This is a genomic window from Pseudomonas moraviensis subsp. stanleyae (assembly GCF_036283065.1).
Classification (GTDB): domain Bacteria; phylum Pseudomonadota; class Gammaproteobacteria; order Pseudomonadales; family Pseudomonadaceae; genus Aquipseudomonas; species Aquipseudomonas stanleyae.
In genome coordinates, this window is sequence record NZ_JAADJI010000016.1 from 1 (window position 1) to 56,341 (window position 56,341).

Annotated in this window: 52 protein-coding genes and 4 pseudogenes (1 of these 56 cut by a window edge); 34 read left to right on the forward strand and 22 right to left on the reverse strand. The window is 57.6% G+C overall.

What is annotated here, in order from left to right; translation table 11 throughout:
* From GXB78_RS25585 to GXB78_RS25610, 6 genes and pseudogenes are all read left to right on the forward strand, one after another.
* Positions 1 to 344: pseudogene (locus GXB78_RS25585) on the forward strand (type VI secretion system tip protein VgrG); the annotation flags it as partial.
* Positions 290 to 1,183, forward strand: coding sequence for a DUF4123 domain-containing protein (locus tag GXB78_RS25590; RefSeq protein ID WP_329517509.1), 894 nt, complete (start codon positions 290 to 292; stop codon positions 1,181 to 1,183). The pseudogene GXB78_RS25585 and the gene GXB78_RS25590, both read left to right, overlap by 55 nt.
* An 86-nt stretch (positions 1,184 to 1,269) precedes the next feature.
* Complete coding sequence (locus GXB78_RS25595; RefSeq protein WP_329517510.1) at positions 1,270 to 1,761, forward strand: DUF3304 domain-containing protein; 492 nt, start codon at positions 1,270 to 1,272, stop codon at positions 1,759 to 1,761.
* Complete coding sequence (locus GXB78_RS25600; RefSeq protein WP_329517511.1) at positions 1,758 to 3,584, forward strand: phospholipase effector Tle1 domain-containing protein; 1,827 nt, start codon at positions 1,758 to 1,760, stop codon at positions 3,582 to 3,584. The genes GXB78_RS25595 and GXB78_RS25600 overlap by 4 nt, the downstream gene beginning before the upstream one ends.
* 59 nt (positions 3,585 to 3,643) lie before the next feature.
* Complete coding sequence (locus GXB78_RS25605) at positions 3,644 to 4,141, forward strand: DUF3304 domain-containing protein (protein WP_329517512.1); 498 nt, start codon at positions 3,644 to 3,646, stop codon at positions 4,139 to 4,141.
* A gap of 55 nt (positions 4,142 to 4,196) precedes the next feature.
* The gene (locus GXB78_RS25610; RefSeq protein WP_329517513.1) at positions 4,197 to 4,586 is read left to right on the forward strand and encodes a DUF3304 domain-containing protein; all 390 of its coding nucleotides are present in this window, start codon (positions 4,197 to 4,199) and stop codon (positions 4,584 to 4,586) included.
* 52 nt (positions 4,587 to 4,638) lie between these two features.
* Here GXB78_RS25610 and GXB78_RS25615 read toward each other — a convergent pair.
* A pseudogene (locus GXB78_RS25615) lies at positions 4,639 to 4,934 on the reverse strand (hypothetical protein).
* Between the two features lie 178 nt (positions 4,935 to 5,112).
* Between GXB78_RS25615 and GXB78_RS25620 the strand changes: the two are divergent.
* Together GXB78_RS25620 and GXB78_RS25625 are read left to right on the forward strand one after the other, a co-directional pair.
* Positions 5,113 to 5,339, forward strand: a pseudogene (locus GXB78_RS25620) (DUF2790 domain-containing protein).
* 90 nt (positions 5,340 to 5,429) lie between these two features.
* Positions 5,430 to 5,828, forward strand: coding sequence for a hypothetical protein (locus GXB78_RS25625; protein ID WP_329517514.1), 399 nt, complete (start codon positions 5,430 to 5,432; stop codon positions 5,826 to 5,828).
* Here GXB78_RS25625 and GXB78_RS25630 read toward each other — a convergent pair.
* Positions 5,825 to 6,094: a DUF1652 domain-containing protein gene (locus GXB78_RS25630; protein WP_329517515.1), complete on the reverse strand. Its 270-nt coding sequence runs from the start codon at positions 6,092 to 6,094 to the stop codon at positions 5,825 to 5,827. The two genes, GXB78_RS25625 and GXB78_RS25630, sit on opposite strands and share 4 nt — an antisense overlap.
* A gap of 367 nt (positions 6,095 to 6,461) precedes the next feature.
* On the opposite strand from GXB78_RS25630, the gene eco reads away from it, so the two are divergent.
* Positions 6,462 to 6,947, forward strand: a complete 486-nt coding sequence (eco, locus tag GXB78_RS25635; RefSeq protein WP_329517516.1) for a serine protease inhibitor ecotin — start codon at positions 6,462 to 6,464, stop codon at positions 6,945 to 6,947.
* Between the two features lie 36 nt (positions 6,948 to 6,983).
* On the opposite strand, the pseudogene ilvA reads toward eco, so the two are convergent.
* Positions 6,984 to 7,993, reverse strand: a pseudogene (gene ilvA, locus GXB78_RS25640) (threonine ammonia-lyase, biosynthetic); the annotation flags it as partial.
* 230 nt (positions 7,994 to 8,223) lie between these two features.
* Between ilvA and GXB78_RS25645 the strand changes: the two are divergent.
* Positions 8,224 to 8,580, forward strand: coding sequence for a DUF2834 domain-containing protein (locus tag GXB78_RS25645; protein ID WP_329517517.1), 357 nt, complete (start codon positions 8,224 to 8,226; stop codon positions 8,578 to 8,580).
* Positions 8,581 to 8,648: 68 nt separating this feature from the next.
* Positions 8,649 to 8,828, forward strand: coding sequence for a hypothetical protein (locus GXB78_RS25650; protein ID WP_329517518.1), 180 nt, complete (start codon positions 8,649 to 8,651; stop codon positions 8,826 to 8,828).
* A 15-nt stretch (positions 8,829 to 8,843) separates the two neighbouring features.
* Here the strand turns inward: GXB78_RS25650 and GXB78_RS25655 are convergent, their stop codons facing one another.
* A complete protein-coding gene (locus GXB78_RS25655) occupies positions 8,844 to 10,145 on the reverse strand; it encodes an ATP-binding protein (RefSeq protein WP_329517519.1) in 1,302 nt (433 codons plus the stop codon).
* A 4-nt stretch (positions 10,146 to 10,149) separates the two neighbouring features.
* The gene (locus GXB78_RS25660; protein WP_329517520.1) at positions 10,150 to 10,851 is read right to left on the reverse strand and encodes a response regulator transcription factor; all 702 of its coding nucleotides are present in this window, start codon (positions 10,849 to 10,851) and stop codon (positions 10,150 to 10,152) included.
* A 265-nt stretch (positions 10,852 to 11,116) separates the two neighbouring features.
* Here GXB78_RS25660 and GXB78_RS25665 point away from each other — a divergent pair, with 265 nt between their 5' ends.
* The 4 genes from GXB78_RS25665 (at position 11,117) to GXB78_RS25680 (ending at position 16,893) form a co-directional block, all read left to right on the forward strand.
* Positions 11,117 to 12,274 (forward strand): efflux RND transporter periplasmic adaptor subunit, encoded by a 1,158-nt coding sequence (locus GXB78_RS25665; protein ID WP_329517521.1) that lies wholly within the window; start codon positions 11,117 to 11,119, stop codon positions 12,272 to 12,274.
* A gap of 15 nt (positions 12,275 to 12,289) precedes the next feature.
* Positions 12,290 to 15,388: an efflux RND transporter permease subunit gene (locus GXB78_RS25670; RefSeq protein ID WP_329517522.1), complete on the forward strand. Its 3,099-nt coding sequence runs from the start codon at positions 12,290 to 12,292 to the stop codon at positions 15,386 to 15,388.
* 162 nt (positions 15,389 to 15,550) lie between these two features.
* Complete coding sequence (locus tag GXB78_RS25675; RefSeq protein WP_329517523.1) at positions 15,551 to 16,192, forward strand: DUF1345 domain-containing protein; 642 nt, start codon at positions 15,551 to 15,553, stop codon at positions 16,190 to 16,192.
* Positions 16,193 to 16,389: 197 nt separating this feature from the next.
* A complete protein-coding gene (locus GXB78_RS25680) occupies positions 16,390 to 16,893 on the forward strand; it encodes a hypothetical protein (RefSeq protein ID WP_329517524.1) in 504 nt (167 codons plus the stop codon).
* A 67-nt stretch (positions 16,894 to 16,960) separates the two neighbouring features.
* On the opposite strand, the gene GXB78_RS25685 is transcribed toward GXB78_RS25680, so the two are convergent.
* From GXB78_RS25685 to GXB78_RS25695, 3 genes are all read right to left on the reverse strand, one after another.
* Entirely contained in the window at positions 16,961 to 19,207 is a 2,247-nt protein-coding gene (locus GXB78_RS25685) for an autotransporter outer membrane beta-barrel domain-containing protein (RefSeq protein ID WP_329517525.1), read from the reverse strand.
* Positions 19,208 to 19,418: 211 nt separating this feature from the next.
* On the reverse strand, positions 19,419 to 21,416 hold the full coding sequence (locus tag GXB78_RS25690) for a hypothetical protein (protein ID WP_329517526.1): 1,998 nt from the start codon (positions 21,414 to 21,416) through the stop codon (positions 19,419 to 19,421).
* 90 nt (positions 21,417 to 21,506) lie between these two features.
* Positions 21,507 to 22,304 (reverse strand): hypothetical protein, encoded by a 798-nt coding sequence (locus tag GXB78_RS25695; RefSeq protein ID WP_329517527.1) that lies wholly within the window; start codon positions 22,302 to 22,304, stop codon positions 21,507 to 21,509.
* Between the two features lie 207 nt (positions 22,305 to 22,511).
* Here GXB78_RS25695 and GXB78_RS25700 point away from each other — a divergent pair, with 207 nt between their 5' ends.
* The 5 genes from GXB78_RS25700 (at position 22,512) to GXB78_RS25720 (ending at position 27,829) form a co-directional block, all read left to right on the forward strand.
* Positions 22,512 to 23,537 (forward strand): LacI family DNA-binding transcriptional regulator, encoded by a 1,026-nt coding sequence (locus tag GXB78_RS25700; protein ID WP_329517528.1) that lies wholly within the window; start codon positions 22,512 to 22,514, stop codon positions 23,535 to 23,537.
* A 151-nt stretch (positions 23,538 to 23,688) separates the two neighbouring features.
* A complete protein-coding gene (locus tag GXB78_RS25705; protein ID WP_329517529.1) occupies positions 23,689 to 24,471 on the forward strand; it encodes a sugar phosphate isomerase/epimerase family protein in 783 nt (260 codons plus the stop codon).
* Positions 24,464 to 25,483 carry a sugar kinase gene (locus GXB78_RS25710; protein ID WP_329517530.1) on the forward strand — a complete coding sequence of 340 codons (1,020 nt, stop codon included), beginning with the start codon at positions 24,464 to 24,466 and terminating at the stop codon, positions 25,481 to 25,483. The genes GXB78_RS25705 and GXB78_RS25710 overlap by 8 nt, the downstream gene beginning before the upstream one ends.
* 57 nt (positions 25,484 to 25,540) lie before the next feature.
* Complete coding sequence (locus tag GXB78_RS25715; protein ID WP_042606869.1) at positions 25,541 to 26,839, forward strand: MFS transporter; 1,299 nt, start codon at positions 25,541 to 25,543, stop codon at positions 26,837 to 26,839.
* A gap of 12 nt (positions 26,840 to 26,851) precedes the next feature.
* Entirely contained in the window at positions 26,852 to 27,829 is a 978-nt protein-coding gene (locus GXB78_RS25720) for a 2-hydroxyacid dehydrogenase (RefSeq protein ID WP_329517531.1), read from the forward strand.
* 155 nt (positions 27,830 to 27,984) lie between these two features.
* Here GXB78_RS25720 and GXB78_RS25725 read toward each other — a convergent pair whose 3' ends face one another.
* The 4 genes from GXB78_RS25725 to GXB78_RS25740 form a co-directional block, all read right to left on the reverse strand.
* Positions 27,985 to 29,172 carry a pyridoxal phosphate-dependent aminotransferase gene (locus GXB78_RS25725; protein WP_329517532.1) on the reverse strand — a complete coding sequence of 396 codons (1,188 nt, stop codon included), beginning with the start codon at positions 29,170 to 29,172 and terminating at the stop codon, positions 27,985 to 27,987.
* A gap of 41 nt (positions 29,173 to 29,213) precedes the next feature.
* The gene (locus tag GXB78_RS25730) at positions 29,214 to 30,839 is read right to left on the reverse strand and encodes a methyl-accepting chemotaxis protein (protein WP_329517533.1); all 1,626 of its coding nucleotides are present in this window, start codon (positions 30,837 to 30,839) and stop codon (positions 29,214 to 29,216) included.
* Positions 30,840 to 31,135: 296 nt separating this feature from the next.
* A complete protein-coding gene (locus GXB78_RS25735; protein ID WP_329517534.1) occupies positions 31,136 to 32,275 on the reverse strand; it encodes a glycerate kinase in 1,140 nt (379 codons plus the stop codon).
* A 217-nt stretch (positions 32,276 to 32,492) separates the two neighbouring features.
* Entirely contained in the window at positions 32,493 to 33,611 is a 1,119-nt protein-coding gene (locus GXB78_RS25740) for a sugar diacid recognition domain-containing protein (protein WP_329517535.1), read from the reverse strand.
* 171 nt (positions 33,612 to 33,782) lie between these two features.
* Between GXB78_RS25740 and GXB78_RS25745 the strand changes: the two genes are divergently transcribed.
* The 3 genes from GXB78_RS25745 to rarD all read left to right on the forward strand — a co-directional run bounded on the left by GXB78_RS25745 (position 33,783) and on the right by rarD (position 37,594).
* Positions 33,783 to 35,093: an MFS transporter gene (locus GXB78_RS25745; protein ID WP_329517536.1), complete on the forward strand. Its 1,311-nt coding sequence runs from the start codon at positions 33,783 to 33,785 to the stop codon at positions 35,091 to 35,093.
* A gap of 348 nt (positions 35,094 to 35,441) precedes the next feature.
* Entirely contained in the window at positions 35,442 to 36,455 is a 1,014-nt protein-coding gene (locus GXB78_RS25750) for an aldo/keto reductase (RefSeq protein WP_329517537.1), read from the forward strand.
* A 257-nt stretch (positions 36,456 to 36,712) separates the two neighbouring features.
* Positions 36,713 to 37,594: an EamA family transporter RarD gene (gene rarD / locus GXB78_RS25755; RefSeq protein ID WP_329517538.1), complete on the forward strand. Its 882-nt coding sequence runs from the start codon at positions 36,713 to 36,715 to the stop codon at positions 37,592 to 37,594.
* Between the two features lie 179 nt (positions 37,595 to 37,773).
* On the opposite strand, the gene hppD is transcribed toward rarD, so the two are convergent.
* The gene (hppD, locus tag GXB78_RS25760; RefSeq protein ID WP_016774910.1) at positions 37,774 to 38,850 is read right to left on the reverse strand and encodes a 4-hydroxyphenylpyruvate dioxygenase; all 1,077 of its coding nucleotides are present in this window, start codon (positions 38,848 to 38,850) and stop codon (positions 37,774 to 37,776) included.
* A gap of 351 nt (positions 38,851 to 39,201) precedes the next feature.
* On the opposite strand from hppD, the gene GXB78_RS25765 reads away from it, so the two are divergent.
* Together GXB78_RS25765 and GXB78_RS25770 are read left to right on the forward strand one after the other, a co-directional pair.
* Complete coding sequence (locus GXB78_RS25765) at positions 39,202 to 40,737, forward strand: EAL domain-containing protein (protein WP_329517539.1); 1,536 nt, start codon at positions 39,202 to 39,204, stop codon at positions 40,735 to 40,737.
* 227 nt (positions 40,738 to 40,964) lie between these two features.
* Complete coding sequence (locus GXB78_RS25770) at positions 40,965 to 41,330, forward strand: histone-like nucleoid-structuring protein, MvaT/MvaU family (protein ID WP_329517540.1); 366 nt, start codon at positions 40,965 to 40,967, stop codon at positions 41,328 to 41,330.
* 216 nt (positions 41,331 to 41,546) lie between these two features.
* Here GXB78_RS25770 and GXB78_RS25775 read toward each other — a convergent pair whose 3' ends face one another.
* Complete coding sequence (locus GXB78_RS25775; protein ID WP_329517541.1) at positions 41,547 to 42,065, reverse strand: DUF4946 domain-containing protein; 519 nt, start codon at positions 42,063 to 42,065, stop codon at positions 41,547 to 41,549.
* A 137-nt stretch (positions 42,066 to 42,202) separates the two neighbouring features.
* Between GXB78_RS25775 and gloA the strand changes: the two genes are divergently transcribed.
* Complete coding sequence (gloA, locus tag GXB78_RS25780; RefSeq protein ID WP_039762746.1) at positions 42,203 to 42,724, forward strand: lactoylglutathione lyase; 522 nt, start codon at positions 42,203 to 42,205, stop codon at positions 42,722 to 42,724.
* Between the two features lie 254 nt (positions 42,725 to 42,978).
* Here the strand turns inward: gloA and ahpF are convergent, their stop codons facing one another.
* From ahpF to GXB78_RS25795, 3 genes are all read right to left on the reverse strand, one after another.
* Entirely contained in the window at positions 42,979 to 44,541 is a 1,563-nt protein-coding gene (ahpF, locus tag GXB78_RS25785) for an alkyl hydroperoxide reductase subunit F (RefSeq protein WP_329517542.1), read from the reverse strand.
* 124 nt (positions 44,542 to 44,665) lie between these two features.
* Entirely contained in the window at positions 44,666 to 45,229 is a 564-nt protein-coding gene (ahpC, locus tag GXB78_RS25790; RefSeq protein WP_126363038.1) for an alkyl hydroperoxide reductase subunit C, read from the reverse strand.
* Positions 45,230 to 45,366: 137 nt separating this feature from the next.
* Entirely contained in the window at positions 45,367 to 46,305 is a 939-nt protein-coding gene (locus GXB78_RS25795) for a site-specific integrase (protein ID WP_329517543.1), read from the reverse strand.
* A gap of 177 nt (positions 46,306 to 46,482) precedes the next feature.
* Between GXB78_RS25795 and GXB78_RS25800 the strand changes: the two genes are divergently transcribed.
* Positions 46,483 to 47,499, forward strand: a complete 1,017-nt coding sequence (locus GXB78_RS25800) for a DNA-binding protein (protein ID WP_329517544.1) — start codon at positions 46,483 to 46,485, stop codon at positions 47,497 to 47,499.
* Here the strand turns inward: GXB78_RS25800 and gorA are convergent.
* Positions 47,496 to 48,854 (reverse strand): glutathione-disulfide reductase, encoded by a 1,359-nt coding sequence (gene gorA, locus GXB78_RS25805; RefSeq protein WP_329517545.1) that lies wholly within the window; start codon positions 48,852 to 48,854, stop codon positions 47,496 to 47,498. The genes GXB78_RS25800 and gorA overlap by 4 nt on opposite strands.
* A gap of 129 nt (positions 48,855 to 48,983) precedes the next feature.
* Positions 48,984 to 49,823 (reverse strand): UTP--glucose-1-phosphate uridylyltransferase GalU, encoded by an 840-nt coding sequence (gene galU / locus GXB78_RS25810; protein ID WP_024013124.1) that lies wholly within the window; start codon positions 49,821 to 49,823, stop codon positions 48,984 to 48,986.
* A 257-nt stretch (positions 49,824 to 50,080) separates the two neighbouring features.
* Here galU and GXB78_RS25815 point away from each other — a divergent pair, with 257 nt between their 5' ends.
* A complete protein-coding gene (locus GXB78_RS25815; RefSeq protein ID WP_007912238.1) occupies positions 50,081 to 50,266 on the forward strand; it encodes a hypothetical protein in 186 nt (61 codons plus the stop codon).
* Between the two features lie 140 nt (positions 50,267 to 50,406).
* Positions 50,407 to 50,694: a hypothetical protein gene (locus GXB78_RS25820; RefSeq protein ID WP_329517546.1), complete on the forward strand. Its 288-nt coding sequence runs from the start codon at positions 50,407 to 50,409 to the stop codon at positions 50,692 to 50,694.
* A 2-nt stretch (positions 50,695 to 50,696) separates the two neighbouring features.
* Here GXB78_RS25820 and GXB78_RS25825 read toward each other — a convergent pair whose 3' ends face one another.
* Both GXB78_RS25825 and GXB78_RS25830 read right to left on the reverse strand, forming a co-directional pair.
* Positions 50,697 to 50,927: a hypothetical protein gene (locus GXB78_RS25825; RefSeq protein WP_039762740.1), complete on the reverse strand. Its 231-nt coding sequence runs from the start codon at positions 50,925 to 50,927 to the stop codon at positions 50,697 to 50,699.
* Between the two features lie 72 nt (positions 50,928 to 50,999).
* Positions 51,000 to 51,356 carry a hypothetical protein gene (locus GXB78_RS25830; RefSeq protein WP_071172600.1) on the reverse strand — a complete coding sequence of 119 codons (357 nt, stop codon included), beginning with the start codon at positions 51,354 to 51,356 and terminating at the stop codon, positions 51,000 to 51,002.
* A gap of 211 nt (positions 51,357 to 51,567) precedes the next feature.
* On the opposite strand from GXB78_RS25830, the gene GXB78_RS25835 reads away from it, so the two are divergent.
* From GXB78_RS25835 to ada, 4 genes are all read left to right on the forward strand, one after another.
* On the forward strand, positions 51,568 to 51,870 hold the full coding sequence (locus GXB78_RS25835) for a DUF1883 domain-containing protein (RefSeq protein ID WP_007912251.1): 303 nt from the start codon (positions 51,568 to 51,570) through the stop codon (positions 51,868 to 51,870).
* A gap of 34 nt (positions 51,871 to 51,904) precedes the next feature.
* A complete protein-coding gene (locus GXB78_RS25840) occupies positions 51,905 to 52,069 on the forward strand; it encodes a hypothetical protein (protein WP_329517547.1) in 165 nt (54 codons plus the stop codon).
* Positions 52,070 to 52,077: 8 nt separating this feature from the next.
* Entirely contained in the window at positions 52,078 to 52,749 is a 672-nt protein-coding gene (alkB, locus tag GXB78_RS25845; protein WP_329517548.1) for a DNA oxidative demethylase AlkB, read from the forward strand.
* Between the two features lie 80 nt (positions 52,750 to 52,829).
* Positions 52,830 to 53,891: a bifunctional DNA-binding transcriptional regulator/O6-methylguanine-DNA methyltransferase Ada gene (gene ada / locus GXB78_RS25850; protein ID WP_329517549.1), complete on the forward strand. Its 1,062-nt coding sequence runs from the start codon at positions 52,830 to 52,832 to the stop codon at positions 53,889 to 53,891.
* Here the strand turns inward: ada and acuI are convergent.
* Positions 53,881 to 54,864 carry an acrylyl-CoA reductase (NADPH) gene (acuI, locus tag GXB78_RS25855; protein WP_329517550.1) on the reverse strand — a complete coding sequence of 328 codons (984 nt, stop codon included), beginning with the start codon at positions 54,862 to 54,864 and terminating at the stop codon, positions 53,881 to 53,883. The genes ada and acuI overlap by 11 nt on opposite strands.
* Before the next feature lie 186 nt (positions 54,865 to 55,050).
* On the opposite strand from acuI, the gene GXB78_RS25860 reads away from it, so the two are divergent.
* On the forward strand, positions 55,051 to 56,341 hold the 5' portion of the coding sequence (locus GXB78_RS25860) for an autotransporter (RefSeq protein WP_329517594.1). It continues 1,154 nt past the right edge of the window; only the first 1,291 of its 2,445 coding nucleotides appear in the window; its start codon is at positions 55,051 to 55,053; the stop codon falls past the right edge of the window.

Consider the following 56,341-nt stretch of genomic DNA (forward strand, 5'->3'; position numbering starts at 1 on the left):
TTGAGAAGGTTGTGGTTGAGGGCGGCATGGAGCTCACGGCCAAGGCTGGCGGGAGTTTTGTGAAGGTTGATGCCGGTGGTGTGACGATTAGTGGGGCTGAGGTGAAGGTGAATACCGGTGGTGCGCCTGGATCAGGTACAGGTATTCAGATACTTGCACCATTCATTCCGGGCCTCGCAGCCGTTGATAACGCCGGACGCCTGATGCAAACCCGCGCTAACCAGATGATGCAGGCGGAGTCCCTCGCCGTGACGCCGAAACTCAAAGCACCTACCGGCATCTGCGTTGAATGCCTGAAAAAAGCCATGCGCGAAAAGCTCGCCCTGCAATCGGGGGCCAATTGATGACAAAGAGTGACGCAGCGAAAGCCTGGAGCGAAGCGCAAAAGAACGCTCAGGCGATATTCGCGATCGTTGAAACCGGCCTGTTGCCGGAATCCGCTCGATTGCAGTTCATTAGAGCTGAGCCGTCGCGACGGCCGTTGATGGTGCAACCGGAATTCTCCGAACTGCGCAACTACGGTCCTTGGCTGGTCGACGTTAGCCACATGGAATTCGAGGCCTTTCTCGCTCACGAACACTTCACCGGCTGCACCGCGATGGCCAGTTGGATTCGTACCGACTGCCCAGCCGACAAGCTCGCTGCTCACCTGAGTGATGCGTTGCTGGCAAAAAATGAAGCTGGCGAAGTCCTGATGATTCGTAGCTACGCGCCAGAAGTGGTGCCGATGCTGCACGCACGCGATGATCTGTCTTGGCATGCGTGGCTGTTTGGCCCACTGAAGGAATGGTGGGTGCCAGCAGAGGAAGATCAATGGCAGTGTCTGAAGGGGCTCAACCTCGAAAAGCCCGGAAGATACGAGCCTATTTTCCTCGACGGAAAGCTGTGGACGGACATGGAGATCGATCCCCTACCCTACAGCCTCACCACTGAACTGGAAAAAGAAGCGCCTGAAGTGTTTGCCAGCACCTGTCACAGCGCCCGTTTGAAACAAGTGAAAGAAGCGCTGGACGCTGGCCGCAGTGAAGGTTTAACAGACGCGGAAGACGTCACTCTCTTTGCCAGCCTGCAATTGATGGACCGCGAATTTCCGGCGAACTGGCCGATGTGGGAAAAGGCGAAAGAACGGGCAATTGGAGAGAAGTTGCCGCTTGGCGTGGTGATGCGAGAGTTCTCGGAATGAGTGTCGTGATGAACATGTTGATCAGCGCTTTCTGTCTCATTTTTCTGGATATTCAAGATGCACTGCTGGATAAAGGATTTACGTAAATGACCGTGGCTATGAATACTAAGCGGCAAAAAATATGGCGTCGCCGCAACCTTTTCATTGGGGTATTCGTTTTACTGCTGCCTTTCATTGGATCGTATCTTTATAACCAGTTTCGTACGCCGGGTGCGATGTTGACATCTGCGAACTATATGGATCGGCCTATTCTAAGCTTTTGGATAAACGATTTCTGGGGCGGAAATCTCGCCGCAATGGGAGGCGGCGGCACTATGTGCTGCAAAAAAATTCAAGGGCCCACTGTAAAAGTAACTTGGATTCTTAGCCGAACTGGAGAGCAACTCCGTCAAGGGGTAAAAAAAGAAACTCATGAAAGAATTCTTCCCTTACCTGAACGTCAGAGGACAGATGAATTTCTTCACGTACGATTCCTTCCTGGAAATATCGTAGAACTGAAATGGAGTCCTGACCTCGTTAGCCCATTCGAAAAATTCCATAGATCTTCAACCAATCCGGAGCAAGGAAGCCTGAAATGAGCGGAAACTCTAATCTAGATCGTGCTCAGACGGTCAGTACAAAAGCTTGCGCAGTTACTGACGGGCAGAAAAAATCAGTTTTGCCCTGCGAGTCCACGCTACACATCTCATTTTTTTTTGATGGGTTCGGTCGAAATTCGGTCAACGATATTCAGGAAGGTAACCTAAGCAATGTGGCCCGCCTGTTTTTCGCACATCCGGATGACACTGGCCAAGACAAAATTCAAACAAATGTGGATCGCCGCAGATTCTACATATCCGGTCTAGGGTCTGACTTCGATGCGTCACTCGGCGGCGGCGCTGCTACCAGCGGGGCTGGCATTGATGGCGCGTTGAGCCGAGCCAAAGACAGCGCTTTGAAATCCCCCGAAGACACTTTCAGTAAGAGCCCACTTGATGCAGCAAAAGATATTCTCACGGGTAAAAAATGGTGGGAATCTTTGTTAAACAACCTGAAGGTTGGCAATGTCATCTCCGGAGCTATTAAAGCCGCAGCGCCGGCGGGGCTAGATCTTTTCGGAATAACTCGAGACAACGAGTATACCGCTACTTTTTTCAAAACAGGCGTTGATACGCGACTTGAGGCAGCATTTAAAGTCGTAGAAAAGACACTCGCTGATGCAAAAGAAAAAAGTGGCGCGCCTGTAAAGCGTATTTCCATCTCTGTCTTTGGATATGACTTCGGGGCGAGTCTTGCTCGAGCATTCACCCATAAACTGTTCGAAGAGTGTGATCCCGCAACAAATGTTTTTAAAGGCGCCCAACTCGAAGTGAATTTCGCCGGATTGTTTGACGCGGTGGATCGAAGCGGCGACAGCTCTATTTTACTGGAATATTTTATCCCGTTTGTGAACATTGTGGATGACGGCGAGTGCCTCGCTGGGCCCGTTAAATCTGCGCTTCATCTTGTTGCCGCCCATGAGTGCCAGGATTCTCGCCGCTCCAGGCTGATCGGCACTGGTCCGTCCACTCCTAAATGGGAGGAACGATTAGTACCAGGGACGAGCTACGACGTGGGAGGCGGTTTGAAAAAAACCGACGTCGCTCATAGCACTGAGCTTCAACTAGCAAGTTTGCATGAAATGTATCAAGCTGCCCGAAAGGCAGGAGTTCCCTTTCCTACACTTGACGAATTGCATGAGAGCCAGCCAGATATCGCCGAGTATTTCATACTGAACGATCATATCAACGGCGCAAGCGCGATCGGCGCGAGCAAAGATTACATGAGTAAAGCGGGTAATAAAAAAGTATCTGCTGAAAGCTTCCTAGCCCATCGTCGATTGTATATCCAACGTTTGCGTGGTTTATGGGAGTTGTATCGTGGGCAGCATCAAGCATATGACGACCAAGAAGAGCGCCTGCAACGTCCTATTTTTAGCAAACAAGGCTCAATCGCACGAGCGCTAGGGATGAGCAGCGAAAGCGCCGCTCAAGCAGCAAAACGCGATCAGGCTCTCAAGCAAACTCAGCAAGGCAAGGCTGCCCTCCGCGCCGAGCTAAGTTGGCTTGAGGACGTTGACCGCGAAGCCTGGAGGTTGAAAACCAGCTTCCCATCTGGCCCAGTAAAAGCACTGCTAGACGAGTGGTTCGCTGCTGTCCCCAAAGGCCTTAGTTTCGACGTTGAAGATCTACTCGAATTTTACGTAAACGATCAATACATGATCCAACAGATACCTCGGGGCACAGGTATTCCGATACCTAAATACTTTCGCGTTCGAGAGTTCGACATGCCGAGCCTGAATAAAACCAAAGGGATGGCCCCCGACTATCTGGAACAGATGATGCGGAAACCTTCAGCAGAGGTTCCCGGTGCATCAACCTAAACTCAGGAAGATTCATTTCAGTCTCAAAGACTCAATATTGCTTTTCTAGTTTGGATTTCATGCGCTTGATAGATATTGCTGCGGACGCACGTCGAAAACGAACATGGCGAAGAAGGCGAATAGCCGTTGCTTTACTAGCTCTGCTGATTAGCTACGCCACCCCAAAAATCATTCATCTATTTCGTACGCCCGGCGCCATGCTGACATCAGAAAATTACACAGATCGGCCAATATTCAGCTTTTGGATAAATGACTTTTGGGGCGGCAATGTGTTCGCAATGGGTGGCGGTGGAATAATGTGCTGCTCCAAATTTGAGGGAGACACAGCTAAAGTCACCTGGATAGTGGACATGACCCAACAGCAGCAAATACAGGGCGCGGTAGAAGAGCGCCATGAAATTCAGCTTTCGCTTCCACAGCGCGGCCCGCACGATCAGTACCTGCATGTGCGCTTTGATCCGGGTAATAAAGTACGGCTCGGATGGAGTCCTGACTTGTTTAGCCCATTTGAACCCCGACCAACCAAGACGGTGTCGGAAAGCAGTGAGGCGCAGTAAAAATATGCGATTCAGTCAAGCGCCCATATCCAGTCGCACGAAGATAGTGATCTGCGTGGCAGTGCTGCTGGCCGCTTTTGTGACTTCTCTAATTCTTGACGGTGTTCGTACGCCCGGTGCTGCCCTTACACCCCACAACTACACCGATCGTCCCATCGGTAGCTATTGGGTAAATGATCACTGGGGCGGTAACGGAGGCGTGACCTGCTGTTGGAGCATCGATGGCAACACCGCTAAAGTTGCGTGGATTCTGAGCATGTCTAAAGCTCAAGAGGACCAGGGGATGAAGATCGAAAGACACGAAGTGCAAGTGCACTTACCCTCACGCAACCGCGGCGATGACACGTTGCATGTCTATTTTCTTCCGAACAATCGTATCGAGTTGATGTGGGCATCGACGGTGCGGGATCCGCTTCGTCACGAAACGGAAACCTTGCCACGCTGAAACACGGGTCGTTTCTCACTCCTTCCCGTGGCCACGTCCTATCATTTTCTCATCAAACCGGCGCCTTCCAACTCAACATCTGCTGCTGCGCCACCTGCAGCAAATCATTGCCATCCTGCGTCAGCAGGTAAACCGCATGGGTGATGTGTGGAGTGTCCTGCACGTCGGCGTGCTTGAAGCATAGGCAATGCAAGGCTTCGAGCAGATCGGCAGAGGCGCGGATGCGTTGAACTGCAGCTTCGAGGATGTCTTTCGGGTTGGCTTGGGTGTCGATGAGCAGCGTCGGGGTTTCGGTGACGTTGCTGCTGGGGGGAGATAGCGGCTTTGTAGCGGCTTAACTATTGGCAATTTGATTACTCAACTGTATTAGAAAGTAACCGCCATAGCCGTGACCAAACGTTGGGAGGCGCCCGTGTACAGGCTACTCTACTGAACCGCACGCCCTCAGCCATTCTGGCTGGCGCCCAGTGCGGCAGGTTCGAGTGAATCACGCGGAATTCTAGAACCGCCACACGGGAGTCCTCTCATGAACATTCGCCCTTTATCGCTCAGCGCCGCCCTCGGCTGCATCGCATTTGCCGGGCTGGCCTAGGCCAATGACATCTCTGCCACATCCAAAGTGGTGTCGTTGACCGAGCCACCAACGCAATTGTGCAAAGTGGTTACGGCCGATATGAAGTACATCGACAAAGCCGGTAAGCCCGAGGAATCAGCTACTGGAAATTATCTGACGCGTGCAGTCAGCAGAACTGACAGACGATTCTGATTTTCCGCTTGGCCATAGGCGTGCGGTGGTTTCGGCGGGTATGCTCAAGGCCTTCCCTACTGCCGCAAGGACTGGCCATGCAGTTGTCGTTTCGCACGCTGTCGAGCTTCACTTCCATCCTGTGTTTTCTGCTGGCGCTGGTCTGGGGATTTTTTCCGGAGGTGTTGCTGGCGATCTGGAGTATTGGCTATTCGGAAGGCACCGGCGTAGTCGCTCGGCGCAGCGCGGTGCTGTTTGCGGCGTTGGGGGTGATGTTTTATTTGCTGCGTAATGCTCCGCCGTCAGCGACACGCAGTGCACTGAGCAATGGGTTTATCGTCGGCTGTTTCGGTTTGTCGGCGCTGGGTTTTGGCGAATGGCTCAACGGCCATGCCGGCCCCGGGATTTTGCTCGCGGTGCTGGTTGAGTTCGCGCTGGGCCTTGGTTTTGTGCAGGCCCGGCGCGTGACGGTCGAACTGGGTGAAACGGTGGGTTAAACGGCTCTAGAACGAGCGCTGGTTTGATGTGTCGTAGTTTGCAGCGCGAGATCGGAACGCAGTTCTGCGACCAGGTTGTTGATTTCACGGCAGCTGTTCAGGCGGCTTGCATCGATGCCGCTGACGTAGAGCTCGGCCTGATCGGTTCGATGATCGCCAAATACTTTGACGGACATCGACAAGTCTGGTGTCAGCGTGCACTGGCAGCGTTTCGGCAGGAAGCTGCTTTCAATGATATTGCGTAGTTCCAAGGCAGATAAAAACATGGCGAACCCTCTCCTTTCTGTGCGATTGCCAATCAAGTATTCACGCTGACCCTTTGCTGCGCCTTCACGGGTGTGCCCCCGCTGTTTCCCTGGTGCGGCAAGTGGTGGTACTGCGAAATGCCCATTGGAGTGTAGGCGCCCAAATCCGGTGCGCCGCACTTGAATAACGCATAAAACGTGCCTTTGGTCGGCTCGTTTCGCCTCTCGAAAAATCAATCACTTGGAAACGTCGCCAGCATTTTGCTATTTGCAAAATGCATGAGTCGACCACCCATCCCCTGCAATATGCAATCCCGGGTGGATTTGCTTTCGAAGACCATGGCGGCAAGAATGTCTACCATTCCAATTCGACCGCACGGAGGCTTCCATGTATTCCTTACGCATTTGCGCGATCACTGGCCTGTGTATCGCCAGCCTGTCCACCCTCGCCAACGCCGCCAAGCTCGAAGATGTCGCGCCGTATCCCAAAGCCGAAGCCGGATTCACCCGACAGGTCATTCATCTACCCAAACAAGAGCAGGAAGAGGATTTCCAGGTTGAAATTCTCGCTGGCAAAACTCTGGAAGTGGATTGCAACCGCCAGCGTCTTGGCGGTGTGCTCGATGAAAATAATCTGCAAGGCTGGGGCTATCCGTTCTATCGCCTGGAAAAGGTCATAGGCCCGATGAGCACGCTGATGGCCTGCCCGCCCGGCAGCCAGAAAAAGCGCGCCTTCGTGCCGGTCGTCGGTGACGGCTTCATGTTGCGCTACAACAGCAAGTTGCCAGTCGTGGTTTACGCGCCTTCGGATGTCGAAGTGCGCTATCGCATCTGGTCGGCGTCGGAAAAAATCGGCACCGCCCTGCAGGAATAACCGCAGCGATCATCACGACGGCACGCCGCAAGCAGCGGCGCGCTCGGCGACGTGGCGCAGGCTGTCGAAGTTGATGTTGGCCCCTGAATCGATGGCGACGAAGGTCTGGCCGCGAATCCCACTGCGCGCCACGTACTGCTTGATCCCCGCCACGGCCAGCGCACCTGAAGGTTCAGTAATCGAACGCGTATCGTCATAAATGTTCTTGATCGCCGCGCAGAGCTCGTCATTGCTGACCGTGATCACTTCATCTACGCAGAAGCGGCAAACCTCGAAGCCATACGCGCCGATCTGCGCAACCGCTACGCCATCGGCAAAGGTACCGACGCTTGGTAGAACCACCCGCTCGTCCGCGCGCAAAGCGGCTTGCAGACAGGCCGAATGTTCGGATTCGACGCCAATGATCCGCACTTCCGGGCGCAGGTATTTGACGTAGGCGGCGATACCGGCGATCAAACCTCCGCCGCCGACCGGGATGAAGATCGCGTCCAGCGCGCCTTGATGCTGGCGGAGGATTTCCATCGCCACGGTGCCTTGGCCGGCGATCACGTCAGGATCATCGAAGGGTGAAACGAACGTGCATCCGCTCTGCTCAGCCAAATGCAACGCGTGGGCCAGAGCAAACGGGAAACTCTCTCCATGCAGCAGGGCTTCGGCACCACGACTGCGCACGCCGAGGACTTTGAGCTCAGGGGTGGTAGACGGCATCACGATCGTTGCGCAGATGCCCAACTCCCGTGCCGCCAGCGCTACACCCTGCGCGTGATTACCCGCCGATGCCGTAATCACTCCCCGCGCTCTCTGCTCATCGCTCAACTGCACGAGTTTGTTGTAGGCACCACGGATCTTGAAAGAAAACGTCGGTTGCAGATCTTCGCGCTTGAGCAGGACCCGATTGCCCAACGTTTCCGACAACGCTGGCGCCGACTGCAACGGTGTGCGCACCGCAATGTCGTACACCGGCGCGGCCAGGATCTTTTTCACGTAGTGCTCAAGCAGGGCTTGCTGGTCGGGGCTGTGCGGCATGATCGTCTCCTGACATTTATCAGAACCCCGGAGACAGAAAGTAAAAACCCGCCTCTAGGGCGGGTTGGGTGCTGCAGTCGTGAGCTAACCCGCCAAATAAGGAATGGCGGTAATAATGCTTGGCTGGCAGCGCGATACGGTGAAAGTCATGGGCTGGAAATTAGCCTGCCGTCAGATGACAAGTCAATGGTCAATTGCGCGTCGCGCCGGTAGGCTGGCGATTCTGCTCATCACACCAAGGAAGGAAAGCATGATGTCCATCGCCCTGCCTCTCACCGCTTTGCTCGCGTTCAGCGGTTACACCATTTCGGTAATGCTCCAGGCTGAACAATCCCTGATCGACTTCGGCCTCAGCCTGATGTCACGACCGGACACTGCGCAAGTAGTCATCGATCTGTACCTGCTGGCGACACTGGCCGGGGTGTGGATGGTCAAGGACGCCCGGGCTCGCGGCCGCTCGGTGTTATCGGTAGTGCCTTATTTGCTGCTGACGGCAGTGTTCGTTTCAGTAGGGCCGTTGTTGTATCTGGTAGTTCGCGGGATTCAGGAGCGGCGCAATTCGGCCGCGGCGGCGTCGGTCCAGCCGCACAAATTTGAATCTTCCTGAGAACTGAACAGTCTCTGCAAAGGAGAACAACAACTTCCGCTCCGAGCCGATGAAAGTGGAGATCGACCATGAATATCCGCCAAGCACTATTTGCCGTCCCGCTGCTGGTCGCCGCCCTGTCCAGCCCTGCTGTTTTCGGCGTCGATGAAAGCGATGCGGTGAAAAAGCCCGAGTGCCCGAAAGGCCAGGTCTGGGACAGTAAAACCCAGCAATGTGTGCTGCAGACCAGCGGCGCGACGCAGCCCTGATATCCGTCATACGATTCAGGCCGTGGCCGGCAACCACAGCCTGAATCGCGCACCACCCAACGGCGAACCTTCAACCGTCAGCGTGCCGCCCTGCGCTTCCAGCGCGCGGCGGCTGATCGCCAGGCCCAGGCCGAACCCACCCGTCGCGCGATCACGGCTACGATCGAGCCGGTAGAACGGTTCGAAAATCCGTTCGCGCTCGTCGTCGGGAATGCCGATGCCATCATCGTCGACCCAGATCTCACACCCGCCGGCGTTGACCTGCACGCCGATCTGAATGCGTTTTTCGCAATAGCGCATGGCATTGCGCAACAGGTTCTGGATGGCTCGGGCGGTCAGGCGCGGGTCCAGCGCGAAGCGTTCCAGCTGACCGTGCAAGAGAACGTCAATCACAATTTCCGGCGACTCCAGCTCTTCGTCGACACTGCCGAGAATGCTGTCGATGAACTCGTCCAGCGACACCTCGATGCGCTCGGGCGATTGCGCCGGATTCTGCAAACGGCTGTAGGAAAGCAACTCCAGCACTAACTCATCCAGCTCACGAATATGCTCGACCAGGCTCTGCAAGCGCTCGCGACTGGCGGCTGGCAAGTCTTCGGACAGCGCCAGCGCCAGGCCGAAATCCAGACGCGTCAACGGCGTCCGCAGTTCATGGGAAACAGCGTTAAGCAGGTCGCGTTGCTGGTTGAGCAGGTTTTCGATATCGCCGGCCATAGTGTCGAACACGTTGGCGAGGCTGCCGATGTTCGAACTCGGGGCGATTCTGGTTCGCTCGCTCAAGTGACCTTTACCGAAGCGTTCGGCGGTGCCTTTCAGCCGTTCCAGATCGCGCCAGTGCGGGCGCAACCAGAGCAGCAGGCAGCCGAGCAACATGGCGCCGATAAGCACGTTGATGCTCCAGTACAACAGATCAACGTCGACCGGATCCGGCGGCACGACCATGCGCACGGCCATTTCGCCATTCAGTGGAGTGACCGCCAGCGTTCGCCAGCCCCAGTCGCCGATGCGCACAACGTTCTCCCCACGGTGCAGACGTTCCTGCTCGATGGGCGTGAACACCGGGTCGTCGATTGGCGTCAGAACGATGTGCAGCGGCTGGAATTCCTTGTCCATCACCGCCGCAATCGCCGGCCACTGCTCTTGCGGCGCAGCATGAAACTGCTTGGTGATCAGCGATTGCAGACCGCGAGAAAAGTCCAGATTGTAGGTGACGAAGCGATCGCGGAAAGCCATGACTACAAGGTCCGGCACCAGATAGATCGCCGCGCTATAGGAGACGATCGTCACCAGATACAGGCGAAACAGGATGCGAAACATCAGCTCAGCATTCCCATTCGGAGCGGCTGAACAGATAGCCCTTGCCCCACACGGTCTTGATCTTGCGCGCCTCGCCGGCGTGATCATCGAATTTGCGCCGCAGCTTGGAAATGGCCACGTCCACCGAGCGGTCGGTGCCGTTGAATTCGATGCCGCGCAGCCGCTGCAGAATCTGGTCACGACTCAGTACTTCGCCGGCGTGCCGGGCCAGCACCACCAGCAAATTGTATTCGCCGCTGGACAGCTCAACTGCCTGATCGCGCCAGGTCACGGTGCGTTCGGACAGATCGATGCACAGATTGCCCATGACGATGCGATCGTTGACCGCCAGCGGTTCGCCGAGGCTGCTGCGCCGTAACAACGTACGCACCCGCGCGAGCAGCACCCGTGGCTCGCAGGGTTTGGTCACGTAGTCGTCCGCACCCATTTCCAGGCCCAGCACCTGATCATGACTGTCATCTCGGGCCGTGAGCATGAGGATTGGCAGCGTCGCCGAATCGGCGCGCAGCAAGCGGCACACCTGCAAGCCGTCGAGGCCCGGCAGCATGAGGTCGAGGATCACCAGATCCGGCGGACTGATCCGCGCCCGCTCGCGCACGTGGTCGCCACGGCCGATGACGTTGACGGAATAACCGTTGCGCTCCAGGTAGCTGGAAATCAGTTCGGCGAGGGCGGTGTCGTCTTCGACCAGGAGGATGTTGGGCATGGGTGTTCCAGAAAATGCTGTGGCGACAGTTCGGGCCTCCTCGCGAGCAGGCTCACTCCTACAGTTGGAATGCGATCCTCTGTGGGAGCAAGCCTGCTCGCGAAAGCGACCGAACTGTCGCAATAAATTTCAAGGCCTGCAGGATATACGCCCTCACCCGCCACTGAGCAAAACCCTTACACAATTTCACACAGCAACTACAAAGCTTCACCGCTAACCTCCCCGTCTGGCCGTAGGATGCGGCCTTCAATATTGGGGGTTGTACATGTCTGGAAAACTGCTGGCCGGGCTCGGCCTGATCGCATTGGCGCTGACGCTGAGCGCTTGTGATTCGTCCTCGAACGCCGAAGAGCAAGCGCCACCGGCGACGGTGCGCATCGAGACCATCAAAGCCCAACCCCTGTCGATCAGCAGCGAACTGAGCGGCCGCATCGCCGCGCCACGGATTGCCGAAGTGCGTGCGCGAGTGGCGGGCGTGGTGTTGCAGCGCACCTATCGCGAAGGCAGCGATGTGAAAAAGGGTGATGTGCTGTTCCGCATTGACCCGGCGCCGTTCAAGGCGGATCTGGACAGTGCCGAAGCAGCGCTGCGCAAAGCTGAGGCCAACGCTTTTCAGGCGAAACTGCAAGAACAGCGCTATGCGCAGTTGATCGATGACAAGGCCATCAGCGGTCAAGACTACGACAACGCCCGCGCTGCCGCCCGGCAGACTGCTGCCGATGTCGCCGCCAGCAAGGCAGCGCTTGAACGGGCGAAACTGAACCTCGGTTATGCCACCGTCACCGCACCGATTTCCGGCCGTATCGGTCGCGCGCTGGTCACCGAGGGTGCGCTGGTCGGGCAGAACGAAACCACGCCACTGGCGCTGATTCAGCAACTCAACCCGATCCATGCCGACCTGACCCAGTCGACTCGCGAGCTCAATGAATTGCGTCGCGCATTTCGCTCCGGGCAGTTGCAGGAAGTCGGCCAGGATCAGGTCAAGGCCACGCTGATTCAGGATGACGGCAGCCTGTACCCGCTGCCGGGCAAGCTGCTGTTCAGCGATATCACCGTTGACCCGGGCACCGGTCAGATCATCCTGCGCAGCGAGTTTCCCAACCCGGATCTCGACCTGCTGCCGGGCAGTTTCATCCGCGTACGCCTTGAGCAGGCAACCATCCAGAACGGCATCACCGTGCCGCAACGCGCGGTGCAGCGTGACAGCGCGGGCATTGCCCAAGTGCTCACCGTCGACGAGCAGATGCGCGTGGCGCAGCAACCGGTGCAACTGGGTGCGGTGCAGAACAATCGCTGGATCGTCACCGGTGGTCTTAAGCCCGGCGACCGCATCGTCACCGAAGGCCTGCAACACGCCCGTCCCGGCGAAAAGGTGCAGATCGACGAAACCCCTCTTCCACTTGCCCAGACCTCTGGTCAGTAAGCAGGACGCTTTTCTATGCCGCAGTTCTTTATCGACCGCCCGGTATTCGCCTGGGTGGTCGCGTTGTTCATCCTGTTGGCCGGTGCGCTGGCCATCCCACAGTTGCCGGTGGCGCAATACCCCGACGTCGCGCCGCCGCAGATCGAAATCTACGCGGTGTACCCCGGTGCCTCAGCGCAGACCGTCGACGAAAGCGTGGTCAGCCTGATCGAGGAAGAGCTCAACGGCGCCGATCACCTGCTCTATTTCGAATCGCAGAGCAGCCTCGGCAGCGCGACGATCAAAGCCACGTTCCAACCGGGCACCAACCCGGAGCTGGCGCAGGTCGATGTGCAGAACCGCCTCAAGGTTGTCGAGTCGCGCTTGCCGCAAGCGGTCAATCAGCAGGGTTTGCAGGTGGAGAAGGTCTCTTCCGGCTTCCTTTTGCTGATCACTTTGACTTCCAGCGACGGCAAGCTCGATGACGTGGCGCTCAGCGATTATCTGGCGCGCAACGTGATGAACGAGATCAAGCGTCTGGACGGTGTCGGCAAGGCTCAGTTGTACGGCGCCGAACGAGCGATGCGCATCTGGATCGATCCGCAGAAACTCATCGCCTTCAACCTGACGCCGGCCGACGTCAACGAGGCCATCGTTGCGCAGAACGCCCAGGTTTCCGCCGGTAGCATCGGCGATCTGCCGTCGCCTTCGACGCAGGAAATCACTGCGACGATTCTGGTCAAGGGCCAGTTGTCGACGCCGCAGGAATTCGCCGACATCGTGCTCAAGGCCAATCGCGACGGCTCCACCGTGCGCATCGGTGATGTCGCGCGGGTGGAAATCGGCAGTCAGGAATATCAATTTGGCACGCGCCTGAACGGCAAACCGTCCACCGCCGTGGGCGTGCAGCTCTCTCCCGGCGCCAACGCGCTGAACACTGCGACCCTGGTGCGGGCGAAGATGGATGAGCTGGCTCGCTACTTCCCGGCAGGCGTGGAATACAAGATTCCGTACGACACTTCGCCATTCGTCAAAGTCTCCATCACCAAAGTGGTTTACACCTTGGGCGAAGCGATGTTGCTGGTGTTCGCGGTGATGTTTCTGTTCCTGCAGAACGTGCGCTACACGCTGATCCCGACGCTGGTGGTGCCGGTGGCGCTGATGGGCACGTTCGCGACCATGCTGGCGCTGGGCTTCTCGATCAACGTGCTGACCATGTTCGGCATGGTGCTGGCCATCGGCATTCTGGTGGATGACGCCATCGTCGTGGTGGAAAACGTCGAGCGGATCATGGCCACCGAGGGCTTGTCACCCAAGGAAGCCACGCGCAAGGCGATGACGCAGATTACCGGCGCGATTATTGGCATCACGCTGGTGCTGGTTGCCGTATTTATTCCGATGGCGTTCATGCAGGGTTCAGTTGGCGTGATCTATCAGCAGTTCTCGCTGTCGATGGCCACCTCGATTCTGTTCTCGGCGTTCCTCGCCCTGACGTTGACCCCGGCATTGTGCGCGACCTTGCTCAAGCCTGTTGCCAAGGGCGAACATCACGAGAAGTCTGGGTTCTTTGGCTGGTTCAATCGTCGTTTCGAGCAACTGACCGATCGCTATCAGGGTTGGGTCGGCTATGCGCTCAAGCGCACTGGTCGCTACCTGATGATCTACGTCGTCCTGCTGATTGGACTCGGGTTTTGTTTCGCGCGCCTGCCCTCCTCGTTTCTGCCGACCGAGGATCAGGGCTACACCATCACCGATATTCAACTGCCGCCCGGCGCGACCAAGAACCGCACGGTGCAAGTGGCCGAACAGCTCGAAGCGCACAATGCCGGTGAGCCGGGGATCAGTGACAGTGTGGTGATCCTGGGTTTCAGCTTCTCCGGTAGCGGCCAGAATGCGGCGCTGGCGTTTTCGACGCTGAAAGATTGGTCGGAACGTGGCAGCGACGATGCCGCCAGCTCGATCGCTGAGCGCGCCAACGCGGCGCTGAGCCAGATCAAGGACGCCATGGCCTTCTCGGTACTGCCGCCGCCGGTGGATGGCCTCGGCACGTCCAGTGGTTTCGAGTTCCGCTTGCAGGATCGCGGCGGGCTGGGCCATGCGACGTTGATGCAGGCGCGTACCGAGTTACTCGCCGCCGCAGAGAAAAGCCCGATATTGATGAACGTACGTGAAAGCGCGCTGGCCGAAGCGCCGCAAGTGCAATTGATCGTCGACCGCAAGCAGGCGAACGCCTTGGGCGTTTCGTTTGCCGACATCGGTAATGTGCTGTCCACTGCGGTGGGTTCCAGCTACATCAACGACTTCCCCAATCAGGGGCGCATGCAGCGCGTGGTCGTGCAAGCTGAAGGTGATCAGCGCAGTCAGGTGGACGACTTGCTGAAAATGCACGTGCGCAACAACGCCGGAAACATGGTGCCGCTGTCGGCATTTGTCCAGGCCAACTGGATTCAAGGGCCGGCGCAGTTGACCCGGTACAACGGCTATCCAGCGATTGCCATCTCTGGCGAACCGTCAGCGGGGCACAGCACCGGCGAAGCGATGGCGGAAATCGAACGACTAGTTGCGCAGGGGCCGAAAGGTCTGGGCCAGGAATGGACCGGTCTGTCGTTGCAGGAACGCCTGTCAGGCAATCAGGCGCCGATGTTGCTCGGCTTGTCGCTGCTGGTGGTGTTCCTGTGCCTGGCGGCGCTGTACGAGAGCTGGTCGATCCCGACTTCGGTGTTGCTGGTGGTACCGCTGGGTGTGCTCGGCGCGGTGCTGGCGGTGACGATGCGCGGGATGCCTAACGATGTGTTCTTCAAGGTTGGCCTGATTACGATCATTGGGCTGTCGGCGAAGAATGCGATTTTGATTATTGAATTTGCCAAGAGCCTGTATGACGAAGGTCATGACCTGATCGATGCGACGTTGCAGGCAGCGCGTTTGCGTCTGCGGCCGATTGTGATGACTTCGCTGGCATTCATCCTTGGCGTGGTGCCGCTCGCGATAGCCACAGGTGCCAGCTCGGCAAGTCAGCAGGCGATCGGCACTGGCGTGATCGGCGGGATGATCACCGCCACGCTGGCAGTCATCTTCGTCCCCGTGTTCTTCGTCGTCGTCATTAAGCTCGTACAACGATTCACCAAACAACACTGATCCAAATGTAGGAGCTGTCGAGTGCAACGAGGCTGCGATCTTTTGATCTTGAAAAGCCAAAATCAAAAGATCGTCCGATCGCGGCCCGAGCCTTCGGCAGCTCCTACAAAAGCCAGGTGGCGTACGCTATGGTGCAGAGACAATTCACCTACGTGAGTCCCCATGCGCTTCCTCGCCCGCACCCACCCTCGCCTGTCTGCCGCCGCCCTCCTCGGCCTCGCCACCGGTCTGTTGGCCCCCGCCGATTCCATTGTCAGCAAAATCCTCATCGGCTGGAACGCCGGTGTCTGGACTTACCTGATCCTGATGTTCTGGCTGACCGTGCGGGCCAAGGCTCCGGACGTCAAACGCATCGCTGAAGTCGAAGACGAAAATGCCGGGCTGGTGCTGTTCGTGGTGTGCATTGCCGCGCTGGCGAGTCTGGCCACCATCACCTACGAACTGGCCGGCAGCAAGGATCTGGATAGCACCCACAAACTGATGCATTACGCTTTCACAGCATTCACAGTAATTGGCTCATGGCTGCTGATCGGGGTGATTTTCTGCGTGCACTACGCAAGATTGTTTTACACCTGGAATGGCAAGGAGCCGGCGCTGCGTTTCGCCGAAGGACTGACCACCCCCAATTATTGGGACTTTCTGTACTTCTCGTTCACCGTCGGCGTCGCTGTGCAAACTTCGGATGTGGGCGTAGCGACTCGGGGAGTGCGCAAAATCGTTTTGGCGCAGTCGCTGATTGGTTTTGTGTTCAACACTGCGATTCTGGGTTTTTCGATCAATATTGCCGCCGGGTTGTTTGGATGAATGGCTAATACGCAAAGCTATCTTCGAAACACACATTGGACTGACAGGCGTTTTGATAAAGCTTCACACTAAACCTGGTTTGTAAACTGTCAGGTCTTACAGGTTACAAAATTGTTGACTTGGCATTAGATAAGCTGATCCCGCCAGTTTATTCCTGAAGGCGAGATATCACTTGTCATGACAGCGGAGACTGCATAATGAACGCACTTGCAAAAGTCGCATCATCTACACTGCAAGGAAAATGCCACGGTTTAGTAAACGGAATAGAACCCTTCGATGCTGGGTTGGTTGAGATGTTCGACGCCATCTATCCACCGCCGCACGGTGAAGCTCATGTCATGCTCGCAACGCAAAGGACGCCTGCACCTGATTACACGACCAAAGAACTGAAAATCTCATTTTCAAAAGGGAAGCCGGACGCTACATATGGTCTCTATCCGGATGCTTATACGGTGCGCGTGCTTTTTGTCGATAACAGCATTTCCGGGAAACCAGTCGTTTACTCGCAGTATCAGGGGCAGGCACGAGTGGCGTTCGACGCCCAGAGCCATATTTTCTCCGGACAGATCAGCGTAACTCTCGAAAACATGGATGAAGATACGCGCAGGACTATAGATGTAAAAGTTGATTTCGAAGCCTATCAACGCGTACCCGCCAAAAAAATCCATCGTCGCCCATCTGCCAAAGTTGTGGGTTGCTGATTTAGTTGCTCGCAGTCAATAAAAAAGGAAGCCAAGGCTTCCTTTTTTATTGACTACCAACCTTACGTTAGAACGAATAACGAAGCCCCAAGGTTAGCCCCGCCGGTTGGCGGAAATTTTTTCCATCACTGTATTCATAATCTGCATGCATTTGCAGCTTGTCTGTCATTGACACGGACATCCCTGCGCCGAGCAACGACCGTGCACCGGAAAGATCGTTCTTGAACACGTTATTGTTGACCTGGACTTCATTGTTTTTGGCGAATTCGTAAGCTCCCCCCACACGCAGGTAGGGCTGCACCCCAATATCGTTGCTCAATGAGTAGTTCCGACCTACTGTAATTCCTGCCTCACCCAGGAGCGAGCGCGCGCGATCACCTTCGGCATGCAAATCGTTATCAAGAGAAAAATCCTTGCCCTGAATAACCACGGCAGACCATTTTGTGAACGGTTCTATGAAATAACCGTCATCGAATTTGATATGCCGGCCGAACTCGATCGAACCACCTACTCCCGTATTGTCGTAGTCACCCTTGGCGCGCTGCCCGTCGCTTAGACCGACCTTCGCATCATTGCGAAAACGGTTCGCTTTGATAACACCGTCGAGATAGTAACCACTCGCGGCATCCAGCCAGGTGACATAGGTGCCGAGATAATAGCTGTCGACTTTACCTGAGGTGCCCGCATCGAGATTGAGATCGGATTTACTATGGCCACCCATGATTCCCAATAACCATTGTCCATCACCGATCGGCAACTGTGTGTCCGCTCCAAGCGTGAAACCGTATTGAGTCTGTTCGTAACCGACACCGGATCCATCGGCAATTTGATACTTGTTGCCATAGGTGCGTCCCCACGCGCCCGCCTTGCCACTGTTCAATCGCAACTCGCCCATTCGAGTACGCAAAGAGGTTAGCTCTCCGTACCAGGCTGGCAACGGCGTGTTGAACAATGCGAGCACCGAACGAGCTCCAGGGCTGATAACCCGTGTTTCCGGATCCAAAATCCAGTCATTACCACTTTTGGCCAAACCATAGGAATAAGCGCCCTGATCGACATTACGGGGAAGCGTAAAAACCGCATCGCCCCCAGCGGTTTTGACGACCGTAACCGGTTGACCTGCCGGCAGTTCGGTACCACTGCTTTCGATCAGCAACTGGTGGGAACCACTGGCGGTTCCAGTGACATTCAACAGGTCCGTACGCCCTGTCGCCAGATCAGTGGCCATGATGAACTTGCCACTCCCGGACAATTCGGCCACGTTCAGTTGGTAGAACGCATTGTTGTCACCAAACTTGATCGAGCCACCATCAAGCACTAGTTTTTCAACCTGACTATTGTCAACCAACACCCATTGGGACGTATCACTTATGGTCGCACTGCTGACATTCTCCAGACGCCCGGTGAGAATGGAGTTGCTCTGCAGGGTCAACTCGGAATGGCTTCCGTTTTCAACAATGATGTTGCCATTCAACGTGCTGGCGTTGACCGTCATCAATGCAGTCGCGCCGCCTTTGACCTCTAACAACGTGTTATTGCCGGCTAACAAACGGGAGTTATTCAGCGTCAAAGTGGCCGTCTCCACAGCCACATTGCCGAAATCGACGACAATCGCCGACCCGGTTACGCCTTGGACAGTGGTGTTATCAAGATTAAGCGTTGCCGGTGCAGTACCCGTGATATCCAGTTCGATCAATACGCCGTTCTGGTTGCCCGTGATCGTGCTGCTTCTGGCGATCGCATCGGCACTCTGCAACCACATGCCATAACTGGTAGAGCCCGTTCCAACCAACGTGGAATCCGCGATATTGATCAAGCTATGCGAAGTTGCGAGTGCTCCAGCGTCAACGCCAGTGATGGTGCTGTTACCCGTTATGTTCAGGATGGACCCGGCCTGTGTTGAAGAAAACCGCACGGCTGAGGCGCCAAACTCTTCACCACTGACGGTGCTGTTATTGACGTTACCCTGGCTTGAAATGAGGAGCAGACCTGATTGTCCGTTTGTTCCCGTGACTGTCGCACCATCAATGGAAAGAGTGGAATTATCACTGACACTGATTTCCCCGGTACTACTGCCCGCGTTTATGTTGACCCTCGAGCTATCCGCATTGATACCAAGAGTCTGTGCATCGTTGATATTCAGCGTTGCGTTCTGCGTCAGGAACCAGCTTTCAATGGCGTCGCCGTTGTTGACAGTGGCAGTTCCCCCAACCAACGAACCGGCGGAAACAAAGGAAGATGGCAACACAAGCGAGACACACAGCGCTGTCATCCTGGAAGGGGGGAAAATAAAGGACCTGAAAGGTATTTGCATACTGATAACCTGCCTCGAGAAAAAGATCGACTTCATTGACGAGATTTAAAAGAAATCTCGTGCATCTGAAAGGTTCACTAGGCTAAAGAGTAATTACGCGTTGTTATGTAGGACTTATCCCAAATATGTAAGGAAAATCGACAAACCTCCATCCTATTGGGGAAGGACTACGGCGGACACCAAGCGTTGCCCGGTGCCCACCGTTCACAGGTCAAGGAATCGGATTCGCTATCTCACAGTAATCGCCGTCGTTATCCAGCAAGAACACAAAATGGACAGCTGCTTCGGACTCTGGAACAACGCCGGAGATGGTATAGGTGAGCTTGCCGTAGCCATCGGAAACAGGTTTGAAATGGGTCATGTATGTACCGATATCCGTGTCAATACCTTCGGGAGGTACAGTTCCGCTAATAGGTATATCTTTAGTAACTAAAGTATCGCGAATAACTATTGTTGCACTTTCATCTTCATAGCCTTCCCACTTCAATGTCACTGTCCGCCCATCGACCAGCGAAGCGCTAAACGGAATATTTACCTTAAGATTGCGACGATTAGTGCCATCTCCCGGAAAGCTTGGGTCATCGGCAGGCAGAAAATTAAGCGTCGGGCATGAAATCTCATCAAAAATGAGACCTTGCACCAGTACTTTGGGCAGATCGATTTTTGTGATATTAACGACAACTGTTTCTTCGTCTGAGAATACCGGATTAGTCCCACCCACCGCCGACAACCGCCACTTGATCTTCACATCCGCGATCTGTTTCTTTTCGATAACGGGCCAGGGAACAGTAAATGGCCCGATTTCTGTACCCTCTTCACCCGGCTGCAATAACCAAGGTGGCGTCAACTCCTGATCGTCATAAAAGACCGTGACGCTCTGTGCTGATTCGGTAGGAGGCGCATCATAGAGTTGAATGAAAATCTTGGCGTCTTCGCCGTGGTCATTATCATCAAGCTTATTATCTACACCTTGCGAAGACACTAACCGAGGCAACTCAAGCGACGGATTTACTTCACTTGGTTCATCCGGATTCACAGGGCCGGGGTAAGAAATATCCACGCTGAAATCTACTTTCCCGGTGGCGATGGGAGCACCCGAGCCGCGGAACATTTCATAACTGCCGGTCGTAAGCACCTGCCCATCAGTTGAACCATAGGCGACCTTGATCACAGTGGTGTAGTCCACAGAGTAAATCAGTTTGGTATTGGTCCCTACTCTTTGCTCCCCCAGTTCGATATCGTTCCACTTGGCAATGATGGTGTCAGACGGCGAGTTTGGCAGTGGAACCGGTACTTCAATAGTTACACCCAGTTTGCAGTCAGCCACATCAATCAACGTATCCCCGTCAGTGCCATCTGCCAACGGTACGACAGGCGGCAACGCTACGGGTGGCGCCAAACGTCGAACATTGCGCTGATTGGGTTTGGATTGCCTGCTAATGTTGCCCGCAAGATCTCTGACAACAAAAGTCAGAGTATTCAAACCTTCTGTTGATTTCTGAAAAATTTCAACCGGGATCAGTATTTTGCCCGAGGCCGGCACTGTAATGTCTTTCAAGACGGGGGTCGCGTAAGCAGGGTCCGATGGCACCCCCCAGTAGATGTCGCAAACGTCTGTGGGATGGGCATTGGCCGCCAGCGTCAAGGTTACCTCAATACCCGTAGGATTCGCGCCCAGATAGTCATCATCGATATCCTTGGTCGGGGGCAAGTCGGCAGGAAATGAAATGGCTGGCGGGGAGAAATCAGTCGCCGGTGTTTTGGTTTGATAAGGTTTGGTTCTATCGATGTGGTACTCAGTAATAACCGGAGCGCCCGGGTTATTTCCGTTTGCAAATAATTGATAGATCAACTCCCACTCGGTGGGTGCTTCCGGCGTTGCAAGCTCCCTCAGGTCAGCGAGGGGAATAAATAATGGCAATGGCCATACACGGTCAGTGATTGGCCCCAAATCCAGTCTGGGAACGAGTGGAATCAGGGTTGCAGTGCCTTTTACCCGCAAATTGACGGTCAACCTGTCCCGGTCGTATTGATCTGGAGGTTGGGGGATCTGGTATTCCAACGGAGCCGTAAGCGATGCGATCGGGATGCGCAAATCACCGCCAGGCAAATTCTGAGCCGGAATCTTTGCCGGATCTACAAGAATATTACCAGCACTCGTTAGCGATACTTTCTGAGCTGATGTCGAACCTTCAACTTTCGCATTCATGTAATTGCTCCTTTTAAACATACGATTGCGCCACGCCAGGCTTTCAGCGTACATCGGCACTCATTTTCACAGCGCTATGTGCCACCCATTTCAAGGACCGCAGGGTAAATCTTCTCCTGAAACAACCCGATCTATCTTTACCAGCCCTTTTTTTGATGTACCAATCAACTTTAAACCACGGTAGATGGAGTAGGTCGCAATCGCCGATGCCTTATCGATCATGGGTTCAATATGCGGAACAAAGGGTTCAACGACGACAGAAAAACCTTTATCAATTTCTGTCTGAGTCAATGCACTCCTGGTGATTTTCTTATAGGTCCGGTCGATAGCCGCGCCACTGCCGTTTAGACTCAGATAACCAATCCACTCGACTTCAAATCTATCGCCACTTTGCACAAACGCGGGAAGAGGTGGTACTGCCATCTCTATACCTGTCCAGATCGGAGGCTGTGTTTTACAGTTAAGATATCCATGGAAATTCACCTTCGGATACGTTACAGCCGGCAAATCCCTCACGGCCGGCATGTGATCGATAGTGAGCTTGCGAGGTAGGGAATTTGACGGATTTTGAACGTAGTTACGGGTTTGATAGAAGACTTCAACTACACCATCCGTTGCTAAAAACTCAGGACCAATCGGAATCACAAACTCACGCTCGTTGATCGGCGTGGGGTAAGTTTTACTCCAATCAAATTCAATGACTGTTCCCCGTCTCATCCGCACAATAAGCGTGTCTTGTCTTCCAGCTGGTGATTGCACCGGCCAAATCGGAACAACCACTTCTATTCCTGTCACCAACAACTCCGGCGGGATATGCCCGTCGGGATCATCATCTGCAACTCCGACTACTTTTGGCGGGTTGTATACCAGGATTTCACTAGGCGGCATGACCATCTCCACGGGCGAACTTTCAAAGCGTTCCTGCAACAAATTAGGCGCTTGCTTTAACTTCTTGCCTACTGTCAGATCTGACAGGTAATTCGACCGTTCATCGGAATCCCCCCTTACGCGCGGAGGTTTACTACTTGACGGTTTCCGGCAAATACTGTTCTCTGAAACCGGTTTCAGCACCACCCAATAACAAAAAGGTCCGCAATGAACGACTTCTCCGCCGCCCAACGCAGCCGCGTGACCATGCTCGACGTTGCCGAACACGCTGGCGTGTCCAAGGCCAGCGTCTCGCGTTTCATCGGCGACGACCGCGCCCTGCTCTCCGATGCCATTGCCCGGCGCATCGAGCAGGCGATTGATGAACTCGGCTACCGCCCCAACCAAATGGCCCGCGGCCTGAAACGCGGGCGCACGCGCCTGATCGGCATGCTCGTCGCCGATATCCGCAACCCTTATTCAATTGCCGTGATGCACGGGGTGGAAACCGCCTGCCGTGCGCACGGCTACAGCCTGGTGGTGTGCAACACCGACCGCGATGACGAGCAGGAACGCCAGCATCTGGCGCTGTTGCGCTCGTACAACATCGAAGGGCTGATCGTGAACACGCTGGGTCATCATCGAGACGAGTTGCACGAGTTGCGCCGCGAGATGCCGCTGGTGCTGGTGGATCGCAAGGTCGAGGGCATCGACAGCGATATGGTCGGTTTGAACAACCCACAAGCAGTAGAGATGGCGCTCGCGCATCTCGAGCAACGCGGATATCGAGATCTTTTGCTGGTGACTGAACCGTATGACGGCACCAGCTCGCGGATCGAGCGGGTCAGCAGTTTTCAAGCGCAGATTGCTCAGCGCTCGACCCTGACTGGGGCGGTGCTGGAAACCGGTGATGATCTGAACGCGCAACTTCAAACCTTTTTAAACACACCCGGTAATGGCCCGAAAGCGCTGTTTTGCGCCAATGGTGTCGCGGCGCTCGCCGCGACGACTGCGTTGCGCCAGATTGGCTGCCGGTTGTTTGAGGATGTCGGGCTGATTGCCCTGGATGATCTGGATTGGTACCCGTTGGTGGGTAGCGGGATTACCGCGCTGGCTCAGCCGACGGCGGAGATTGGCGCGCGGGCATTTGATTGTCTGCTCAAGCGCTTGCGTGGGCATGACGAGGTGGCGCGGGTGATGGATTTTGCGCCGGTGCTGATTGAACGGGGTTCGACCCGAGGAATTGGTGCCTGAACTGACGTTTTCGCGAGCAGGCTCGCTCCCACAGGTGACCGTGTTGCAAATGTGGGAGCGAGCCTGCTCGCGAAGGCACCCGGAAGGACACCACAGAACCATCTGATATTTTTTTGAACAAAAATGAAACCGGTTTCAGAGGTCAATAACAATGAATAAACCAGCCGTTTCCATCAGTCTGTCCAGCTATGGTGCCGACCTTGTGCGCCAGCGTGGGCAGGATTCCTTTATTGAGATCCTCGCTGCCTCCGGCGCCAATCGCATCGAGTGGCGCGAAGAACTGCTTACCCGCGAAGACCCGGCGCAACTGGCTCAGGCTACTCAGGCGCAGGGCTTGCAAAGCATCTATTCCTCACCCACCGAACTATGGCTGGCCGGGCAAGCACAGCCGAATCCCGAATTGATTACCGCGCTGCAACAGGCCCAGGCGTTCGGTTCGAAATGGTTGAAGGTGTCGCTCGGTTATTTCACCGACAACTTTGATTTGCAGGCGCTGGCTGAGCGACTCAAGCAGAGCCCGGTGCAACTGCTGGTGGAGAATGACCAGACCTTGCATGGCGGACGTATCGAGCCGTTCCAGCGTTTCTTTACCGCCGTCGAGCAACACAACCTGCCGATCAAGATGACCTTCGACATTGGCAACTGGCACTGGCAGGACCAGTCCGCCGCCAGCGCCGCCCGCGCGCTCGGCCGTCACGTCGGTTATGTGCATTGCAAAGCCGTGGCCCGCCGCGCCGACGGCAAACTGGTCGCCGTACCACCCGCCATCAGCGACCTGCATCTGTGGGAACAACTGCTGCGGCACATGGACCAAGGCGTTATGCGCGCCGCCGAATACCCGCTGCAAAGCGATGACCTGGTGCAACTGACCCGTGAACACGTCGCCGCCCTCGCCCGCCTCGGTCAATCGCGCCTGGAGCCAGCTCATGTCTGAGATCGATATTCTTTCCTTCGGTGAAACCATGGCAATGCTCGTCGCCGAGCAGACCGGCGATCTGGCCAAGGTCGAGCAATTTCACAAACGGATTGCCGGGGCCGACAGCAATGTCGCGATCGGCTTGTCGCGCTTGGGTTTCAACGTCGCGTGGCTGAGCCGGGTCGGTAGCGATTCGCTCGGACGCTTTGTCGTCGAGACGCTGATCAAGGAAGGTCTGGATTGCAGCCACGTCGAAGTCGATAAAAACCAGCCAACGGGTTTCCAGTTCAAATCGCGCAACGACGATGGCAGCGACCCGCAGGTCGAATATTTCCGGCGCGGTTCGGCAGCCAGTCATTTGTCGCCGCACTCCATCAACGACAACCTGCTCAGCGCCCGCCATTTGCACGCCACCGGTATCCCACCGGCGCTGTCTGCCTCGGCACGGGAAATGTCCTTCGAACTGATGACCCGCATGCGCAACGCCGGGCGCAGCGTGTCGTTCGACCCGAATCTGCGCCCGAGCCTGTGGGCCAGTGAGGGCGAAATGATCCGCGAAATCAACCGCCTCGCCGCTCTCGCCCACTGGGTGCTGCCGGGATTGAGCGAAGGTCGCTTGCTTACAGGTTTCGACGACCCGGCGGACATTGCTGCGTTCTATCTGGGTCAAGGCGCGGAGGCCGTGGCGATCAAGCTCGGGCCTGAGGGCGCTTATTACCGCACGCAGTTGGATCAGGGTTTTGTGGCTGGCGTGCCAGTGAGCAACGTGGTCGATACCGTGGGCGCCGGCGATGGCTTTGCGGTGGGGATGATCAGTGCCCTGCTCGAGCAGCAGAGTTTTGCCGAGGCCCTGCAGCGGGCGAACTGGATTGGCAGTCGCGCGGTGCAGAGTCGTGGCGACATGGAGGGGTTGCCGACCCGCCAAGAGTTATCGGTTGAATTTGAATCCGCCTTCGCGAGCAGGCTCGCTCCCACATTTGGCATGCAATCGCCTGTGGGAGCGAGCCTGCTCGCGAAGAGGCCTGCCTAGGCAACGCAAACTTTTGAACCTGCTGCGACAAAAACAACAAGCTCAGGAGTCACACCGATGAAAACCGCTACCCTCGCCACCCGCCGCTGGTGGTACATCATGCCGATTGTGTTCATCACTTACAGCCTGGCCTATCTCGATCGCGCCAACTATGGCTTCGCTGCCGCATCGGGCATGGCCGAAGACCTGATGATCACACCGGGCCTGTCCTCGCTGCTCGGTGCGCTGTTCTTTCTCGGTTACTTTTTCTTCCAGGTACCGGGCGCGATCTACGCGCAAAAGCACAGTGTGAAGAAGCTGATTTTCGTCAGCCTGATCCTCTGGGGCGGTCTCGCCACGTTGACCGGTGTGGTCTCCAATGCCTATTGGCTGATCGTCATTCGCTTCATGCTCGGCGTGGTCGAAGCGGCGGTGATGCCGGCGATGCTGGTCTATCTCTGCCACTGGTTCACCCGTGCCGAACGCTCGCGGGCCAACACCTTTCTGATCCTCGGCAACCCGGTGACCATGCTCTGGATGTCGGTAGTGTCGGGTTACCTGGTGCAGCATTTCAGCTGGCGCTGGATGTTCATCATTGAAGGTCTGCCGGCGGTGTTGTGGGCCTTTATCTGGTGGCGTCTGGCCGATGATCGTCCAGCACAGGCCAAGTGGCTCAACGATCAGGAAAAGCACGATCTGGAAAGCGCCCTCGCTGCTGAGCAGGTCGGGATCAAGGCGGTGAAGAACTACGCCGAGGCGTTCCGTTCGCCGAAGGTAATCATCCTTGCGCTGCAGTTTTTCTGCTGGAGCATCGGCGTCTACGGTTTCGTTTTGTGGCTGCCATCGATCCTCAAGGCCGGCGCGCAGATGGACATGATCGAGGCTGGCTGGCTGTCGGCGCTGCCTTATCTGGCGGCGGTGATCGGCATGCTCGCGGTGTCGTGGGGTTCGGACAAATTGCAGAAGCGTAAGCGCTTCGTCTGGCCGCCGCTGCTGATCGCTTCGATCGCGTTTTATGGCTCGTATGCCTTGGGCGCCGAACACTTCTGGTGGTCGTACACGCTGCTGGTCATTGCCGGCGCCTGCATGTACGCGCCATACGGGCCGTTCTTCGCCATCGTTCCGGAAATCCTGCCGGCCAACGTTGCCGGTGGCGCCATGGCGCTGATCAACAGCATGGGCGCGCTCGGATCCTTCGGCGGCTCATATCTGGTCGGCTATCTGAACAGCTCCACCGGCTCGCCCGGCGCTTCCTATCTGTTGATGAGCGGCGCGCTGTTGCTGTCGGTGGTGCTGACGATTTTTCTCAAGCCCGGCGCCAGTGATCGCGTCGTTGCCAAAGCCGTCGCCACACCGCGCGTGCCGGCGCATTCCTGAAGGACTTTTGCCATGAAAAAACAGGTCGTGCTGTACAAGAAACTTTCGCCCGCGCTGATGGCGCGTCTGCAAGAGCAATTTGACGTGACGCTGATCGAAAGCCTCGACGCCGATGGCCTCATGCAGTTGCGCGACGCCCTGCCCCGCGCCCACGGTTTGCTCGGCGCAAGCCTGAAACTCGACGCGGCGTTGCTGGACCTGGCGCCGCAACTGGAGGCGATTGCCAGCGTCTCGGTGGGCGTCGACAACTACGACATCGACTACCTGAGCCGGCGCAAGATCCTGTTGACCAACACGCCGGATGTGCTCACCGAGACCACCGCCGACACCGGTTTCGCCCTGATCCTCGCCGCCGCCCGCCGTGTAGTCGAACTGGCGAACATGGTGCGTGGCGGGCAATGGAGTCGCAACATCGGCCCGGCGCATTTCGGCACCGACGTGCACGGCAAGACGCTGGGCATCATCGGTATGGGCCGCATCGGCGAGGCCTTGGCCCAGCGCGGGCATTTCGGTTTCGGCATGCCGGTGATCTATCACAGCCAGTCACGCAAGCCGGCGGTCGAGGAGCGTTTCGACGCGCAATATCGCAGCCTCGAAGAATTGTTGCAGCAGGCTGATTTCATTTGCCTGACCTTGCCGCTGACGGCGCAGACGGAACGTTTGATCGGCGCTGAACAGTTTGCGCTGATGCGCCCGGAGAGCATTTTCATCAATATCTCGCGGGGCAAGGTGGTCGATGAGACGGCAATGATCGAAGCGTTGCGCAACAAGCGCATTCGCGCGGCAGGGCTGGATGTGTTCGAGCGCGAGCCGTTGAATCATGACTCGCCGTTATTGCAGTTGAGCAATGTTGTGGCCACGCCGCATATAGGCTCGGCGACCCATGAAACCCGTGAGGCGATGGCGCGGTGTGCGGTGGAGAATCTGTTGGCGGCATTGCGTGGGCAGCGGCCGGCGAATCTAGTGAATGCCTCTACTTGGCAAAACTGAGATCTCTGGTGTCAGTAAAGCCGCCTTCGCGAGCAGGCTCGCTCCCACAGGGACTGCATTTCAAAATGGGAGCAAGCCTGCTTCCACAGCAGAATGCATTCCACTGTGGGAGCGAGCCTGCTCGCGAAGAGGCCTTTACAGACTATGCAAATCCATCAGGCACTCCGAGCCTGCAACAGCTGCACCGCACACAGCGCAATCCGCGCGCAGGCATCCGCCAGTTTCACCCGATCCACCACCAGCCCAATCCGAATATGCCCCGCCGCGCTCGGTCCGAACGCCTCGCCGGCCAGCACCGACACGCCATAACCTTCCAGCAAGCGCTCTGCAAACGCCTGAGCGCCGAGGCCGGTCTGGCGCACATCGACCATCACGAACATGCCGCCATCCGGGCAAATCGGCTGCAACCCGGGGCAGCCATGCAACCGCTCGCACACCAGATCCCGACGCAAGCGATATTCTTCGCGCATCTGCGTGACTTCCGGCAAATCGCTTTGCAGCGCCACTTGCGCGGCTTTCTGCACGAAATCCGGCAGACCGAACAGCATACTCAGTGACAGGTTCACCAGATGTTCAGCCAAGGGTTTCGGGCCGATCATCCAGCCGATACGCCAACCGGTCATCGCGTGGGATTTCGACAGGCTGTTGATTGTCGCGGTGCGCTCGGCCATGCCCGGCAGGCTCGCCGGGCTGATGTGCTCGCCTTCATATAAAAGCTCGCTGTACACCTCATCGCTGATCAGCCACAGGTCATGGCGAATGCACAGCGCCGCCAGTTCCTGCCAGATCAACAAAGACAAACTCGCGCCGCTGGGATTGTTCGGGCTGTTGAGCAGCATGGCGCGAGTTCGCGGGGTAATACGCGCGGCGACATCGGCCGGGTCGACACGAAAACCGTTTTCCGGGCGCACCGGCACTGCAATCACCTTGGCACCGCAGGCGCCAAACACACCTTCGTAGGTAACGTACATCGGCTCAGCGACGATCACCTCATCACCCGGATCGAGCAGACATTGCGCCACCGAATACACCGCGCATTGCGCGCCGGGCAGGACAATGACTTGGTCAGGATCAACCCGCTGACCGCTGCGCTGGTGATGACGCTCGGCAATCAGCCTGCGCAATTCGAACCGACCGCGCACGTCGGCATAATGAGTATCACCGGCCAGCAGGCTGTCGATCGCGCCATGGACGATCGGCAACGGCGTATCGAAATCCGGATCGCCGACACTCAACAACAAAACATCAACGCCCTCGGCGCGCAGTTCCAGCGCTCGGTCGTGAATCTGCCAGGCAGCGGCACCCTCCCCGGCGATTCGTTGGGTCAAGGCTGAATAGCGCATGTACGTCTCCTGTGAGCGCGGTTTCCAGCCTTCACCGTATCTCAAATCACGAAACGCGCCACCATGGCGTTCAAATCCACTGCCAGTCGCGACAGCTCGTGGGTCGCGGCGCTGGTCTGGTTGGCGCCGGCGGCCGATTGCGTGGCGAGGTCGCGAATATTGACCAGGTTGCGATCGACTTCGCGGGAGACTTGCGCCTGCTCTTCCGACGCGCTGGCGATGACCAGGTTGCGTTCGTTGATCTGGTGAATCGATTGAGTGATCTGCTCCAGTGCCACGCCAGCCGCGCGGGCCATTTCCAGAGTGGACTGGGTACGCTGGTTGCTTTGCTGCATCGAGGAGACCGCTTCACCCGTGCCGTTCTGGATGCCGGCAACCATTTTCTCGATTTCCTGGGTCGACTGCGCGGTGCGATGGGCCAAGGCGCGCACTTCATCAGCCACCACGGCAAAACCACGTCCGGCCTCGCCGGCACGCGCCGCTTCAATCGCTGCGTTGAGCGCGAGCAAGTTGGTCTGCTCGGCGATGGCGCGAATCACGTCCAGCACCTTGCCGATGTCGCGCCCTTGCGCGGCGAGGCCTTCGATCATCTGCGCGGTGTTCTGCACGTCGTGGGTCATGGTCTGGATCGCGTCGACGGTTTTCACCACTTGATCGCGACCTTCGCGGGCGGCGTGGGTCGACTGGTTGGAGGCTTCGGAAGTCGACACGGCGTTGCGCGCCACTTCTTCCACTGCTGCGGTCATTTCGTTGACGGCGGTGGCGGCTTGTTCGATTTCATTGTTCTGCTGTTGCAGGCCACGGGAGGCTTCTTCGGTGACGGCGCTGAGTTCCTCGGCAGCGGCGCCCAGTTGCGTGGCAGAGCCGGCGATCTGCTCGATGGTTTTACGCAAGTTGGTCTGCATCGCGGCCAAGGCTTCGAGCAAGCGCGCCGGTTCATCCTTGCCGTCGACTTCGATGGCTTTGCTCAGGTCACCGCCGGCAATGGTTTGCGCGGCGAGCACCGCGCGGTTGAGCGGCGTGACGATGCTGCGGGTCAGCAACCAGGCAAGCAGCACGGTGGCCAGCGCAGCGATCACGGCGACGATGATGATCCCGGTAATGGCGCTGTCATAGTTCTCACCGGCCTTGGTGGCTGCCGCTCTGGCCCCGGCGGTATTCATGCCGATCAATTTGCTGAGCTGCTCGCCCATTTGATCGGTGCCTTCCTTGATGCGCGAGTTGATCAACGCACGCATCGCTTCCAGATCGCCTTTGCGCGATAGCTCAATCATCTGATTCTGCGCTTGCAGATAGTTGTCGAGCGTCGTCGAAAAGGTCTGGAAAACAGCGTGCTCTTCAGGACCTGCCGGCAACGCAGCGTAGCTGGCCTGCGCTTTGCGCACCTTGTCGACCAGCACCGCGATGCGGGTTTCTGCCTCTTGCAGGCTGGCCGGTTCGCGATTGACCAGCACACGAAACGAGAGAATGCGCATGCGCAGGACGTTTTCCGTGACCACACTGAGGTGGGTCACGCTTGGCAACTGGTTGGTGTCCATATCGATCGACGCCTGACGAATGACCGTCATGCGGCTGACCGCGAACACGCCGAGGACAATCACCAGCAAGGCGATAAAGGCAAAACCGAGGAAAGCACGGGGCGCGATATTCAGATTACGCAGGGACATGGTCGGACTCTCGAAAGAAAGAAACTACGAGCATCCATGCCGTGAGCACTGGCCCATAGCGGGCGACAGTCCGGCGTCACTGAATTATGTTTTTGTGCGCGCCTGACCGTTGTATCGGCCAGGCTTGAGGAAGGTTTCGGGTTCGCCGCAAATATTTTTCCGGACGTTACAACAATCAAATACTGCTCCGCTGCCTTTGTAGGAGCTGTCGAGTGCAACGAGGCTGCGATCTTTTGACTTTTAAAAGCAGGATCAAAAGATCGCTGCCTTCGACAGCTCCTACAGAGGCAAGCCGATCAGCGTTTGGCGGCGAGTTGCCAGACCCGGGCAATATCGGTGGCACGTTCACGCAGCAGCCGTGGTGCTTCGGCGCAGGCTTGTTCGAGGGTCATTGGCCCGCTGGTCAGGGCGAACGCGGCATCGATGCCGTGTTGATAGAGTTCCTGATAGCCCTCGCCCAGAGTCCCGGCAATCACAATCACCGGCACGGCGTGCTGTTTGGCTATCCGCGCGACACCGAATGGCGTCTTGCCGCGCAAGGTCTGCGCGTCGAATCGTCCTTCCCCGGTGATCAGCAGATCAGCGCCTTTCACCGCCTCAGCCAGCCCGACCAGTTCCGCCACCACCTCGACGCCCGCCTGAAACTGCGCGCCGAGAAAAGCCTTGGCCGCAAATCCCAATCCGCCTGCGGCGCCGCTGCCGGGTTCATCGCGCACATCCTTGCCCAACGCCTGCGCGCAGAGTTCGGCAAAATGCCCCAAGGCCTGGTCGAGTTGCGCAACCTGCGCAGGCGACGCGCCCTTCTGCGGCCCGAAAATCGCCGAGGCGCCATGGGCGCCGCACAGCGGGTTGTTGACGTCAGCGGCGATGTCGAAACGCACATCGCCCAGACGTGGATCAAGTTCGTTCAGATCGAGCTGCGCCAGTTGCGCCAAAGCCAGCCCACCGGGCACCAACGGCTGATTCTGCGCATCCAGCAACTTCACGCCCAACGCCTGCATCGCCCCGGCACCGCCATCGTTGGTCGCGCTGCCGCCGATCGCCAGAATCACCCGTTGCGCGCCGGCATCCAGCGCTGCACGAATCAGTTCACCGGTGCCGAAGGTGCTGCTGATACAGGCGTCGCGCTGCCCCGGCGGCACCAGTTGCAGACCGCTGGCCTCGGCCATTTCGATGATCGCGGTGTGGTTGTGCGGCAACCAGCCCCACGCGGCTTCGACCGGTGCGCCCAACGGACCGCGCACACGGGTGCGGCGCAACTCGCCTTCGCACGCCGCGAGAATCGACTCGACCGTGCCTTCGCCGCCATCGGCCATCGGACATTTGACCAACGTCGCCTGCGGCCAGACCTCGGCCAATCCGCGGGCGATGGCTTCGGCAACGCCTTGGGCACTCAGGCTGTCCTTGAACGAGTCGGGGGCGATGACGATTTTCATGGGAATTCTCCGGTTGCAATGGCGTTCATGCTGCCAGTCGGCCCGCGCCTTGACGCCGGTCGGGTGCACAAGTGGCGTCGGCGTTTATTGTTCATTTCCACAAAAGGCTGGCGCTGGATGTTCCGGCCCTTTCGCGAGCAGGCTCGCTCCCACATTTTGAAATGCATTGCAAATGTGGGAGCGAGCCTGCTCCCGAAAAGGTCATGGGATACACCGATCAATTCGGATCAGTCTGCGGCAACAGCTGCACCCCCAGATACAACGCCAGCATCCCGTCCAGCTTCAATGGATCAACCCCGCTCAACTCGGCAATCCGCTCCATCCGATAGCGCAAGCTGTTGCGATGAATGCCCAACGCCTCGGCGCAGGCCTGACTCTGCCCGTCGTGCTCGCACCAACTGCGCAAGGTCGCCAGCAACTGGCCGTTGCCGTCCCTGGCAATGACCTTGCGCAGCGGCTTGAGCAGTTCGTCCAGCGCATCATCGTTGCGATGGCGCCACAACATGACCGGCAGACGATAGCGATTGAGCGTCAGTAGCCGCGAATTCGGCAGCACATCACGTCCGTAAGCAAGCAAATCACCGACCCGTCGATAACAACGACGCAACCCGGCCAGACCATCCGCCTGCCCGCCGACGGCGATGCGCAGAATTTTCCAGCCGAGACCATCGAGCTTTTCCAGCAGGCGATCGTGCTCGACGTTCTGGCTCGCCGGGCGACACCACAGCAGCGAAGACTTTGCCGAACTCACGCACCAACTGTCGGGATAGCGCGACGTCAGCCAGGCGCTCAATGCCTCGACCGTTTGCCCCGGGCCGTGCTCGAGGCCCAGTTCAAACAGATAGGGCACCCGCGTCAATTGCGGCTTCAGCCCGAGTTGCTGCGCCTCATCGACAAGACGTGGCGAATCCCCCGCCTCGCTCAACAGCAACGCCAGCAGATCATCGCAACGCTGGCGCCGCCATTGCTGCTCGGCCTGCTGATTGCGCTGGCCGACGAGCATTTCGGCGGTCATGCGCACCAGTTCGGCGTAGGTGCGCAACTGCTCTGGTTCGCCGGTAATGCCGAGCACGCCGATCAAGCGCTGATCGAGTAGCAGCGGCAAATTGATCCCCGGCTGCACACCTTTGAGATGCACCGCCGTCTGCGCATCGATTTCCACCACGCGCCCGTTGGCCAGCACCAGTTGCGCGCCTTCATGACGGGTGTTGATCCGCTCCGGTTCGCCGCTGCCGAGGATCAGGCCCTGACTGTCCATGACATTGACGTTGTACGGCAAAATGGCCATGGCCCGGTCGACGATATCCTGGGCGAGGTCGTGATCGAGTTCGAACATAGCGGCGGCAATCCTTCATTTCAGGCACAAGCGGTTGTTCAGCCGCACAGGGTCTGGCGGCAAACCCTGTGCTCAGGCACAAAGACAATCCGGCCAAAGGTGGCCGAGACTCTCAGGGCGATCAACGTTACCCTTTGCATCGCAAAAAATCATAATAAAGAGAGAGCCGCTATGTCGCAGAGCGCCGCAGCTACCCAGACCATCGACGACGGTAAAAACGCCGTCTACAAACGCATCACCCTGCGTTTGATTCCCTTCATTTTCATCTGCTACCTGTTCAACTACCTCGACCGGGTCAACGTCGGCTTCGCCAAGTTGCAGATGCTCGATGCACTGAAATTCAGCGAAACCGTATACGGCCTCGGCGCCGGGATTTTCTTCATCGGCTATGTGCTGTGCGGCGTGCCGAGCAACCTCGCACTGACCCGCTTCGGCCCACGGCGCTGGATTGCCTTGATGATGATCACCTGGGGCACGCTGTCGACCTGCCTGTTGTTCGTCACCACCCCGACCGAGTTCTACACTCTGCGCTTTTTCACCGGTGCGGCTGAGGCAGGTTTCTTCCCGGGCGTCGTGCTGTATCTCTCGCAGTGGTTCCCGACTTTCCGTCGCGGCCGGATCATGGCGCTGTTCATGTCGGCGATCCCGGTTTCCGGCTTGCTCGGCAGCCCGTTTTCCGGCTGGATTCTCAACCACTTCGCCGCTGGCCAGGGTGGCCTGGCCGGCTGGCAATGGATGTTTCTGCTGCAAGGCGTTCCGACCGTGATCCTCGGCGCGCTGGCGTATTTCCTCTTGAGCGACAGCTTCGCCAACGCCAAATGGCTGACCGCCCACGAGCGTTCGGTGCTCGAAGCCGACCACGCCGAAGACCTCGCCAACAAACCGAAAACCGCGACCGACTCGCTGCTCGCGGTGTTCAAGAACCCTGCTATCTGGGCCTTCGGCCTGATCTATTTCTGCATCCAGAGCGGCGTCTACGCGATCAACTTCTGGCTGCCGTCGATCATCAAGAACCTCGGCTTCAGCGATAACCTGGTGATCGGCTGGCTGAGTGCGATTCCGTATCTGCTCGCGGCGGTGTTCATGCTGGTGGTCGGCCGCTCGGCAGATTTGCGCAAGGAACGCCGCTGGCACTTGGTGGTGCCGATGCTGATGGGCGCTGTCGGTCTGGTGATTGCAGTGAATTTCGCGGCGAATCCGGCGATTGCGATCCTTGGTCTGACTATCGCGACGATGGGCGCTCTGACCGGTCTGCCAATGTTCTGGCCAGTGCCGACGGCGATGCTGAGCGCGGGCGCGGCGGCTGGCGGTCTGGCGTTGATCAACTCGATGGGGCAAATGGCCGGGTTCTTGAGCCCGTATCTGGTGGGTTGGGTCAAGGACAGCACCGGCTCGACGGATGCGGCACTGTATGTGCTGGCGGCGGTGATCGTAGGCGGAAGTTTGCTGGCGTTGCGGATGACGCGCACGTTGCGGGTTTAAAGCTGTTGCTGATGCTGAGATCGGCTTGGGCTTTGTGCTGTTCTGCAGATCGTTCCCCCTCACCCCAGCCCTCTCCCCCGAGGGGGCGAGGGGGAAAGGGAGCCGATTTGTGTATCGCTCAAATTCAGGTTCGGCGCGGCAAAGGGAGCTGATTTGTGGAGTTTTCAGATCTTGAGTTCGGCGGGATGTTTCAGGTCGGCAGTGTTTGGGCAAACACCTCGGTCAGTCCCCTCTCTCATCCGGGAGAGGGCTAGGGAGAGGGGCTCTTGACGTTAACAATTCACTTTGCCGCAGCAAACGCTTCTGGTATTTGATTAATCCCCCACCCACCGACAAAAGGATTTCGGCATGAGCTATCGCACACTGGGCCACTCGGGCTTGCAGGTCTCCACGCTCACCCTCGGCACGATGATGTTCGGCGAGCAGACCAGTACTGAAGATTCGCTGCGCATCATCGACAAGGCCTGGGATCAGGGGATCAATTTCATCGACACCGCCGACGTTTACACCAATGGCCGCTCCGAAGAGATCGTCGGGGAAGCGATCGCCCGTCATCGCCACGAGTGGGTGCTCGCTACAAAGGTCGGTTTCGGCCCGGTGGACGGTGTGCCTAACCGCAGTGGTTTAAGTCGCAAACACATTTTCAACGGACTCGAAGCCAGCCTCACCCGGCTCGGTACTGACTACGTCGACATCTATTACCTGCACCGCGAAGACCACAACACGCCGCTGGAAGTCAGTGTGTCGGCGATCGGTGATCTGATTCGCCAAGGCAAGATTCGCTATTGGGGCCTGTCGAATTATCGCGGCTGGCGGATCGCCGAAGTCATCCGTATCGCCGACAAACTGGGCGTTGATCGTCCGGTGATCAGCCAGCCGCTGTACAACATCGTCAACCGCCAGGCCGAGACCGAGCAGATCACCGCCGCGCAGACTTACGGCCTCGGTGTGGTGCCCTACAGCCCGCTGGCGCGTGGCGTGCTCAGCGGCAAGTACGCACCCGATGTGACGCCGGACGCCAACAGCCGCGCCGGGCGTCAGGACAAGCGCATTCTCGAAACCGAGTGGCGTGTGGAGTCGCTGCGCATTGCCCAGCAGATTCAGCAATACACCGAACAGCGGGGCGTTGGCATGGTCGAGTTCGCGATTGCCTGGGTATTGAACAACAGCGCGGTGACGTCAGCGATTGTCGGGCCGCGAACCGAGCAACAGTGGGACGCCTATACGCTGGCGCAGGCGGTGAAAATCACGGCCGAGGACGAGGCGTTTATCGATTCGCTGGTGACACCGGGGCATGCCTCGACACCGGGGTTCAACGATGTGAGCCATTTTGTGTCGGGGCGTAAACTGCGTTCGGCCTGAAACTGCACAAGCGGGGGAATGAGTGGCGTAAGCAAATTGCGGGTTCATACAAATCAACTGTGGGAGCGAGCCTGCTCGTGAAGCGGCAGCAGACGCAACATCTATACTGAATCTGCCGGCCTCTTCGCGAGCAGGCTCGCTCCCACAGGGTTTGTGCTTAGCTCCAGGATGTGGGAAATAATGAGCATCCGCTCAATATTCAGCACAAAAACCACGTATCCTGCGCGCCCGTTCAACCATCACGCCGCGAGGACAGTTTGTCTAAAGGTATCGCTTTATCGGTTTCAGCCTCAGTGCTGTTTGCCGTCATGTATTACTACACGTCGCTGCTGACGCCTCTGAGCGGCGTGGAAATTTTCGGCTGGCGCATGCTCCTCACCGTGCCGTGCATGACCCTGTTCATGCTGGCTTCGGGGGAATGGCGACGGGTGCTTGAGCTGTTCCGATTGATGGCGGCCAGACCGAAGCTGATCGCCGGGCTGCTGATTTCCTCCGCCCTGCTCGGCGTGCAGCTGTGGCTGTTCATGTGGGCACCGCTCAATGGCTACAGCCTGGATGTATCGCTGGGCTATTTCCTGTTGCCCCTGGCGATGGTGCTGACCGGGCGGATTGCCTATGGCGAGAGCCTGTCCTGGCTGCAAAAGATCGCGGTGTTTTTCGCCAGCCTCGGCGTGTTGAACGAGTTGTATCAGGTTGGCGGATTTTCCTGGGCGACGCTGGTGGTCGTGGTCGGCTATCCGCTGTATTTCGTGCTGCGCAAATACCTGAAAACCGACAACCTCGGCGGGCTGTGGGTCGACATGACCCTGATGCTGCCAGTCGCCTACTGGTTTGTGCAGGGCGGTGAACAGGGTCTGGCCGTGTTCGATCAATACCCGGCGTTGATGTGGTTGATTCCGCTGCTCGGCCTGATCAGCGCTTCCGCGCTGGTGGTGTACATCATTGCCAGCCGCTTGCTGCCGTTCAGTCTGTTCGGCTTGTTGAGTTATGTGGAACCGGTGTTGTTGCTTGCAGTGGCATTGTTGCTTGGGGAAAGCATCAAGTCGGGAGAATGGCTGACCTACATACCGATCTGGCTGGCGGTTGTGGTGCTGGTTTTCGAAGGCTTCAAGCATTTGACGCGCCAACGCCGCTCCTGAATGCAACACAAAACAAATGTGGGAGCGAGCCTGCTCGCGAAGTCGTCAGACCAGTCAACATGACTGTTGAACGAAAGTCCGCATTCGCGAGCAGGCTCGCTCCCACAGGTTTTGTATGAAGCAAAAAAATCCCGGCACTGCATTTGTGCAGGCCGGGATTTTTTTATTTCAGGTGCAAATTACTCGGTGGTCAGTACACCACGCCGCACCTGGTCACGCTCGATCGATTCGAACAGCGCCTTGAAGTTGCCCTCGCCGAAGCCATCGTCGCCCTTGCGCTGGATGAACTCGAAGAACACCGGCCCCATCAGGGTTTCCGAGAAGATTTGCAACAACAGGCGCTTGTCGCCCTGCTCCGACGCGCCATCAAGCAAGATGCCGCGCGATTGCAGCTGATCGACCGGCTCGCCGTGATTTGGCAGACGACCTTCGAGCATTTCGTAGTAGGTATCCGGCGGCGCGGTCATGAAGCGCATGCCGATTTTCTTCAACTGATCCCAGGTCTTGATCAGGTCGTCGGTGAGAAACGCAACGTGCTGGATGCCCTCGCCGTTGAACTGCATCAGGAACTCTTCGATCTGCCCGGCGCCCTTGGATGACTCTTCGTTGAGCGGGATGCGGATCATGCCATCCGGTGCGGTCATCGCTTTCGAGGTCAGGCCGGTGTATTCGCCCTTGATGTCGAAGTAACGGATCTCGCGGAAGTTGAACAGCTTCTCGTAGAAGTTCGCCCAGTAGGCCATGCGACCGCGATAAACGTTGTGAGTCAGGTGGTCGATGATCTTCAGGCCGGCACCAACCGGATTGCGATCAACGCCTTCGATGAACACGAAGTCGATGTCGTAGATCGAGCTGCCTTCGCCGAAACGGTCGATCAGGTACAGCGGCGCGCCGCCGATGCCTTTGATTGCCGGCAGATTGAGCTCCATTGGACCGGTTTCGATGTGGATCGGCTGAGCACCCAGTTCGAGTGCGCGGCTATAGGCTTTTTGCGAATCCTTGACGCGAAATGCCATGCCGCAAACGGACGGGCCGTGTTCAGCCGCGAAGTACGAGGCGACGCTGTTGGGTTCGTTGTTGAGGATCAGGTTGATCGCGCCCTGACGGTACAGGTGCACGTTCTTGGAGCGGTGGGTCGCGACTTTGGTGAAGCCCATGATCTCGAAGATCGGCTCCAGCGTGCCGGGAGTCGGCGCTGCGAACTCGATGAACTCAAAGCCCATCAGGCCCATTGGGTTTTCGTATAAATCTGCCATGGTGACGCCTCATCATTTCTTATCAATTAACCAGGGTTATTTGTCAGGAAAGTGATGCAGCGGGAGGCGCACAGGAGATGCCACGCACGCTGCGAGCGAGGAAGTCTCCGTAGATCAGTTGAAACCCGAATATCTTCATTGTCGACCCAAGGCTCTTGCGGGCGAGGCTTCTGCTGCCAGAAGACGATTATTATTGTATGCGTAACCCGATTCTACACAGCGTAACCATACCTGTCTGCCCTCTCCCTAAAATCTGTTCAGTTGCGCACGGCACAAAACCTGGCTGCCATCTATTCTCCCCACTGGCTCAATTGTTTACCGGGCCCGACTTCGAAGCCACAGGATGTGCTCATGCCGCTGACCCGCAGACCCCGCCGCAAACGCAGCACCCGCAACGTCGTAACTTTGCTCAGCGGCCTCCTGCCAATCGTGCTGGGCAGTGTGATTCTCTATATGCAGGCAGAACGCACGTTGCAGCAAAGCGCCAGGGAAACTGCCGAGCAAGCGTTGCGCCAGTTCGACCTGATGCTCGATAACACGGCGGAAGCCGCCCGGATTCTGTTGCCGCTTGCCGGGAAAAATTGCGAAGAGGTGAAACTCGCCCTGCGTGAACAGGTAACCCGCCGCCCCTTCGTGCGCTCGACCAATCTGGTCTGGGACAACAATCTCTACTGCAGTTCGCTGTTCGGCCAGTTCAACGAAGCCGTTGATGCCGGCAATTATCACGACGGCAAACTGTGGCTGATGAACGGCAATCCGGTAACGCCCAACACGGCATTGTTGATTTATCGCCTCAGCGACGGTCGTGGCGGCGCGCTGACCACGCTCGACGGTTATCACCTGAGTAACATTCTGCGCCTGATCGGTCGCCAGACATTACTGATGTTGCAAGTGGGCGATAACTGGCTGTCCGCCGACGGCAAAGTGCATCAGGGGCCCATGCCTGCCCTGCCGGTGGCGCATAGCATGCTGGATTCCGCGCGTTACGGTTTCAAAGTGTCGGCGGGGTTCCCTGAGGGCGAAATCTGGCGTTACATGGCGGCTGAGTATCCCCCGCTGTTCAGTCTGTTGATTTTCTTCGGTGCACTCTCCGCTGCCATTGGCCATTTCGTCCAGAAGCGGTCGACTTCGCCCAGCCACGAAATGCTGCGCGCGCTGGAAGCCGGGGAGTTCATTCCCTACTTCCAGCCCGTGGTTCATGGTGACAGCAAGCAATGGTCGGGTGCCGAAGTACTGATGCGCTGGAATCATCCGAAAGAGGGCCTGGTGCGGCCGGACCTGTTTATTCCGTTTGCCGAGCATTCGGGCTTGATCGTGCCGATGACCCGCGCCCTGATGCAACAGACTGCGGTCCTGCTGGGGCCGCACTGCGCAACCTTCGGCAAACCATTCCATATCGGCATCAATATCACCGCCAGCCACTGCCAGGATCTGGAGCTGGTCGAGGATTGTCGTGACCTCCTGGCGGCGTTTGCGCCTGGCAGCGTCGAACTGGTGCTGGAATTGACGGAGCGCCAGCTGGTCGAGCCGAATGACATCACCCTGCAGCTCTTCGAGCAGCTGCATGCACTGGGCGTAAAAATCGCAATCGACGACTTTGGTACCGGACATTCAAGCCTTGGTTATCTACGCACCTTCAATGTCGACTTTCTAAAGATCGATCAGAGCTTCGTGGCGATGATCGGCGTAGACGCGTTATCAAGGCATATTCTCGACACCATTATCGAGCTCTCGGCCAAACTGGAGTTGGGTATTGTTGCCGAAGGTGTCGAAACTCAGGCTCAGGCTGATTACCTGACCGAGCATAACGTTAGTTTTCTGCAGGGCTATTTGTACGGTAGACCAATGCCTGGCGCTGATTTCCTCGACGCATTAACTCATCATTAAGTCGCCGCCATGGTCCGCCGAACAGCCGCACCAAATTGATACAAAAAGTCATTGTTGTTACATGACGACAACATCAGGATTTACTCTTGTCGCATTAACTACTACAATTTTTTCAACCTGAGCCAGACTGGCAGGTGAGCCAATTATCATCGAGTCGCTTCAAGGCTCTTGGCTTATAGCTTTGTTTGCGGTTGGTATCAGCCAAACACACTATTGGAGTAAAGATATTGTCCAGACTCGCTGAATTTCGCGCAGCTGAAAAGGCCCTTCAGGAACAGCTCAAACAGCTGGAATCGCTGAAGAACGATGCCGGGCTCAAGAAAGAAATCGAATTCGAAGAAAAGCTCCAGGGACTGATGAAAACCTACGGCAAAGGCCTGAAAGACATCATCGCCATCCTCGATCCGAACCCGGCAAAATCGGGCCTGCAGCCTTCCACAGCGCCGAAGACCCGCCGCGCTCGAGTGGTCAAGGTTTACCAGAATCCGCACACTGGCGAGCTGATCGAAACCAAGGGCGGCAACCATCGCGGCCTCAAGGCCTGGAAAGAACAGTACGGTGCAGCCACTGTTGATTCCTGGTTGCGCGGTTGATCTGACGCCAACAAAAAGCCCTGCTCGAAGCAGGGCTTTTTTATTGACAATATCTAACAAATGAAATGATTTTCATCGAACAAGTTGGAAATTTGTGTAACGTTACTGAATCATCAGGCTAAACATTTTGCTGCGCAATGTTGCTACAAGAAGCCGGATCAAACTTTGTGCTTAATCCTTTTCGGCATTCAAAACACCGCTAGTTAGTACGTACGTTTATAATTTCAGGCTGTTGCGTGCCGCTTCTATGTCGTCTGCACTGGCCTTATAAACCTCGGCCTGACCGGCATATGAAAGTACATATGCCTTGTCTGTTTCCACGGCGGCTACCAACGTTTGTGATAATACGTGTCGGCCGTTTTCAGTCACCGTGCAGGTCGTTTCCAGGCCGCTCAACGAACCGAGTGCTGCTGGATGAATGCGGTTGCAGACGCTCTGATAGCCACTGCGGAAAAAATCCTTCTGAATGGATTTGCGCATCTCCAGCAGCACGCCTTGCAGATTGACCTGATGGCCCGCCTCCACTTGGGTCATGGTCAACTCCATCACCATCACCTGGTTACCGTCGGCATCGAGCTTCACCGCCCTTTGTCGCGAAACTGACGGCGTGCTGCCGGGCAATGCTTCAACCTCCCAGCCAGCCGGCCAGGTGATGCTCGGTTCGGCCATGGCAGGAAATACCATGCCCAACGACAAAGTCAAACAAACAAACGCGGATTTCAACAGTCGGATCATTACCGGACGCACTCGTAGATAGAAGGCAAAGTCTGAGCCCCGCCCTCGCGCAGGGCAAGCCCGCCTTGCATTTGGCGATGCCGGCCGGCATGCGTATCATTGCGCCCATTCACTTGCCCATTGTTATTGGAGGGCCCATGAGCCTCAACGAATTGAACACTTTTCCCGGCGTGACTGCCACGCCAGACAGCGCAACCCGCAACTTCGTGTTCAACCACACCATGCTGCGCGTCAAGGACATCACCAAGTCGCTGGACTTCTACACCCGCGTGCTGGGTTTTTCGCTGGTCGAGAAGCGTGATTTCCCCGAAGCCGAGTTCAGCCTGTACTTTCTCGCGCTGGTCGATAAAGCGCAGATCCCGGCCGACGCCGCCGCGCGCACCGAGTGGATGAAATCGATCCCGGGCATTCTCGAACTGACCCACAACCACGGCACCGAAAACGATGCCGACTTCGCCTATCACAACGGCAACACCGATCCGCGTGGTTTCGGCCACATCTGCATTTCGGTGCCGGATATCGTCGCGGCATGTGCACGTTTTGAAGAGCTGGGTTGCGATTTCCAGAAGCGCCTGACCGATGGCCGCATGAAGAGCCTGGCGTTCATCAAGGATCCGGATGGCTACTGGGTCGAAATCATTCAGCCTGCACCGCTGTAAAAGCTTAAAAGCCCCTCACCCTAGCCCTCTCCCAGAGGGAGAGGGGACTGATTGGGGAATGTTGGAGAATTACACCGACCTGAACGATTGGCGGTGAATCCATAATCGACTGGATCTGTCAGGTTGACAGAAAACGCCAGACCGCTCGGTCGGCTCCCTCTCCCTCGGGAGAGGGCTGGGGTGAGGGGCAGCTTTACGCGTGCATAAAAAAACCCATGATCGCTCATGGGTTTTTTTCGTTTTCGGCTTGGCAATTACGCCGGTGCCGAAGTCCGGATCAAGTGATCGAACGCACTCAGCGAAGCCTTGGCGCCCTCGCCTACTGCAATCACGATCTGCTTGTAAGGCACAGTCGTCACGTCGCCCGCTGCAAAGATCCCCGGGATCGAAGTCTCGCCACGATTATCGACAATGATCTCGCCACGCGGCGACAGCTCGATGGTGCCCTTCAGCCAATCGGTGTTGGGCAGCAGACCGATCTGCACGAAGATGCCTTCCAGCTCCACCGTGCGCAGTTCATCAGTGGTGCGGTCCTTGTAGCGCAGGCCGTTGACCTTCTCGCCGTTACCGGTGACTTCAGTGGTTTGCGCACTGGTGATCACGGTGACGTTCGGCAAGCTGTGCAGTTTGCGTTGCAGCACGGCGTCGGCACGCAGTTGCACGTCGAATTCCAGCAGGGTTACGTGCGAGACGATACCGGCCAGGTCAATGGCTGCTTCAACGCCGGAGTTACCGCCGCCGATCACTGCCACACGCTTGCCTTTGAACAATGGACCGTCACAGTGCGGGCAGTACGCCACGCCTTTGTTGCGGTATTCCTGCTCGCCCGGGACGTTCATTTCGCGCCAGCGTGCGCCGGTCGCAAGGATTACGCTCTTGGCCTTCAGGGTTGCGCCGCTGGCGAAGCGGACTTCGTGCAGCTCGCCGGGCTTGCCCGGGATGAGCTTGTCGGCACGTTGCAGGTTCATGATGTCGACGTCGTATTGCTTGACGTGTTCTTCCAGCGCCGTGGCCAGTTTCGGGCCTTCGGTTTCCTGTACGGAAATGAAGTTTTCGATGGCCATGGTGTCCAGCACCTGACCGCCGAAGCGCTCAGCGGCGACGCCGGTGCGGATGCCTTTGCGTGCGGCATAGATCGCGGCCGAAGCGCCGGCCGGGCCACCGCCGACGACCAGTACGTCGAAGGCTTCCTTGGCGCTGATCTTCTCGGCCTGACGCACGATGGCGCCGGTATCGAGTTTGGCGAGGATTTCTTCCAGGCCCATGCGGCCCTGGCCGAAGTTTTCACCGTTCAGGTAGATGCTCGGCACGGCCATGATCTTGCGATCGTTGACTTCGTCCTGGAACAGCGCGCCGTCGATGGCGACGTGGCGGATATTCGGGTTGAGCACGGCCATCAGGTTCAGCGCCTGGACGACGTCCGGGCAGTTCTGGCAGGACAGCGAGAAGTAAGTCTCGAAGCTGAACTCGCCTTTGAGCGAGCGAATCTGCTCGATCACTTCAACGCTAGCCTTCGATGGGTGGCCGCCGACTTGCAGCAGGGCCAGCACCAGGGAGGTGAATTCGTGGCCCATCGGGATGCCGGCAAAACGCAGGCTGATGTCGGCTCCGGGGCGGTTGATCGAGAACGATGGCTTGCGGGCATCGTCACCGCTGTCGATCAGGGTAATCTGGCTCGAAAGACTGGCAACGTCTTTCAGCAGGTCGAGCATTTCACGGGATTTCGCACCGTCGTCGAGGGATGCAACGATCTCGATCGGTTGGGTGACCCGTTCCAGGTACGATTTCAACTGGGCTTTAAGATTGGCGTCCAACATACGGGCGATTTCCTTTATTCGAGGCGAAAAAAAGCCCGAGCGAATCTCGCCCGGGCATTTTTATTGGGCGGTGCAGCTAACTTATGAAGGTGCGGCGTACCGCCCTGCGTTGCATGTCACAGACTCAGATCTTGCCGACCAGGTCCAGCGACGGAGCCAGAGTGGCCTCGCCTTCTTTCCACTTGGCCGGGCAAACTTCGCCTGGGTGTGCAGCGACGTACTGGGCAGCCTTGATCTTGCGCAGCAGCTCGGAAGCGTCACGGCCAACGCCGCCATCGTTCAGTTCAACGATTTTGATCTGGCCTTCAGGGTTGATCACGAAGGTGCCACGGTCAGCCAGACCGGCTTCTTCGATCAGCACGTCGAAGTTGCGGGAGATGACGTGGGTCGGGTCGCCGATCATGGTGTATTGGATTTTGCCGATGGCTGGCGAGGTGTTGTGCCAGGCAGCGTGAGCAAAGTGGGTGTCGGTCGAAACGCTGTAGATTTCCACGCCCAGCTTCTTGAATTCAGCGTAGTTGTCGGCCAGGTCTTCCAGTTCGGTTGGGCAGACGAAGGTGAAGTCGGCTGGGTAGAAGAACACTACGGACCACTTGCCTTTCAAGTCAGCATCCGAGACTTGAACGAAGTCGCCGTTTTTGAACGCGGTAGCTTTGAACGGTTTTACTTGGCTGTTGATGATAGGCATCGATGACTCTCCGTCAGGGGTTATGAAGTTGATGGGTGAATCCTACCCACTCACTCGACGGAAGGCTCATTGGCAAACCTGATACTGCTGATTTGTTTTCGCTATTAGCTGACTGTATTAATAGAAGAAAACGATCTCTACGGCTGATCCGGTTTATCCATAATCCGAGCCATTCCCTGGAATGGGCTGACCTCAACATAGCGCATGGCGGATTTCATGTCCTTCCAGCCAACGTAACTCATCAGCGATTTCAGATCCCAGCCGCTCTGATGCGCCCAGGTTGCAAAACCGCGTCGCAACGAGTGACTGGTATATCCGGCGGCGGCAATCCCGGCGCGCTGCAACGCTTGGCGTAACAGGGGAATGATGCTGTTGGCGTGCAGGCCCTCTTCACTCAAGTTGCCCCAGCGATCAATGCTGCGGAAAACCGCGCCGCGAACCAGCGCTGCTTCCGTGATCCAGTCGATATAGGCCTCGACCGGGCACAGCTTCGCCAGCGCCGGAGCCTGATAGGTCTGCCCGAGGTTTTCCCGGTCACCCTTGCTGCGCGGAAGATACAAGGTAATTCCCTTGCCAGCGCTCGCCTGCACATGTTCGATCTGCAAACGGCACAACTCATCGCTGCGAAAACCCCGCCAAAAGCCCAACAGAATCAACGCGCGATCACGATAAGCCTTGAGCAAAGTCGGGCGATCCTGTTCCTGCCTGGCCGTCTGCGCTTCCTGCTCCAGCCAATCGATCACTCGTTGCAGATCCTGCAGTTGCAACGGCTCAGCCTGTTTTTCCTGCGCCGGATGCAAGGCGCGAATCCCTTTGAACACCTTGCGCACCACTGGCGCCTTGGTCGGGTCGGCGAAACCCTGACTGTTGTGCCACTGCGCCAGCGCCGACAGACGCAATTTCAGCGTGTTGATCGACAGCACTCCGGCGTGCTCCACCAGATAGCGCGCAACGCTGTCGGCGGTGGCCGGGAGAAATCCGCCCCACGTTACCTCGAAATGCTCGATCGCCATGCGATAGCTGCGACGGGTGTTGTCGCGGGTGGCGGCTTGCAGATAGCGATCGATGTCACTCATGGGCAGTTTTCTCGCTGGCGTACTGGATCAGGCATGCAGAGGCGCATTTTGCCGCCTGACATTGGGTAATACCAGTATATCCCGCCTGTTTTATCTCAAATATTTACCTATGTTTCCAGCATGGTACACTGCGTACTTTAGTGGCATGTACCACAGTACGTAACCGTAGGAGTTCATATGGCCCGTGGCGGCATTACCAAAGCGCTGGTGCAAATCGCGCGCACTGCAATTCTGGCTCGCGGCGAACACCCGAGCATTGATGCAGTACGCATCGAAATGGGCAACACCGGCTCGAAAACCACGATCCATCGCTATCTGAAAGAACTGGATGACGGCGCGCAGCCAACCGAAGCGTCGGCGGAACCGATCGATGATGAGCTGACCGCCCTCGTCTCCCGCCTCGCCCAGCGCCTCAAAGAGCAGGCGCAAGAGCCCATCGAGCAGGCCCGCGAGCAGTTCGAAGAGCAACGCGAAGCACTGGAAACCGAGTTGAAACAGGTTCGCCAGGCGCTGGAGAAACTCGAACACGACCACGATATTCAGGGCGCCGCGCTGCAACGCGAATCCGAAGCGCTGACAAGCACCCGCTCGATGCTGCAAACCGAACAGACGCGCAACGCCGGTCTCAACCAGGCATTGGCCGATTTTGAATTGCGCTTGCAGGACAAGGACGAGCAGATCCGCTCGCTGGAAGAGAAGCACCTGCACGCCCGCGATGCGCTGGAGCACTACCGTAACGCCACCAAGGAACAGCGCGAGCAGGAGCAGGCCCGTCACGAAGGGCAGATCCAGCAGATCCAGGCCGAGCTACGTCAAGCCCAGCAGAGCGCACTGGTGCGCCAGGACGAAATCACTCAATTGCACCGTGACAACGAACGCCTGCTCACCGAGAACCGTGGCACCCAGCGCGAGCTGAACCTGGTGCAGGACCAGCTCAAGCAGAGCAATCAACGTCAGGACCAGTTGCTCGAACAGGCCACGCGAATGGACAGCGAACGCACCCTGCTCCAGGAACGCTTGCGCGTGGCGACGCTGGAAAGCCAGGCGCTCAAGCAGAGCGTCGACGAACAGACGCAGCTCAATCAGTCATTGGAAAAGGAGTTGCTCAAGGCTCAGGCGAGCCTGGAAGAGAGCCAGCGTCTGGCGGCTACCGTTGCGGCAGCGCCAGACTCAGCCAAAGCGAAGGACGCTTAAGCGCTGACCGGCGTGCGCATGGTCACAAACTCTTCGGCGGCCGTCGGGTGCACCCCGATGGTGTCGTCGAAGTCGCGCTTGGTCGCGCCGGCCTTCAAGGCGATCGCCAGACCTTGCACGATCTCGCCAGCGTCCGGGCCCACCATGTGACAGCCAAGCACCTTGTCAGTCCTGGCGTCGACCACCAGCTTCATCAGGGTTTTCTCCTGACAGTCAGTCAGGGTCAGCTTCATCGGCCGGAAGCGACTCTCGAAAATCACCACCTCATGGCCACATTCGCGCGCTTCTTCCTCGCTTAAACCAACCGTGCCGATATTCGGCAGACTGAACACGGCAGTCGGGATCATCTTGTAATCCACTGGACGATATTGCTCTGGCTTGAACAGGCGCCGCGCCACGGCCATGCCTTCGGCGAGCGCGACAGGGGTCAGTTGCACGCGACCGATGACGTCACCCAGCGCCAGAATCGACGGTTCGGTGGTTTGATACTCGCCGTCGACTTTGATGAAGCCCTTGTCGTCGAGCTGCACATCGATGTTTTCCAGGCCCAGATTGTCCAGCATCGGACGCCGGCCGGTGGCGTAGAACACGCAATCGGCTTCGAGTACGCGACCATCCTTGAGCGTCGCCTTCAAGCTGCCATCAGCTTGTTTGTCGATGCGTGCGATGTCGGCATTGAATTGCAGGTCGAGGCCGCGCTTGGTCAATTCTTCTTGCAGGTGCTTGCGCACAGACCCGTCGAAACCACGCAGGAACAGATCACCGCGATACAGCAGTGTAGTGTTGGCGCCGAGACCATGGAAAATTCCGGCGAACTCGACCGCGATATAACCGCCGCCGACCACCAGCACGCGCTTGGGCAATTCTTTGAGGAAGAACGCTTCGTTCGAACCGATAGCGTGTTCATGCCCCGGGATTCCAGGGATCTGCGGCCAGCCGCCGGTGGCGATCAGGATGTTTTTCGCGGTGAAGCGCTCGCCGTTGACCTCGACCTCGTGCGGCCCGACAATTTTCGCGTGCGCCTCGTGCAGGGTCACGCCACTGTTGACCAGAAGATTGCGGTAAATGCCGTTGAGGCGATTGATCTCGCGATCCTTGTTGGCGATCAGCGTGGCCCAATCGAAGTTGGCTTCGCCCAGGTTCCAGCCGAAACCGGACGCTTGCTCGAAGTCCTCGGCAAAGTGCGCACCGTAGACCAAAAGCTTTTTCGGCACGCAGCCGACGTTGACGCAGGTGCCGCCCAGATAACGGCTCTCGGCCACCGCCACTTTCGCCCCGAAGCCGGCAGCAAACCGCGCAGCCCGCACACCGCCGGAACCGGCACCAATCACATAAAGGTCAAAATCGTAGGCCATTTCTATCTCCTCGGCAGGCCATCAGCATACCCGCAGACATCCATTGGGCAAGCACTGCCATCCATATAAGGGCGGAAAATGAAAAAGCCACCCGGAGGTGGCCTTATCTTGCAGACAGGGCAAATGCTATTAGTAAGCCTTGCCGGTCTTGTAGAAGTTTTCGAAGCAGAAGTTGGTCGCGTCGATGTAGCCTTCAGCGCCACCGCAGTCGAAACGCTTGCCCTTGAACTTGTAGGCCATGACGCAACCGTTCTGGGCCTGCTTCATCAGGGCGTCGGTGATCTGGATTTCACCGCCCTTGCCTGGCTCGGTCTGTTCGATCAGGTCGAAGATGTCCGGGGTCAGGATGTAACGGCCGATGATCGCCAGGTTCGACGGCGCGTCTTCCGGCTTTGGCTTCTCGACCATGCTGTGCACGCGGTAGATGTCGTCACGGATCATTTCGCCGGCAATCACACCGTACTTGTTGGTTTCCTGCGGATCGACTTCCTGGATAGCGACGATCGAGCAGCGGAACTGCTTGTACAGCTTGACCATCTGGGTCAGTACGCCGTCGCCGTCGATGTTGACGCACAGGTCGTCCGCCAGAACCACGGCGAACGGCTCGTCACCGATCAGCGGGCGGCCAGTCAGGATCGCGTGGCCCAGACCTTTCATTTCGGTCTGACGGGTGTAGGAGAACGAGCACTCGTCCAACAGTTTGCGGATCCCGACCAGGTATTTTTCCTTGTCGGTGCCCTTGATCTGGTTTTCCAGCTCGTAGCTGATGTCGAAGTGGTCTTCCAGAGCACGCTTGCCGCGGCCGGTGACGATGGAGATCTCAGTCAGGCCAGCGTCCAGTGCTTCTTCAACGCCGTACTGGATCAGTGGCTTGTTTACCACCGGCAGCATTTCTTTAGGCATGGCTTTGGTCGCTGGGAGGAAGCGAGTGCCGTAACCGGCTGCTGGAAACAAGCATTTCTTGATCATATAAGTCCTTGAAAAGGCTGTGTGTACGAGTTTCGAGGCAGTCTAATCAGGCGGCGCGCGCCTTACAATGCCCCGCGCTGGCTAACCGATGCCAACATAGAGAAATAATCGCGCGGATAGTTCCATCCGGGTTTTCGGCAGCAAAGTCAGCGTAGCTCAAGATCCGTTGAAACTGGATCACCATACGCTTATCGGCCCCCAATGCGAGCATTTGCCGCTATCATGGCGCCTTTGAACCAGCGAACGAGAAAGACCAGATGGCTGCGGTAAAAATCATCAACGGGTATGTGATCGACAAGAAAGACGGCAAGTGGACGCTGACCACCACCAATGGCGAACATATCGCCGGGCCTTTCGACAGCGAGCAGATGGCGACGGATGTGGCCTCGGTATTCACCGATACGCCTGCATCGGCCAAACGTCGTGGCAAGGATCAGGACTGATCCTCTCTACACCAGCCCCAGGCCCTGCCAGCACGCAGGGCTTTTTTGTGCCTTGTTGGCAAACACGTGGCCAATCGCTATAACCTTTTCGTCGCCGCGCTGTCAGAGCATCCAGTCCCCCACCTGAAGACCACGCAACCATGAACCTGAACAAACTGCAGCCGCTCTTCGCGGTATTGGTACTGAGCGGCTGTGCCACCTCGCAGCCGACCTATCTGAACAATGGCGAACAGGGTCTGAGCATCGATTGCTCCGGCGAAGCCAATTCCTGGGCGATGTGCTACGAAAAGGCCGATGCCTCTTGCGCAGGCACCGGTTATCGCATTGTCGGCACTGACGGCACACCAGCCCCTGCGGAAGACGACAAAACCCTGGGCGTCGACGTTGGCAATTACAAAACCCGCAACGTCGTGGTTGTCTGCAAGTAAGCCTACATGTGGATTTCGGCGAACTTGATCCCGAGGCCACGGACGACCTCGATCAGATCGTCGAGCCGACTGAAGGACTCGACTTCGTCGTTATCGTCCACCAGGAAGTAGCTGCGCCCTGCACTCTTCTTGAAAAACACGATCCATTCACCAGGATTCGCAGGGTTCTGGATGACATGGGTGGCAGAGATAAGGCCCTCTGCGTGGCGCTCGCGCACGTGCTCTCGCTTCATCACAACTCCAAAAATGACAATGCCGTCACAGCAGGACTGTGACGGCATCGGGTGCTGATGTTCGGTAGTCTATCAGCCGGAAATACAGGCGTTCGCGGCTTTCTGCACATCATGCGGGCGAACCGGCACGTTGGACATGCGTTCATGCAGCTTGATGCTGCTGCCACCGGCGCGATCTTCGATATCAAAAACTGCTGCCGGGCCTGACGAAAGCTTGCCCGGAACGATGACTCGCACGCCATCCTTCTGCGGCTGGACCTGCAACGCGCCACGACTGTCAGCGAGCTTGTCGGTCAGGCACTGCGCATACTCCTGGGGCTTTTTGCCGGAGATCACGCTCATGGTTGGCAGCGTTTCATTGATTTCGGAAACATTTGCGCAACCGGCCATCGCCAGAATCAACGGCACACACACCACACCCCACTTCATATGAATCCTCCGTTAAAGACCGTCCGACAGCACAAATGCCGCTTTTCTCCGGGGCCTTGTGCATTTAACCCGCCTGCCATGGCGAAGTTCTGTTCAAAATTTGTCAAAGCAACGCCCGACGGCCAGATAATAACCCGTGCGGGCTGATAAACTGCGCCCATCGACAAGCTATCGTTTTGATTTAGTAGAAAAAGCCCTTCTGGAGGCGCCCATGAAATTCATTCACCAGCGCGAGCACCTCAACGAAGACGACATCGTCGTCATTCAATGCTCGCAGATGTGCAACATCCGTTTGATGAACGACGCCAACTTCCGCAGCTTCAAGAACGGCGGCCGTCATACCTATCACGGCGGCGCGTTCGACACCTTCCCGGCACGCATCACGGCGCCGAGTACCGGCTTCTGGAATATCACCATCGACACCGTCAACCGCCGCGCAATCAGCGTCACGCGCAAGCCGACCCTGACCCATTCGATCAAGATCATCCGTCGCTCCAGCACTAAACTGAGCTGATACGCGCAGCCTATTCTGAAAGGAAACCACTACCGTGGCGCAAAAAACCAAATACGTGATCAAGTACAAACTGGACGGCGAGCAGCGTTTCGAATTCGCCGAGCTGGAAAACGGCACTGACGAGGAAGCGAAAGCGGCGCTGAAGAAAATGCACGCTGACGAGGAGCTCAGTGACATCAAGGTCAGCAAAGCGCTGTAACCAACACCATGCAACCGACCACATTTGACCTGTTCGCCGACAACGAACCCGTACAGCAGCCCCGCGCCGAGCAGATCGGCGAACAATCGTGGGTGCTGCGCGGATTCGCCTTGCCACGGGTCGAGCAACTGCTGACCGAGCTCGAAGCCATTCTTGCCGCGGCCCCGCTGCGCCACATGGTCACGCCCGGAGGTTTCAGCATGTCGGTCGGCACCAGCAGTTGCGGGCAGTTGGGCTGGATCACTGATCGCAGCGGTTACCGCTATTCCAGCGTCGATCCACTCAGCGGCTTGCCGTGGCCGTCGATGCCGGCGGTGTTTGCCGATCTGGCGCACGAGGCGGCGGAACGCGCCGGCTTCGCGGGTTTTCAGGCCGACTCCTGCCTGATCAACCAATACGTCCCCGGCGCCAAGATGTCGCTGCATCAGGACAAGGACGAAAAGGGCTACGCTGCGCCCATCGTTTCGCTGTCGCTGGGCCTGCCGGCGATGTTTCTGTTCGGTGGCTTCGAACGCAGCGACAAGAGCCAACGCATCCCGCTGTTGCACGGCGACATGGTGGTCTGGGGCGGCGTGGATCGCCTGCGCTATCACGGCGTGCTGCCGATCAAACCCGGCCATCACCCACGCTTGGGCGAACGACGTATCAACATCACCTTCCGCGTCGCCGGGGATCAGTAAAAGTTTGACCGCAAGGCGCGGAGTGTTGCGAGCTACGATGCTGGTTAACCTGAGTCAAACAGGTCAACGGATTACTCGTCATGGAAACGCTTTCGAACACCATCAGCATTGAAGACGATCCACGCTGGGCCGCCGTGGTTGCCCGCGACCCGAGTGCGGACGGGCAATTTGTCTACGCGGTAAAGACCACCGGTGTCTATTGCCGTCCGAGCAGCCTTGCGCGCTTGCCCAAACCGCAGAACGTCGAGTTTTTCGATACTCCTGAACTGGCCGAAGCTGCCGGGTATCGACCAAGCAAACGCGCCAGCAAGGTCCAGAATGACGCGCAGCAAGCAGCGATCATTGCTGCGGCCTGTCGGCAGATCGAGGCGTCCGAGACGTTGCCGGCGCTCGACAGCCTCGCGGCCAGCGCCGGGCTCAGCCCTTTTCATTTCCATCGAGTATTCAAAGCTGCGACAGGCCTGACGCCCAAGGCTTACGCCACGGCGCAACGCTCGCGCAAGCTGCGTGCACGCCTGGCGGACGGCGGTTCGGTGACCGATGCGCTGTATAACGCGGGCTTCAATTCCAACAGTCGTTTCTACGCAGCAGCCGATCATTTGTTGGGAATGAAACCTACCGATTACCGCGCCGCCGGACAGAACAACGACATTCGCTTTGCCGTCGGCCAATGTTCGCTGGGGGCGATCCTGGTGGCGCAGAGTGAACGGGGGATTTGCGCGATTCTGCTGGGCGACGATCCACATCAGTTGGTCTGCGACCTGCAGGGTCAATTTCGCAACGCCAACCTGATCGGTGCCGACCGCGATTTCGAACAGTTGATCGCCAGCGTCGTCGGCTTTGTCGAAGCACCGGCGACGGGCCTGAACCTGCCGCTGGATATCCGTGGCACAGCGTTTCAGGAGCGCGTCTGGCAGGCGCTGCGCGAGATTCCCGCAGGCAGCACCGCCAGTTACGCCGAGATCGCGCAACGCATTGGCGCGCCGACTTCGATGCGCGCCGTGGCCCAGGCTTGCGGCGCCAACCGCCTGGCGGTGGCCATCCCCTGCCACCGCGTGGTGCGCAGCGACGGCAATCTTTCCGGCTACCGCTGGGGCGTCGAGCGCAAGCGTCAGTTGCTCGCGCGCGAACTCAACGATTGACGTCGACCACCACCCTGCCCCGCAGTTGCCCGGCAAGCAGTCTGGGCGCGGCCTCAAGCGCTTCGCTCAGACTGATTTCCTGACTGATCAGTTTTAGCAAGGAGAAATCCAGATCCCTGGCCAGTCGGTCCCAGGCCTCGATACGCCGCGCCTTGGGCTGGGTCACGCTGTTGATCCCGGCCAGCGTCACGCCGCGCAGAATGAACGGCGCGACCGAAGCCGGAAAGTCCATGCCTTGCGCCAACCCGCATGCCGCAACCACGCCTTCCGAGCGCGTGCTGGCGCAAGCGTTGGCCAACGTATGGCTGCCGACCGAATCGACCACCGCCGCCCAACGTTCCTTGGCCAATGGTTTGCCCGGCTCGGACAAGGTGGCGCGATCGATGATTTCTGCGGCGCCCAATTGCTGCAGGTATTCATGCTCGGATACCCGGCCCGTGGAGGCCACAACCCGGTATCCCAACTTGCTGAGCAAGGCGATGGCAAAGCTGCCGACTCCGCCATTGGCGCCAGTGACCAGCACTTCGCCTTGATCCGGTTTTAGCCCATGACGCTCCAGCGCCAGAATGCACAGCATCGCCGTGTAGCCTGCCGTGCCGATGGCCATGGCTTGCGCCGGGGTGAAGGCTTCGGGCAGCGGAATCAGCCAGTCACCGTCGAGCCGGGCTTTTTGCGCCAGGCCGCCCCAATGGCTTTCACCGACGCCCCAACCGTTGAGCAGCACTTGATCGCCCGCCTTGAAATCCGCATGCGAACTGGACTCGACCGTGCCCGCCAGATCGATCCCCGGCACCATGGGAAACTTGCGCACCACCGGACTGCTGCCGGTGATCGCCAGGCCATCCTTGAAATTCAGGGTGCTGTACGCAACGTTGACGCTGACGTTGCCTTCGGGCAGTTGCTGCTCATCGATTTGCCGCAGATTGGCGCGATAACCGCTGTCGTCCTTGTCGATCAGAATGGCGTTGAACATGACGGCCTCTCGTAGATGATTGGTAAAAAGCATGCCTTGAAATAGCACATCGCAACACATTGCCACACTCGACTTTGCGCTAACTGGTGGATCAACCGGGTAAATCCATGGCGGGCGGCTATGCTTTTTCGACGGTTGTGTTTTTCCGGTCTGGCCTTGCAGACCTGTCTGTCGATGGAGCTGACGATGCCTTGCCTGCGCGCTTTTTGCTTATTGCTGATGTTCTGTCTGCTGGCGTCTGGCAATGCCTGGGCAGCCACCGCTGGGGCAAAAACTGACGCGGCGCCAAGCGAGCCGACCTGGCCGCAGGTGATCAGCAGCGGCAAGAGCAAACTGACGGTGTATCAGCCGCAGCTCGACAGCTGGGACGGCTATACCCTCAATGCCCGGGCGGCGGTCGAAGCCACCGCCGCCGATGGCAAATCCACCTACGGCATCGTCCAGTTCAGTGCTCACACCCTTGTCGACAAGGCCACCCGCTGGGTTGCGCTCGATCAGTACCAGATCATCAAGGCCGACTTCCCCGCCGATGCGAAACAGGCCGACGCGTGGCTCGCCATCCTGAAAAAAGATGCCCAGAGCCGCAAGAAAACCATTTCACTGGATCAACTGGAAGCAGCGGTCGGCGTGCTCAACGCCGAACAGAAAGCCGACGGTGCACCTCTGGAGAACACGCCACCGACCATCATCAGCTCCGACAGCCCGGCAATCCTCGTGTACATCGACGGCGAGGCGGCTTATCGACCGGTAGAAGGCACTGACCTGCAACGGGTGATCAACACGCGCCCATTGCTGCTCAAGGACGCACAAGGCAAACACTACCTGCATGTATTCGACGGCTGGATGGTCGCGGATCAGTTGGACGGCGACTACGCCCGCCTCGCTGCGCCACCGGCCAATCTGGGAAAAGCCAAACAGGCCGCCATCAACAGTCGCCAGGTAGACCTGCTCACCGGGCAAAGCGATCCGAAGGACAAGATTCCCAGCCTGGCCAAGCCGCCGCAACCGAAAATCTTCATCGCCACCACGCCAACCGAACTGCTGGTTACCGACGGCGCCGCGCAATGGCAGCCGATTCAGGGCACCAGCCTGTTGTACGTGAGCAACACCACCGGACACATCTTCAAGGAAATCGGCGATCAGAACAGTTACGTGCTGATCTCCGGGCGCTGGTTTCGCGCCAGCGACATGAACGGGCCATGGACCTTCGTCCCGGCAGACAAACTGCCAGCCGACTTCGCCAACATTCCTGACGACAGCGCCAAAGAGAACGTCAAGGCTTCGGTCGCCGGTACACCACAGGCTCAGGAGGCCGCGATTGCCGCGACGATCCCGCAGACCTCGGCGATCAAGAAAAGCGCGGTGACGATGACAGCGCCGCAATTTGACGGCGAGCCGCAGCTCAAACCGATCGCCAATACGCCACTGCAATACGTGATCAACAGCGCCACACCGATCATTCGCGTCGACAACGACA

Excerpts from the sequence above, each read along its gene's own strand:
- GXB78_RS25765 (WP_329517539.1), top strand. The coding sequence starts at position 39,202 with ATGCCGCTGACCCGCAGACCCCGCCGCAAACGCAGCACCCGCAACGTC.
- GXB78_RS25795 (WP_329517543.1), bottom strand. The coding sequence starts at position 46,305 with ATGAGTGACATCGATCGCTATCTGCAAGCCGCCACCCGCGACAACACC.
- GXB78_RS25605 (WP_329517512.1), top strand. The coding sequence starts at position 3,644 with ATGCGCTTGATAGATATTGCTGCGGACGCACGTCGAAAACGAACATGG.
- GXB78_RS25735 (WP_329517534.1), bottom strand. The coding sequence starts at position 32,275 with ATGAAAATCGTCATCGCCCCCGACTCGTTCAAGGACAGCCTGAGTGCC.
- GXB78_RS25685 (WP_329517525.1), bottom strand. The coding sequence starts at position 19,207 with ATGCAAATACCTTTCAGGTCCTTTATTTTCCCCCCTTCCAGGATGACA.
- GXB78_RS25645 (WP_329517517.1), top strand. The coding sequence starts at position 8,224 with ATGATGTCCATCGCCCTGCCTCTCACCGCTTTGCTCGCGTTCAGCGGT.
- GXB78_RS25730 (WP_329517533.1), bottom strand. The coding sequence starts at position 30,839 with ATGTCCCTGCGTAATCTGAATATCGCGCCCCGTGCTTTCCTCGGTTTT.
- GXB78_RS25715 (WP_042606869.1), top strand. The coding sequence starts at position 25,541 with ATGAAAACCGCTACCCTCGCCACCCGCCGCTGGTGGTACATCATGCCG.
- GXB78_RS25720 (WP_329517531.1), top strand. The coding sequence starts at position 26,852 with ATGAAAAAACAGGTCGTGCTGTACAAGAAACTTTCGCCCGCGCTGATG.
- GXB78_RS25830 (WP_071172600.1), bottom strand. The coding sequence starts at position 51,356 with ATGAAGTGGGGTGTGGTGTGTGTGCCGTTGATTCTGGCGATGGCCGGT.
- acuI (WP_329517550.1), bottom strand. The coding sequence starts at position 54,864 with ATGTTCAACGCCATTCTGATCGACAAGGACGACAGCGGTTATCGCGCC.
- GXB78_RS25700 (WP_329517528.1), top strand. The coding sequence starts at position 22,512 with ATGAACGACTTCTCCGCCGCCCAACGCAGCCGCGTGACCATGCTCGAC.
- ada (WP_329517549.1), top strand. The coding sequence starts at position 52,830 with ATGGAAACGCTTTCGAACACCATCAGCATTGAAGACGATCCACGCTGG.
- GXB78_RS25665 (WP_329517521.1), top strand. The coding sequence starts at position 11,117 with ATGTCTGGAAAACTGCTGGCCGGGCTCGGCCTGATCGCATTGGCGCTG.
- GXB78_RS25590 (WP_329517509.1), top strand. The coding sequence starts at position 290 with ATGCCTGAAAAAAGCCATGCGCGAAAAGCTCGCCCTGCAATCGGGGGC.
- GXB78_RS25600 (WP_329517511.1), top strand. The coding sequence starts at position 1,758 with ATGAGCGGAAACTCTAATCTAGATCGTGCTCAGACGGTCAGTACAAAA.
- GXB78_RS25595 (WP_329517510.1), top strand. The coding sequence starts at position 1,270 with ATGACCGTGGCTATGAATACTAAGCGGCAAAAAATATGGCGTCGCCGC.
- GXB78_RS25750 (WP_329517537.1), top strand. The coding sequence starts at position 35,442 with ATGAGCTATCGCACACTGGGCCACTCGGGCTTGCAGGTCTCCACGCTC.
- gorA (WP_329517545.1), bottom strand. The coding sequence starts at position 48,854 with ATGGCCTACGATTTTGACCTTTATGTGATTGGTGCCGGTTCCGGCGGT.
- GXB78_RS25745 (WP_329517536.1), top strand. The coding sequence starts at position 33,783 with ATGTCGCAGAGCGCCGCAGCTACCCAGACCATCGACGACGGTAAAAAC.
- GXB78_RS25650 (WP_329517518.1), top strand. The coding sequence starts at position 8,649 with ATGAATATCCGCCAAGCACTATTTGCCGTCCCGCTGCTGGTCGCCGCC.
- GXB78_RS25690 (WP_329517526.1), bottom strand. The coding sequence starts at position 21,416 with ATGAATGCGAAAGTTGAAGGTTCGACATCAGCTCAGAAAGTATCGCTA.
- GXB78_RS25835 (WP_007912251.1), top strand. The coding sequence starts at position 51,568 with ATGAAATTCATTCACCAGCGCGAGCACCTCAACGAAGACGACATCGTC.
- alkB (WP_329517548.1), top strand. The coding sequence starts at position 52,078 with ATGCAACCGACCACATTTGACCTGTTCGCCGACAACGAACCCGTACAG.
- GXB78_RS25710 (WP_329517530.1), top strand. The coding sequence starts at position 24,464 with ATGTCTGAGATCGATATTCTTTCCTTCGGTGAAACCATGGCAATGCTC.
- galU (WP_024013124.1), bottom strand. The coding sequence starts at position 49,823 with ATGATCAAGAAATGCTTGTTTCCAGCAGCCGGTTACGGCACTCGCTTC.
- GXB78_RS25800 (WP_329517544.1), top strand. The coding sequence starts at position 46,483 with ATGGCCCGTGGCGGCATTACCAAAGCGCTGGTGCAAATCGCGCGCACT.
- GXB78_RS25670 (WP_329517522.1), top strand. The coding sequence starts at position 12,290 with ATGCCGCAGTTCTTTATCGACCGCCCGGTATTCGCCTGGGTGGTCGCG.
- GXB78_RS25815 (WP_007912238.1), top strand. The coding sequence starts at position 50,081 with ATGGCTGCGGTAAAAATCATCAACGGGTATGTGATCGACAAGAAAGAC.
- hppD (WP_016774910.1), bottom strand. The coding sequence starts at position 38,850 with ATGGCAGATTTATACGAAAACCCAATGGGCCTGATGGGCTTTGAGTTC.
- gloA (WP_039762746.1), top strand. The coding sequence starts at position 42,203 with ATGAGCCTCAACGAATTGAACACTTTTCCCGGCGTGACTGCCACGCCA.
- ahpF (WP_329517542.1), bottom strand. The coding sequence starts at position 44,541 with ATGTTGGACGCCAATCTTAAAGCCCAGTTGAAATCGTACCTGGAACGG.
- GXB78_RS25625 (WP_329517514.1), top strand. The coding sequence starts at position 5,430 with ATGCAGTTGTCGTTTCGCACGCTGTCGAGCTTCACTTCCATCCTGTGT.
- GXB78_RS25675 (WP_329517523.1), top strand. The coding sequence starts at position 15,551 with ATGCGCTTCCTCGCCCGCACCCACCCTCGCCTGTCTGCCGCCGCCCTC.
- GXB78_RS25820 (WP_329517546.1), top strand. The coding sequence starts at position 50,407 with ATGAACCTGAACAAACTGCAGCCGCTCTTCGCGGTATTGGTACTGAGC.
- GXB78_RS25630 (WP_329517515.1), bottom strand. The coding sequence starts at position 6,094 with ATGTTTTTATCTGCCTTGGAACTACGCAATATCATTGAAAGCAGCTTC.
- GXB78_RS25740 (WP_329517535.1), bottom strand. The coding sequence starts at position 33,611 with ATGTTCGAACTCGATCACGACCTCGCCCAGGATATCGTCGACCGGGCC.
- GXB78_RS25655 (WP_329517519.1), bottom strand. The coding sequence starts at position 10,145 with ATGTTTCGCATCCTGTTTCGCCTGTATCTGGTGACGATCGTCTCCTAT.
- ahpC (WP_126363038.1), bottom strand. The coding sequence starts at position 45,229 with ATGCCTATCATCAACAGCCAAGTAAAACCGTTCAAAGCTACCGCGTTC.
- GXB78_RS25725 (WP_329517532.1), bottom strand. The coding sequence starts at position 29,172 with ATGCGCTATTCAGCCTTGACCCAACGAATCGCCGGGGAGGGTGCCGCT.
- GXB78_RS25825 (WP_039762740.1), bottom strand. The coding sequence starts at position 50,927 with ATGAAGCGAGAGCACGTGCGCGAGCGCCACGCAGAGGGCCTTATCTCT.
- eco (WP_329517516.1), top strand. The coding sequence starts at position 6,462 with ATGTATTCCTTACGCATTTGCGCGATCACTGGCCTGTGTATCGCCAGC.
- GXB78_RS25705 (WP_329517529.1), top strand. The coding sequence starts at position 23,689 with ATGAATAAACCAGCCGTTTCCATCAGTCTGTCCAGCTATGGTGCCGAC.
- GXB78_RS25660 (WP_329517520.1), bottom strand. The coding sequence starts at position 10,851 with ATGCCCAACATCCTCCTGGTCGAAGACGACACCGCCCTCGCCGAACTG.
- GXB78_RS25775 (WP_329517541.1), bottom strand. The coding sequence starts at position 42,065 with ATGATCCGACTGTTGAAATCCGCGTTTGTTTGTTTGACTTTGTCGTTG.
- GXB78_RS25695 (WP_329517527.1), bottom strand. The coding sequence starts at position 22,304 with ATGCCGCCTAGTGAAATCCTGGTATACAACCCGCCAAAAGTAGTCGGA.
- GXB78_RS25680 (WP_329517524.1), top strand. The coding sequence starts at position 16,390 with ATGAACGCACTTGCAAAAGTCGCATCATCTACACTGCAAGGAAAATGC.